We start from the raw sequence: 57,671 nt of genomic DNA, 5'->3' as shown, positions 1-57,671 counted from the left end.
TTTTAGTATCTACGGATTTAATATGGTTTGGGACCCTAGTAGAAGTCAAAGTGTACTCAAAGGGGTCCTATTCCCTTATGTCCTATTATTTTATATGTCTTAGCCTTGGATAAAGAGGAGGGAACTATGGTGTATCAATTTATATTAAACGGAAATAGGGTCTCAATTTCTGAAAATATGAATTTACTTGATTATTTAAGAGATGAAAAAGATTTAACCTCTGTGAAAAATGGATGTGGAGAGGGTGCTTGTGGTGCCTGTATGATACTGGTTGATGGAAAGGCAGTACGAGCATGCATTCAGACCACCGCCAAAGTCCATGATAAGGTGGTTCAAACGGTGGAAGGACTATCTCAGTTTGAAAAAGAGGTTTTTACATGGGCTTTTTCTAAAGCAGGTGCTGTACAATGTGGGTTTTGCATACCAGGTATGGTAATTAGTACTAAGGCTCTATTTAATAAGAACTTAAATCCTACAGAAGAAGAAATTAAAAATGCAATTAAAGGTAATATATGTAGATGTACAGGATATATAAAAATAGTGGAAGCCATAAATTTAGCAGCCCTTGCAATGAGACAAGGTAGTTTAAGTATTAATGATGTATTTCATGGAAAAGTTGGAGATAACCTTCCAAGGATTGATGCAGAAAAAAAAATATTAGGAACTGCAGTATATGTAGATGATGTAAAGGTACCTAATATGATATATGGTTCAGCCTTAAGAGCAAAATATCCGAGAGCATTAGTAAAGAACATAGATATATCAAAAGCGTTGAAACACCCTGATACCATAGCTATTCTTACAGCAGAAGACATTCCTGGCAATAGGTTTATTGGACATCTTGTTAAAGATTGGCCAGCTATGATTGCGGTAGGTGAGGAAACTAGATATATGGGAGATTCATTAGCATTAGTTGGTGCTAAAAATAGAAAGTCACTAAAAGAAATACTTGATTTAATAATTGTTGATTATGAAGAATTAATACCTATGACTTGTCCTACTATGTCTCTTGAAGAAGGTGCACCCAAAATTCATCCCACTGGCAATAGGTTAAAAGTTGAAATATTAAAAAGAGGCAACGTAGAAGAAGCCATAGCTAATTCGAAATATGTAGTTACTAATCATTATTCTACACCTTTCACAGAGCACGCATTTTTAGAACCAGAAAGTGCACTAGCTATGCCTGATGGAGATGGTGTATTGATATATACTGGCTCTCAGGGAGTATATGATGAGCAAAGAGAAGTATCCGAATTACTAGGGCTTCCAAAGGAAAAAATTAGATCCATAAGTAAATATGTAGGTGGTGGCTTTGGAGGTAAAGAAGATATGAGCGTACAACATCATGCAGCACTTCTCGCTTGGTATACTAAAGTGCCTGTAAAGATTACTCTTAGTCGCAAGGAGAGCATAATGATACATCCAAAGAGACATGCTATGGAAATTACTGCAACTACTGCTTGTGATGAAGATGGAAATATTACTGCATTCAAGGCTAAAATTATATCAGATACAGGTGCATACGCCTCGCTAGGAGGTCCTGTACTTCAAAGAGCATGTACCCATGCAGCTGGACCTTATAAATGTGCTAATGTAGAAATTGAAGGCACCGCTGTATATACAAACAATCCTCCAGGTGGGGCATTTAGAGGATTTGGGGTAACTCAATCAGCCTTTGCATCAGAATGTAATTTGAATCTTTTAGCGGAAAAGGTAGGTATAACCCCTTGGCAGATTAGATATAATAATGCTGTAGCTCCTGGAGACACGCTTCCTAATGGACAAATATCAGATGATGGAACAGCAATAAAAGAAACTTTAATGGCGGTTAAGGATGACTATGATGATAATAAAGTTGTAGGTATAGCATGTGCTATGAAAAATAGTGGTGTAGGAGTAGGTATTCCGGACACAGGGCGATGTAGACTTGTTGTATTACAGGGTAATGTTCATATAAGAACAAGTGCAGCATGTATAGGACAGGGATTGGGCACTATTATTACTCAAATTGTATGTGAAACTACTAATTTATCTCCAAGGGTCATAATTGTTGATTCACCAGATACCTTTACTTCACCGAACTCAGGAACTACTACAGCTTCAAGACAAACTGTGTTTACTGGAGAGGCTGTAAAGATTGCTTCATTAAAACTAAAAGAAGCACTGAGCAGTAATTCTTTAGAGAGCCTCGATGGAGAGGAATTTTATGGGGAATTTCAAGGAGTAACAGATCCAATTAATTCAACTAAGGTCAATCCAGTCAGCCACGTATCATATGGGTATGCCACACAGTTGGTAGTACTTAATGAACATGGTAAACTAGAAAAAGTTATTGCTGCCCATGATGTAGGTAAAGCTATTAACCCTATCAATGTAGAGGGACAAATAGAAGGTGGAGTGGTAATGGGACTAGGTTATGCATTAACAGAAGATTATCCACTTAATAAGAGTGTACCTACAGCAAAATTTGGTACCTTAGGATTATTTAGAGCTTCTGAAGTACCTGAAATTAAATCTATAATTATAGAAAAGAATACATCAACCTTAGCTTATGGTGCAAAAGGTGTTGGGGAAATAACTACAATACCAACAGCACCAGCAGTTCAAGGAGCTTATTATAAATTTGACAATATATTTAGAACTAAACTTCCTCTTGAGGAAACTGCATATAGAAAGAAAAGGTAGACAAAGCTAATTATTATATTATAAAGTAATATAATAATTATAATTTACAAAAAATGTTTAGATATGATAATATATACACAAAATTATATTATGTTGAAGTTAGATTATAATTTTTCTAGGTTAAAGGGGGCAATTAAATGGAAGGTGCATTTGGAGTAAAAGGAGATATTATTTTTACTAAAGAATTTGGTGAATACGAAGTATTAGAAAGTGGCTATATAATAGTCAAAGATGGAATTATAGATGGAGTATATAGTGAACTCATAGATGAGTATAAAAATATAGAAATAATAGATTATGACAACAAACTGATAGTTCCAGGGTTTATTGATTTACATTTGCACGCACCACAATTTCCTAATTTAGGATTAGGGCTTGATAAAGAACTAATGCCTTGGTTAGAAGCATATACCTTTCCAGAAGAAAGTAAATACTCTGATTTGGCATATGCAAAACAAGTATATTCTATATTAGTAAAAGAGTTATGGAAAAATGGTACTACTAGAGCTTGTGTTTTTAGTAGTGTTCATAAGGAATCTACAAAGCTATTGATGGATATATTTAATGAAGCAGGACTAGGGGCTTATGTGGGTAAAGTAAATATGGATAGGAATTGCCCAGATTATTTAATAGAAAACACCATAGAGTCTATTGCGGATACTGAAAATTTCTTAAAAGAATATGGAAATAAATATAAATTAGTAAAACCTATAATAACTCCTAGATTTATACCTACATGTACTTTCGAGTTATTGAAAACTCTTGGAAAATTAGCTAAGAAATATAATGTACCTGTTCAATCTCATTTAAGTGAAAATTACGGAGAAATAAATTTAGTTAAGGAACTACATCCTAATTATAAAAACTATGCAAGTATATATGAAGATGCTGGTCTGTTTGGTCAGATACCAACTATAATGGCTCATTGCGTATTAGTAGATGAAGATGAAATAGAATTAATGGTTAAGAATAAAGTTTTTGTGGCTCACAGTCCTAATTCAAATTCCAATTTAGCAAGTGGCATAGCGCCTATAAGAAAACTCATTAGCAAGGGAGTTCCAGTAGGGCTTGCAACGGATATATCAGGTGGTCATAGTTTGTCAATGTGTAGTGTTATTGTAAATAGTGCACAAGCTTCAAATATTAGATGGTTAGAAAGTAACAAAGTTGATAAGCCATTAAGCACTGCCGAATTATTTTATCTTGCAACTAAGGGTAGTGGCCAGTTCTTTGGAAAAGTTGGAAGCTTTGAACAAGGTTACGAATTTGATGCATTAATAATAGATGATAGTAGACTTAATAGTTTTCATTTATTATCCATAGAGGAGAGGCTTCAGAAATTTATATATACAGGTGATGATAGAAATATTTTAATTAGATATGTAGATGGTAAAATTGTAGAAGAACCTAAAATTTAATGGAGTAACTTTATAGTACTTTAATTGCATTGAAACAAGGTAGTATATTATAATGAAGGTGGCATTAGAAGGCTTATAGATTATGAGGGATGCCTTAGCATATCCCTCTTAAAATATAAATATAGAAATATATAGATTAATTAAATTATAGGTACAGTAGAAAAGAGGTTGTTGTATGGCTAAGGATATCGATAAAAAAATACTTAATGCTGCCATGGAAGTAGTATCAAAGGAAAAGATAAGTGGTACTCGTATGCATATGATTGCTAAGGAGGCTAATATGAGCCAAGCTAATCTTCATTATCATTTTTCCACCAAAAACGATATAATGATTGCTCTATTAAATAGTATACAAGAGGAATTTTCTCATAATCGAAAGAGTTATATAGATATTGAAAATAAAGATATGGTGGATAATATACGAGGTTTTTTTGAGCAAAAGAAAGATGATATCTTAATTAATAAGAAAATGGAATATACTCAAATTGATTATTGGGTACAGGGAACCGTAAATGAGGAAATAAGGGGATACTTTCAAGATACCTTTAACATATGGAGAGAAGGTATTAGTGAGGTATTAAGTAAGGGAGAACCTGGTGACTGTATAGATGAAAAATATATAGAAAATCTTCCTTTTATTATGGTATCTCTTATGTTAGGAGCCTCATTACAATATCTTATTGATGAAGAAAAGTTTAATTTAGATGATTATTTTCAGGTAGCGGAGAAAATAATTTTAGGACAATGTCTAATTAATAAATAATACCATTAATAAAAATTGAGGAATATTGATACTGGATAAAAATAGGCTCATCTATTGATAATAGTGAGCTTATTTTTGCACATATATAGGCGGTGAATTTAGTGCAAAATCCTAGTGTGAGTATTTGTAAATACTTTATGATACATTAAAATTTAAATCAAAAATATAATATGAAGAGCGTTGATTAACTGATTAATAAAGACAAACATTTTAAATTTTCAGGAGGGTTAAAATGGAGCTATTAGATTTTTTTCAACCTAGTACTATAGAAGAAGTTAAGACAATTATATCTAAAAATCCAAATACAAAGCTCTTAGCTGGAGGTACAGATTTAGTTTTAGACATAAGGTGCAGTAAAGAAAATATTGATTACATTGTAAATTTGGAAAATGTAAAAGAATTAAAGAACATCACTGAAAATGAAAGAGAAGTAGTTATGGGTAGCATGGTTACATTTACAAACTTACTAGAAAGTAACATAATAAAAAATAATTTTAATTCCCTAATTGAATGTAGTAAACATATGGGATCTCCACAAATTAGAAATGTAGCAACTATTGGAGGAAATATAGCCAATGCTGGGTCAGCGGCAGATGTAATTCCATGTGTAATGAGTTTAAATGGCGTATTAGTAATAGAATCTATTACTGATACAAGAGAAATTAGCTGTGAAAAATATTTTGAGAACTATGCTACTGAAAAACTTAAAAGTAATGAGTTATTAACAAAAATAATAATTCCTAAGAATAATAGCTGTAGTGGATACTATAAATTAGGAAAGAGAAATGCTCTAGCAATAGCTAGAATTAGTGCAGCGATATGCGTAGAAACTTTAGATAGCAAGGTGAATAATGTTAATATTTGCTTAGGTGCAGTTGGAAGATATCCCTTTAGAGTAATAGAGCTTGAAAGACGTGCATTGAATGAAGATATAGATTGGTTATTTTCAGAAGAGGCATTGAACTATATTGAACATGCAGTAGAAGAAAGTATAAAAGGGAGAAAGACTATGCCATTTAAGAAAGAGGCTATTAAGGGTGTGTTTAAGAACGCTTTATCCATTGCTTTAAAACAGTAGAATAGTAATAAATATTAGAATATTCTGTATAAGACGAGGAGTGAGTTTATGATTAAGGTAACTATGAAAATAAATAATATAGAATATAGTAGAGAGATTAATCCGCTACTGCGCTTATTAGATTTTTTAAGAGATGAACTTAAGTTAAAGGGAACGAAAGAAGGCTGCGGAGAGGGAGAATGTGGAGCATGTACAGTTATTATGAACGGAAAAACTGTTAATTCTTGCCTTATATTAGCTTCTGCAGCCAATGGAGCTGAAATTACTACTATTGAAGGTGTTGGAATGGATAAAATACACCCTATACAAGAAGCTTTTATAGAGGTAGGAGCTATTCAATGTGGATATTGTACCCCAGGTATGATATTAAGTGCAAAATCTTTACTTGATAGCAATATTAATGCTACTGAGAAAGAAATACGAGATAATATATCCGGTAATTTATGTAGATGTACAGGCTATGAAAAGATAGTTGAAGGTATAAAAATTGCACAAAGCAAATTAAAGGATAATTAGGGGGAATATATGTGAAAGCTGTTGGGGAAGGTCTAGTAAGACCAGATGTATATAATAAAGCTCTAGGAAAAGCTGTTTATGCTGATGATATAGAATTTGAAGAAATGCTCTATGCAGGAGTAAAAAGAAGTACCATAGCTTATGGAAGAGTAGTGAATATAAATATCGATGAAATAAAAGCATTATCAGGAGTTGAATGTGTTATAGACCACACTATGATTCCTGGAGCTAAAACCCATGGTGTTGCATTTAAAGACATTCCCATACTAGTTGAGGGCATTGTTAAAAGAGTTGGAGATTGTATTCTACTAGTGGTAGCTAAAGATAAAACTTCTCTTCAGAATGCATTAGATAGAGTGAAGATAGAGTATGAAGAATATGAAGGAGTTTTTACTGTAGATGATGCACTTAAGGAAAGTGCTTCTATATTGGGCAATGAAAGCAATATTTTATATGATATAAAAATTAAAAAAGGAGATATAGAAGAAGGTTTTAAATCTGCAAAGTATATAGTAGAAAATTGGTATAACACACCTATGATAGAACATGCATTTCTTCAACCAGAAGCGGCAGTGGCTAGATTTGATGAAGAGGGTTACTTAGAGATATTTGTTACTACACAATATCCTCATTATGATAGAGAAGAAGTAGCAAGATGTTTAAAAATAGATGAAGACAGTGTTAAAATTAGAAATACAACTATAGGTGGTGCCTTCGGTGCTAGAGAGGATATTAATCCTCAATGCCATGTAGCTTTAGCAACCTATTTAACTAAAAAACCAGTAAAGATTGTCTATAGTAGAGAAGAGTCAACAGTATCTCATTGTAAGCGTCATCCTATAAAGATGTATTATAAAACAGGGGTAACAGCAGAGGGCAAGCTCTGTGCATTAGAGGCAAGAATTTATGGTGATACAGGTGCTTATGCTTCCTGGGGGATGAATGTTTTAAGAAAATCTGCTGTTCATGCCTCAGGGCCTTATGTAATACCAAATGTAGATATACGCGCATTAGCAGTTCATACCAACAATCCTTATAGTGGAGCCATGAGGGGATTTGGAGCTACTCAAGTACCTATTGCTATGGAAAGTCAAATGGATATGTTAGCAGAAAAATTAGATATACATCCATTGAAGTTAAGACATATCAATGCCTTTCAGATAGGAAGTGTGACAGCTACTGGGCAAGTTTTAAAAAGTAGTGTTGGAATAAAAAAATGCATTGAAAAAATAGCGGAAGTTGATGACATAGATCTTTAAGGGGGTGAAGTTATGAAAAGAAAAGGTGTAGGATATGCTTCTATATTCTATGGAACTGGCTATGGAAATGGTTTTCCAGATGAATCTAGGGGCACTGCAAAGCTCACTGAGGAGGGAAATGTAAAAATATTTGTAGAAGTATCCGATGTTGGTTCAGGGGGAATTAGTGTTATGTGGCAAATAGCTGTGGAAACCCTAGGAATTGGGAAAGAACTAGTAGAAATTATATGCGATAATACAAGTTTAATACATGATAGTGGAACTGCAGCTGCAAGTAGACAAACATATAATACAGGGAATGCAGTGTTGGATGCCTGTAAAAATCTAAGAAATAATATGGAACTAGCAATAGAAAAAGAAGATTTGGATTTAAATCAAAGTAAATTAAAAGAGTTATTTACTTTGATGAAAAATAATTCAATTTCTACAATTGCAGAGGGATACTTCAAGGTGGAAACTTCCAAGGTTGATTTAGAAACAGGGCAGGGAGATCCATATTGGCCGTATACATTTGGAGCTCAAAGAGTTACCATAGAAGTTGATGATGAGACTGGTAAAATCGATGTTATTGAAGTATTGGCAGTGAATGATGCAGGAAAAATAATTAATCCAGTTTCGGCTGAGGGTCAAGCTCAAGGTGGAGTTGCTATGGGTATAGGATATGCTATTATGGAAGAAATAGAGTTAAATAAAGGAAATATAAAAAATAAGAACTTCTCAGACTATATAATACCTACGAGCAAAGATGTTCCACGTGTTGAGACTTTTTTCATAGAAGAAATTGAAGAAAGTGGTCCCTATGGTGCTAAAGGCATAGGAGAACCTGTAATGATACCAACAGCCCCAGCTATATTAAATGCTATATACGATGCGGTTGGTGTAAGAATGTGTGAGATCCCAGTAACCTGTGATAAATTACTCCTTGGCATAAAAAATAAATAAACATGAAAATATCCACTAAGTTAGCTTAGTGGATATTTTCATGTTTACAACATAGGGATATAGGTGTATACTGGTGTATATACAGTAGTATATCAAGGAGGATAAAAATGAAGACTAATGTAAAAAAAATGGTCATTACCGCACTTTTAATAGCAATATCACTAATTATTCCCATAGTATTTGGGCCTTTTCTTAAGGTATACATACCTCCATTCTCAGCTACATTGGCTGCTCATGTTCCGCTATTTGTCGCTATGTACTTAGGCTCTTTTGAAGCTGGAGTAGTAGGACTTGGCTCTGCCGTAGGATTTTTATTTGCGATCCCAGATCCAATAGTGGCACTTAGAGCTACCTCCCATATAGTAGTAGGTTATGTAGGGGCAAAATTAGTGGATAAAAACATGTCTTATAAAAAGGTAGTTGCTATTACCTCACCTATACATGCAATAATAGAGGCAGTAATGGTATATGCACTTACCCAAAATATTTTTCTTGCCTTTGTAGTTACAACAATAGGAACTTTAGTTCACCATATGGTAGATGGTGTAATAGCATTACCAATATTAAAGTTGTTAAAAGATGTAATGAAGGTTGACCTTCAAAAGATTGGAGTAAAAGAACATAGAATTAGTGCATAGAGGACCTCTGTAAGGGGTTCTTTTTTATGTACCATTAAATATAGCAAAACTTCAGCTAATTAGGTATAATCATTAGTGTGAAATGTAAAACATTAAAATTAATTTAAAGGAATGATGACATGAATTTAATAACCTTAGAAAACATATGCAAAAGCTATAGTGAGAAACAGCTATTGAAAGATATAAAATTAACTATTACTGAGAAAGATAAAATAGGAGTTATAGGAATTAATGGTACTGGAAAGTCAACCTTATTAAAAATCATAGCTGGCATAGAAGTACCTGACAGTGGAAATATAGTTAAGATGAACGGATTAAGAATTGGATATTTACCACAGGATATAACATTTGAGCCTAAAGATACTATTTTAGACCATGTATTTAAGGGCGATAGTGAAGTTATTAGAACCTTAAATAGTTACGAAAAGGTCCTAGGAGAATTAAAGATAAATAGTTCTGATGAAATTCTTCAAAATAAACTTATTAAATTATCTAATGAACTAGATGCACTAGATGGATGGAAGATAGAAAGTGAAGCTAAAGCACTATTGACTAAGTTAAAAATAGAGGATTTTTATCAACCTATGGGAGAGTTATCTGGTGGACAAGTGAAAAGAGTTGGTCTTTGTAATGCGTTAATTAATCCATGCGACCTATTAATTCTAGATGAGCCAACGAATCATATGGATAATGAACTTATAGATTATATGGAGGAGATTTTAAAGGGCAAAAGTATGGCAATCATAATGATAACCCATGATAGATACTTCTTAGATAGAATCACAAATAAGATTATTGAAATATATGAAGGGGATACATACACATATACAGGTAACTATTCTACGTTTTTAGAGAAAAAGCTTGAAAGATTAGATATGATGCAATCCCTTGAAAGAAAGCGCGAAAATCTCTATAGAAATGAGCTTAAGTGGATTAGAAGAGGTGCTCAGGCTAGAAGTACAAAACAGAAAGCGAGAATTCAAAGATTTAACGAACTTCAAGACACATCATATAAAGTAAATGAAGAAAAGGTAGATATTAATACTACTTCTTCCAGACTAGGTAAAAAAATTATTGAATTATACAACATAAACAAATCTTATGGCAGTAAAGAGTTAATAAAGGACTTTAGTTATATATTTACCAGAGAAGACAGGGTGGGAATTATAGGCAATAACGGAGTAGGAAAATCTACTCTACTGAATATTATAGCAGGATTAATAAAACCCGATAAGGGAGAAGTAGTTATAGGGGATACTGTTAAAATTGGATATTTTACTCAAGGAAATCAGGAATTAGATGAGGAACTAAGAGTAATAGAACATATTAGAAACAAAGCAGAATATATAGCTACTAGTGATGGAGAAAAGATTACAGCATCACAAATGTTAGAAAATTTCCTATTTAGTGGCTCTATGCAGCATTCAAAGATATCCAAATTATCAGGAGGAGAAAAGAGAAGATTATATCTTTTAAGCATATTAATGGAAGCTCCTAATGTACTTTTTCTAGATGAGCCTACTAATGATTTAGATATAGAAACTCTAACTATATTGGAAGATTATCTAGATAGATTTAATGGTACTATTGTCACCATATCTCATGATAGATACTTTCTAGATAGAATGGCTAATAAAATATTTAGCTTTGAAGGTAGTGGAGTTATAGGGACTTTGGTGGGAAATTATAGTGATTATAAAGGTGCAAAAGAATCTGAAGAAGAAGGAAAAGTAGAAGAGAAAGCTCAAAAGGAAAAAGAAGATAAGAAAGATAATAAAAAGAATAAGACGCTGAAGTTCTCTTATAAGGAACAGAAGGAATTTGAAGAAATAGATAGTAAAATAGAAGAAAAAGAAAATGAAATATTAGAAGTAGAGGAAGGTATAAATAATGCTGGAAGTGATTTTGTACTTCTTCAAGAATTATTAAAAAAACAGAAGACCTTCAATGAAGAATTAGAATATTTAATGGAGAGATGGACTTATTTAAATGAATTAAATGAACTAATAGAAACTAATAGAAATAAACAGTAGAAAATTTAAAAACTGTTTTAATTAAAGGATTGAGATAGTATGAAAAGTGAGGTTATAAATCTCTCGGTAAGAGGATTAGTAGAGTTTATATATAGACATGGTAGTATTGAAAGTGGTTTAGGAGGTATGTCTTCAGCTAGAGAGGGAGTTAAGATCCATCAGTTGATTCAAAAAGATTTAAAAGAACAAAGTAAAGCCTCAGAGAATATGGAGTATTTAAATGAGGTATTTTTAAGTCATAGTTTTGAATTTAATAACCTATGTTTTAAGGTGGAAGGAAGAGCTGATGGAATAATAATAAAAGAAGATGGAGTAACGGTGATAGAAATTAAAAGTACTTCTAAGGATATTAGAGATATCACTGAAGAATTTAATCCACTTCATTGGGCTCAGGCAAAAATATACGCATATATATATGCATTACAGAATTCCTTAGAGAATATAACTGTTCAACTTATATATTGTGATAGAGATAAGCATTATACTAAGACACTAGAACAATCTTTAACCCTTAATGAAGCTGAGGAATTTTTCACTTCTGTAATAAAAGATTACTTGAAATGGGGAGAATTAGCTAACCAATGGTTAAAGACAAGGAATATGTCTATTGAAACTATGAGCTTTCCCTTTGAAAGTTATAGAAAAGGACAACGAGAATTAGCGGCTAACATATATAGTACTATTAAAGAAGGAAAAAATATTTATATAGAAGCTCCTACGGGAATTGGAAAAACCTTATCCACCATATTTCCAGCTGTTAAAGCCCTTGGCTATGGCTATGGAGAAAAAATTATATACCTAACTGCGAAAAATACTACTCAACAGTTAGTAGAAAGTACAATATCTCTTTTAAAAGATAAAAATTTAGAGCTGAAGCTATTAACACTCACTGCAAAGGAAAAAATATGTTTAAATGATGACTTTGTTTGCGATAAAGAAAGCTGTATCTATGCAAATGGTCATTTTGATAGAGTTAATGAGGGAATATATAAAATATTAACAGAGGAAAGTTTTTTAAATAGAGAAACCATAGAGAAGTACAGCAGAGAATTTACTCTTTGCCCCTTTGAATTTTCTCTTGATTTAATTAATTTTTGTGATTTTATAATAGGAGATTATAATTATTTTTTTGACCCAAGAGTAATGCTGAAAAGAGCTGGTGCTAATGAAGGATATGTTTTTCTAGTAGATGAGGCACATAATTTAGTAGATAGAGCTAGAGGAATGTATTCTGTTGATATCATGGAGAGTAGGATATTGCTTATTAAGAAAAAACTTGGGCGGAAAGGCAAAAAACTACGAACGATATTAAATGCCTTATTGGAGATATTTTATGAGTATAGTGATAAAAGAGAACAATATGTAATTCTTGATATGGGTCCTGCAGATATGGCATTACTTATGAGGGATTTTGTAAATGAATTAGAAGGTAATATAAAATTAAAGGAAGAGTTATTTTTAGATGAAGAATTTGTAGATATATACTTTAATTTTATACAATTCATTAATATAAGTGAATTCTATAATGAGGAGTTTATAACTTATGGGGAGAGCTATAGGGATGATTTTAAAATCAAGATTTTTTGTTTAAACCCAACTAAGGTAATAAAGCAATGTATCAAAAGTAATAGAGCTAATATCTTCTTTTCTGCAACACTATCTCCTTTAAGTTACTTTAAAGAGCTTTTAGGTGGCGAGTTAAATGATTATGAGATAAAACTTTTATCTCCCTTTAAAAAAGAAAATAGAAAAATTATCATAGGTAATAATATTGATACTAGATACAGATTTAGAGAAAAAAGCTATGACCATATATGTAAATACATAAATAGAGCAGTAACTCTTCATAATGGGAATTTCATGGTTTTCTTTCCTTCCTATGAGTATTTGTTGAAGGTCCATGAAGTCTATGAGAAATTATTTCCACAGCACAAGGTTATCATACAACAAAACTCTATGAATGAAGAGGAGAGAGAGGATTTTTTAAATAATTTTAATAACTATGAAGAAAATATCATAGCTTTTTGTGTGTTGGGTGGGATTTTTTCAGAGGGAATAGATCTAACTGGTGATAAATTAGTAGGTGCAATCATAATAGGAGTAGGATTACCTCAAATATCCTTTGAGAGAAGTAGTATAGAAAATTATTTCAATGATCTAGGGAAGATGGGATTTCATTATTCTTACACCTTTCCAGGAATAAACAAAGTAATTCAAGCAGCTGGAAGGGTTATTAGAACAGAACAGGATAAAGGTGTAATATTATTGCTGGATAGCAGATATGATACTCCTTTCTATAGGAAACTTCTGCCTAAGGATTGGGAAGGATATTCCTTAGTAAAAAAATCAGATGATATGGATGAAATTTTAGAGGATTTTAAATAAATTTTAGCTGTGATAAATAAATTTCATCTGTGATAAATAAAAGAACGCTTTGAAGTAAAGCGTTCTTTTCAAACATCATCGTTTGTTTAAGCAAAGTAAAAATCTTATCAAGTTTATAGCAGCTAGTCCTATTAATAAATATATAGATCTAGCTAATATTTCTGAAAACCCAAATAAGAAATGAACAAGATTAAAATTAGTTAAGCCAATAATTCCCCAATTTAGTGCTCCTATTATAACCAAAACGAAAGAAATTTTGTCTAGCAGGCTAACTTTACACATATGAATCCCCCTTAAATAATTCTATATTTATATAGCTAATATATATGTGATATTAGGACAAAATAGAACATTATATGATTTATATATATATTAGCAAAACACGAATAAAAATTAGACAATCTAAATAATAGTATGTTATAATAGTGAATAATAAGAAACTAAAGTAGATTTTTGTACGGAGGTAGCTATGAGAAATTTATATAATTCGCCATTAAATACTAGATACTCATCAAAAGAAATGAGTTACATATTCTCTGATGAAATGAAGTTCACCACATGGAGAAAACTATGGGTAGCTTTAGCAGAAGGAGAGAAGGAATTAGGATTAAACATAACAGAAGAACAAATTAAGGAATTAAGGGATAATATAGAAAATATTGACTATGAATTGGCTGCACAAAAAGAAAAAGAAGTGCGTCATGATGTTATGAGCCATGTGCATACTTACGGAGTAGTAGCACCTTCGGCTAAGGGAATAATTCACTTAGGAGCTACTAGCTGTTATGTTGGTGATAACACTGACTTAATTATAATGAGAGAAGCCCTATATCTAGTAAGAAAAAAAGTGATAAATGTAATTGCTCAACTTAAAGATTTTGCAATTAAATATAAAGATGTTCCTACACTAGGATTCACTCACCTTCAACCAGCCCAATTAACTACTGTTGGAAAAAGGGCTACACTTTGGATGCAAGAATTAGTTATGGATTTAGAAAATATAGATTTTGCTATTGAGCAAATGAAATTTAGGGGAGTTAAAGGTACTACAGGTACTCAAGCTAGCTTTATGGCACTTTTTGATGGAGATGAAAACAAGGTAAAGACTCTTGATAAAATTGTATGTGAAAAAATGGGATTTAAGGCTTCTTATCCTGTAACAGGGCAGACTTATTCAAGAAAATTGGACTCAATAATACTTAACACTCTTTCAGAGGTGGCTCAAAGTGCATATAAATTCAGTAATGATTTGAGATTGCTTCAAAACATGAAGGAAATGGAGGAGCCTTTTGAAAAGAATCAAATTGGATCCTCCGCTATGGCTTATAAGAGGAATCCTATGAGAAGTGAAAGAATTAGTGCACTTTCAAGATATATAATTGTAAATTCCTTAAATCCAGCCATAACTGCGGCTACTCAATGGTTTGAGCGAACCTTAGACGATTCTGCTAATAAGCGTATTTCCGTTGCCGAGGCATTTTTAGCATTAGATGGAGTATTAAATCTATATATAAATATAACCTCTAGCATGGTTGTATATGAGAAGGTTATAGCATCACATGTTAACAGTGAATTACCATTTATGGCAACAGAAAATATACTAATGGAGGCTGTTAAACGTGGTGGTGATAGACAAGAATTACATGAGAGTATAAGAGTTCATTCACTAGCTGCGGCTAGACAAGTAAAGGAATTTGGAGAGAGCAATGATTTAATTGATAGAATTGTAAATGATAATTCCTTTGGATTAACTAAAGAAGAAATACTGGGAATAATAGATCCAAGGAAGTTTACTGGTAGAGCTAGTGGTCAGGTTGATGATTTTACTCAGGAAATTGTTAATCCTATATTAGAAGTCAACAAAGGATTGTTAGGGGAAACTGCTGAAATAAATGTATAATAGTAAGTATTTAATGAACACTCATAAAAATAAAAAGTTTATGCTAAAATAAATTTTAATATGCCATTACAAAAAGTGGATTCAGAAGAATCCACTTTTTTGTGCACAGTTTTATTATACAGAAACTAAAACTAGCATAGAAAGCCATATTAGATTAAATAGAAATTATCTATAGAGATATAATTGACAAAAAATTTAAATAAATATATTCTTTAAATATATCCTAATAGAGGGAGAGATAAAGTAATAATATGAATTTATTCAAAATTTTACTTGTGATTGCTTATGAAAAGAATAAACATGTAAAACGCAAGGAGTGAAAATAAAAATATATGAAAGATTTAATTGATAAACTATATGAGACACATAACTTAGAAAAAGAAGAGTTCATTTTTTTGATTAAAAATTTTGATACTGAAATTAGTGAATATCTTTTTACGAAATCAAGACTTTTAAGTCAGAAACACTTTGATAAGGATATCTATCTTAGAGGACTAATTGAGTTTACAAATTACTGTAAAAATGATTGCTATTATTGTGGAATAAGAAAAAGTAATAAGAATTCTAATAGATATAGACTTAGTAAGGAAGAAATATTGTCATGTTGTGAAACAGGGTACAAGTTAGGTTTTCGCACATTTGTTTTACAAGGTGGTGAAGACGGTGCTTTCACTGATGATATAATAGTGGACATTGTTAGTAGCATCAGAAAGGGTTATCCTGATTGTGCTATAACACTTTCAATGGGGGAAAAGAGTTATGAAAGTTACTTAAAGTATTTTAAGGCAGGGGCAAATAGATATTTACTTAGACATGAAACAGCTAATGAAAAACATTATGAAATGCTCCATCCTAATGCACTTTCTTTAGAAAATAGGAAAAACTGCTTGAGTAATTTGAAGAAAATCGGATACCAAGTAGGTACTGGATTTATGGTAGGTTCTCCTTATCAAACAGCAGAACACTTAGCTGAAGATTTGTTGTTTATTAAAGAGCTGTCTCCTCATATGGTAGGTATCGGACCTTTTATTTCACATAAGGATACAGAATTTGCTAACTTTCCATCAGGAAGTGTTGATTTAACCTTATTTTTAGTTGGTATTTTAAGATTAATGCTTCCCCAAGCTCTTATTCCATCCACAACGTCCCTTGGTACCCTTGACAACAAAGGCAGGGAGAAGGGGATATTGTCTGGAGCTAATGTACTGATGCCGAATTTATCTCCTGTAAGTGTTAGAAAAAAATACGATTTATATGACAATAAAATATGCACAGGGGAGGAAGCAGCAGAATGTAATGTTTGTTTGCGAAAGCGTGTAGGTTCCATAGGTTATAATATTGTAGAGTCACGAGGAGATTATAATGATAATATTTGTGATGATATAGATGAAGGAGAAAAAACACATCCAAAAACTATTATAAATTTTGTGCAGTAAATTCTTCAATTAAAAGTTCTGAAAAGCTCATAGATTTATAAAGATAAGAAAAACATCTAGGAATTACTTAAAAGTAGTTTTTAGGTGTTTTTATATTTAAATTATTATCCAGATATCCTATGATGAGGTAACCATTCCTCACAAGGATGTTGGAAACTCTTACAAGATGGTATAGAGTTATCAAAAGGACAGTGGCAAAGACTTGCTATTGCAAGATTACTGGCGAACCCACAGGCAACTCTATGGATATTAGATGAGCCTACAGCTTACTTAGATCCAATATCAGAAATTGAGATTTATGATATGATATATGACTTAGCAGGGGACAGAACTGTTCTATTTATTTCTCATAGGCTGGATTTTGAAAAGAGAGCTGATAGAATAGTGGTATTTAATGAGGGGAAAATTGCAGAGGAAGGAATCCATAAGGACTTATTAAATGAAGATGGTATATATGCTGAGATGTATAAAAATCAAGAATCTTGGTATGTAGCATAGTAATTATACTCTAGTATAAAAACAGATGTACGAACCTATTGGGTATTCTGAGTAGAATGGAGAAGAACTAGATAGTTTTGTGTGATTAATAGCTATATCTTAAATATTACTGGAAGTTTTATTTTCCAGTAATATTTTTTTATAGATTAGAGGGAGTAAAAGATTCTTTTAATAGCTATTGACTGAACTAATGGTTTAATTTACTATAATGATGTGATTTGTTTATAACTAGATATAAAAGAAGGTGGATATATGTATACTAAAATTTTAGTAGTTGAAGATGAAAAGGCAATCGCTAATTTAATCGAATTGTACTTAAAGAATGAAAATTTCATAGTGTTCAAGTGTTATACAGGAACAGAAGCAATGAAAGTTATAGAAACCGAGCAGTTGGATATGGCCATTTTAGATATCATGCTGCCAGATATAGATGGATTTTCTATTTGTCAAAGAATACGAGATTCTTATAACTTTCCAATTATTATGCTGACTGCAAAAGATGAAGAGATGGATAAGATTACAGGTTTAACATTAGGTGCAGATGATTATATTACAAAGCCATTTCGACCACTAGAGTTAGTGGCACGAGTCAAGGCACAATTAAGAAGATTCACGAAATACAACCAATTAAACAAATTCCAAAAAGAAAACCTAATTTCTATAGGGGGGCTAGTAGTAGACAAAAATACTCATGAATGTTTTTTAAATGAAAGACCATTGTCTTTAACCCCTACAGAATTTTCAATTCTATGGGTTTTGTGTGAAAACAAAGGTCAAGTCGTAAGCTCTGATAGACTATTCCATAAAGTTTGGGGAGATAAATATTTTACCAACAGTAACAATACCATTATGGTTCACATTAGACACTTAAGAGAAAAAATGAATGATTCAGCTGAAAATCCGAAATATATCAAAACGGTATGGGGAGTTGGTTATAAAATTGAAAACTAATAAAACTAAAAAAAATGATTATTTAGCATTCAAACGAAAAATATTTTCCCGAATATTGTTAATTATTTTAGCAAGTGCTGGATTTACGCTGTTATTAAGTTCCTTATTACAAGGTCGTTTTGGTAATTGGATTGTAAATTTCTTACGGAATACATTTTATTTATCTGAGTCAGATGCAGTGATTATTAACCATTATATATTTCGTAATAACAAAGATAAAATTATGTTGGTTTCAAGTGTGATTTTTTTCTTAATTATTTTTCGATTTGCTATTTCTTGGGTTACAAAGTACTTTGATGAAATTGATAGAGGTATGGACGTTTTAATGAAAGGTTCAGATAAGGAAATTGAACTATCTCCAGAACTGAGCTTCATGGAAACTAAACTAAATATGTGCAAACATATTCTAGAGAAAAGAGAAAGAGATGCAAAACAGGCGGAACAAAGAAAAAATGATTTAGTTGTTTATCTGGCACATGATATAAAGACTCCTCTTACTTCGGTTATTGGATATTTGGATTTAATGTCAGAAGTTCCAGATATGCCTATTGAACAAAGGGCAAAATATATGGAGATTACTTTAGAAAAAGCAAATCGACTTGAAAAACTTATCAACGAATTTTTTGAAATTACTAGATATAATCTCCAAACCATTGTATTAGAGAAAAAAGACTTTAATCTATCCTATATGTTATTTCAAATGGCAGATGAGTTTTATCCAATGCTTTCTGAAAAAAAACAAGAGGTTGTGGTAAATGCAGAAGATAATATTATGTTTTGTGGTGATCCAGATAAACTGGCACGAGTATTCAATAATGTATTTAAAAATGCAATTACATATGGTGATGAAAATAGCAAAATCATAATAGATGTCCATAGGCAATTACAGGATGTTATTATAACTTTTAAAAATTATGGAAAAAGTATTCCGCAGCAAAAACTAGATAGTATATTTGAAAAATTTTATAGACTGGATGAATCCAGAGGAACAGACACTGGTAATGCTGGACTAGGTCTTGCTATTGCTAAGGAAATTGTAATTTTACATGAAGGTAAAATTCATGCAGAAAGCAACGATTACTATACTATATTCCATATAAAAATACCGGGAGTAATCAACAACTAAGAAACACTATTCCTTTATGATATGAAAATTCATATAGGAATGATGTTTTTTTTATTTTCACTATATTTTAAAATACTGAAAATATTAAGTAGTCCTTAAGAAAATCTTAATAAGTCTATAAGCTGTTATTTACACAAAAAATACTCAATTTTATTAGAATTATGTTGTAAGGCAATATTGTAATTTACATTTAAGGAGGAATATTAAAATGACAGAGGATAGACAAAAATATAAAAGAAAAAAGAGGAAGATAAAATGTGTTCCTTCAATATTATGTGTATGCATGGTAGGTATCACAATTTTATTTTTATCAAATCATATAATAAATAAAAATAATCACAAAACAGAAGCATCTGTAAAAGCTAAAGAAACAGCAGTCCACAATGGGGTCAATCAGATTGTAGTTAATGATTTATATAGTTCAAACGCCACTCTTATTTCTTTAGAGGATAATCAGATATTATTAGATAAGTCAGGTGATGAAAGAATATATCCAGCGTCCCTTACAAAAATTATGACAGCAATACTTGCAATTGAAAATCTTCCAGATCTACACGAAATGATTTATTTGCCAGAGGATATGTTTAAGGAATTGTATTCTGAAGATGCATCTATGGCTGGTTTTTCACCCAATGAAAGGGTAGAAGCAATGGATTTGATTTATGGTGTATTATTACCCTCTGGAGCAGAAAGCTGTATTGGATTAGCGGATGCAATGGCAGGTTCAGAAAAAAAATATGTAAAGTTAATGAATGAAAAGGCTAAAGAATTAGGAATGAACAATACTCATTTTACTAATTCCACAGGACTACATCATAGGAATCATTATAGTACTGTAAATGATATTGCAAAACTACTGGAATATGCATTACAGAACGATACTTTTCGAGAAGTGTATACCTCAAAAAGTTATACTACAAAAGCGACGAATATTCACCCCGATGGAGTAACCTTTCAAAGTACAATGTTCAAGTACATGGATACAGAAGAAGTAAATAACGGTATTATCCAAGGGGGAAAAACTGGTTATACGAAGGAAGCTAATTTATGCCTTGCCAGCTTGGCAAAAATAGATGGAAAGGAATATATTTTGGTCACTACTAATGCAGACGGGAATCCTCAAACAGATCAGTTCAATATTTTAGATGCATTTACTGTTTATAATCAAATTTCCCAAAACAATGCTTACTGAAAATATTAAGTGTTTCATAAGTAATTCTTAAGAGGTCAATAAGTAGATATATACAAAGTTTTCCTAGATTTCTATAAACTATAACTATTACCGAGATCACTTAACTTATAACAAAACATAAAACTACAGGGATTACTAAGTGATCTAACAATAAAAAAGCTGGCAAGATTATACCAGCTTTTTTTATTAATTAAATTTTAAATTTATATATAATTATTAAGAATTTATGCAACTTTTTCAAAACTCATTAGTCTAAATATTTGAGATGGCCATTAAGTGATTTTAGAGAGGAGCTTTATCAATGTCTTTATTGCAAAGAATAATTGAACATTTTCAGAATTTAGTGTTAGTGAGTGATGTATCTTTGATTATTATGGGTGTATCCATAATAATTATGTCATTAGCTTATGCGTGTAGCATCATCGTTAAAAATAACAAATATGAGAGCATGATTGTTAAAATAGGTATCTTAGTAAGAATTCTAATGATAATTGGATTTACTATTGAGTTTTCTCACCAAAAAGCTATTTATCAAGGTAACCCCATTATGGATAGGAAGTACAATGCTATGGATCAGTTTGCAAATTATCTTTTCTATGGTTATATCTTTGTTATTGGATTGTATGATATTTTTACTATAGGAATTAATAAATTTAGAGGATTTTTTCATACCTTTGATTTGACTATAATCAGCATGCCTATACTATACGGAATAACTTATTTAATTCTTAATTTTCAGTTTAATAATGATATATTAATGGGCGTAATTATTTTAGCATCATTGCTAGTACTACCATATTTGTTTTTCAACCTTTATTGGAAACAGAATGTAAAGTGGTATTCCATATTTATGGGATATATAATTACCCTATTGATAGCCTATAAGATAGTAAGGATGGAGACCTTATTTTCTTCTACACTTATTTCATATTTCTTAATTGGATGTTATGAATTTAGTAGGCACTTATTTAATAAGGCTAGGGAAGCAGCAGCCCCTAATCTATGGAAGAAACTGAAGTATACATCTATTATTTTACCTGTGGTTTTAATGTTTTCTAGCATAATTATGTTAAATAATTTACCGATAGAAATAGAAAAGAGATATTATATTGAAAGTTTTTACAAGGAAGAGGCAACCTTCACCTCAATGGAGGAAGCAGAAAATTTAGCTAGAATTGCATTGGAGGATCAAATTTCCAATATCGTACATTGGCAGGGGACTTCCGAGGATTTTAACAATAGATATATATTTTACCTTGGAGATTACTCAGTGCAAATAAACGGAGCCACAGGAAAAATATTTGAAATAAGAAATCAGAATGAAAGGGATGTTAATCCTAAGAATAGTTTAAGTGAAGAAGAAATCAGGATAAAAACTCTTAAATGGCTTCAAGCCATTGGGTTTACCTATAATGAAAATCGTCACCATTTAAAAATTGTGCAACAACTTAATAAATATGATGTTAGCATTTATAATAAATTTAGTGATGGAACCGTAGATACTAGAAATAAAGTTACAATTCAGTGGGAACTAGATGGGAAACTTAATGTTGCAGGTGTGGAACCTTTATTTTCTAATTTTAAGGATTATAAGGATATTAGAACTGATGAAATTACAATAGTTCATAGCCTGGAAGCTTGGTATAATAAGTTAGGAGAAGAAATGCCACCTTATATTATTGACAATCTTACCTACTGGTTTGGAGACATGAATCCTGAGTTCTATGTAAGGTGCAAAAATAATGATAGGTTTTCAATTGATTGCTATACTGGGGAAATATTGACCTTCCATAGAGATTATACTGATGGAAATGGTAATAAACCGAGATATTCTGAAGAGGCCTATAACAAATATAAAGATAAAGCAGAAATGCTTGCAAAAGACTTAAGTAGTAACTTGAAAGTGGTTGATTATAAACTACTGGAGAATACTTATAAAGAGAGTCTTAATTACAGTTTTGTAGAAAAGTTGGATATGTTAAATAACAGTATAAATATTGAATTAGATTTAGAGGGAAATTTAAAATCCTTTGGACAATGGAGTGATTACAAAATCAGATTCTACAGTGATAAGGAATTTAAAATTTCAAGTAGTGCAGCTTTAAAACTTGTAACCAAGGAATACAAACCTTTAGGTATTTACACCAAAAGAGTTAAACTAGCAGTGGAAGTGAAGGACAATGGAGAGGTAAATTATAAGTGGATGGTTGTGGTTATACCCTTTAAAAATGTAGAGCATCAAATATATTACGTAGATGCAGACACAGGAAAAATAACACCACTGCTAAATTATAAAAAATAATGGGGGATATTGGAATGAATGATACAAATAATTGTGCTGTATTTAGGGATTTGTATCCCTCATATATAAATGAAGAGTTGGAAGAAGAAACAATTACCTTTATGATGGAGCACTTAGAACAGTGTAATAATTGCAGACAGTGGAAAGAGAATTATAAAGAAGAGGCTACTTTAGAGGAAGAAGATACTAATAATCATATTCCACTGAGAGAAAATGAGGCTAAGGTTATAAAAAGGGCCCGTATTTACTTAATAGTAGGTATTGCCATAGTTATATCACTTTCACTTTGGATGTCCTTCTGGATAGCTAGCTGATGAAGGTGCCGAAATGACAGAAAATGTGGAAAAAATTAATGATATATACATTAAATATAAAGGCTCCATTTATGCCTATTTATATTATCAAACAGGTAATTCTGCCATTGCTGAGGAGTTGTGCCAGGAGGTTTTTCTTAAAGCTTTTAAAGCTCTAGCGTCTTTTCAGGGCAAAGCCTCTATTAAAACCTGGCTTCATTCCATAGCTCACAATACCTATGTTACTTGGTACAGAAGAGAGATAAAATATGAAATGATATCACTAGACAATAATGAAGTAAATCTACTGAGAAGTTATGAGCATCAACCTGAAGTAGCCATTGAAAAACTAGAAAAGAACAATGAAATAGTTAAAGTGTTAAATAGCCTTAAGGAAGAGCAGAGAAATGTACTCATATTAAGTGAACTTCAGGAACTATCCTATAAAGAAATTGCAAATACACTTAATTGGACACTTCCAAAGGTAAAATCCACACTTTATAGAGCTAGAATTCAATTTAAGTTAAACTATCAAAAAGCAGGTGATAAATCATGAGATGTAGCGTTATAAGGGATTTGCTTCCAGCGTATGATATTAATAAATGTAGAAAAGAAACTAGAGAAATAGTGTCTGACCACCTTAAATCCTGTGAAAGCTGCAGGGAACTTTATGAGTCTATGCATGGAGAAGTAGGGCTTAAAAATTCAATTGAGGTTATTGAGGAACCAAGTGAGGACAATGAGTTTTGGCGTAAATATTATGGTAGACTTTTGGTGAAGGGATTAGTAATATTTTTAGTGGTGTACAGTATTCTCATAGGAGTAAGTATAATGAAATAGCAACGAGTTTTTACATAAATAGATTAAGAGGGTGTTTTTATTACTCTCTTAATCTATTTATGTTTTATTTAATAAAAATTAAAGGCTTTACACTCAGCTAAGGTGCTGTAAAAGGTACATCTAAGAATAGCTATTAATAATTTGAGTAAGTATAAAAGCTCTTCTTATATACAATTTCAAAAGAAGAGAAGGATTTCACCTCTCTTTTGGCGAATATATAATGTCGTGAAATGTAAGTTTCACGACATTATATAGAGGGGATGAGTAATTTTGAGAAATACCTTAAATAATATAATTTCTAATAATTCTAAATGCAATACTTCGTTGCCTAAAATCCTAAAAGAATATTTAAATTACCTTTCTACGGTTAAAGGAGTTTCTGCTAATACTATAGAGGCATACACTTCGGACTTAACTTTGTTTTTTAAATTCCTTAAACTACATAATGGAGATGCTTCTATTAGTGATGCTGAAGAGTTTCTCACTATCCAAATTAATGATATTTCAATAGATAATTTATCTAATCTTCAATTAGTAGATTTCTATGCATATCTCTCTTTCTTAGAGAATATGAGAAATAATGGAACCCATGCTAAGGCTCGTAAAATTGCTTCCTTGAAGTCTTTTTACAATTACCTATGCCATAAGTCTAAGGTAATTCCACTAGACCCTACTAAGGAGTTAGAGAGCCCAAAACTTGGTAAGCGCTCCCCTACTTATTTAACATTAGATGAAAGTAAGGATTTACTTAGAGCTGCTCAGACTAGAGAAAAGAATTCTGAAAGAGATTATTGTATTATTACCCTATTTTTAAATTGTGGATTGAGATTATCAGAACTATGTAGTATTGATATTTCGAAAATTAAAGGCGATACATTAAGAATAATAGGTAAAGGCAATAAAGAGCGTACTATTTACCTAAATAAAGCATGTCTAAAAGCTATAAGCAAATATATGCCTATAAGAAATGAATTAATATCTAAAATCCATATAGAAGACAAAGACGCTCTATTTATCAGTGGTAAAAATAGAAGAATAAATAAAAGAACCGTAGAGAGAATTGTAAAAAAATATGTAGCTATTGCTGGCCTTGATGAAGATAAATATACTCCTCATAAGTTAAGGCATACTTCTGCTACCCTAATGCATAAGTATGGAGGTGTAGATGTAAGAACTCTTCAACAAATACTCGGTCATGAGAATATTGCAACTACCCAAATATATACACATGTAGATGATGATACTTTGAGAGGTGCTATAAATTCTAATCCATTAGTAGATGAATAGAAAAGGACATGCATTAATTTTGCATGTCTCCCCTATTTAAACTGCTTTAATTAACAGGTTTGCACACCTGAATCTTTTTAGCTACTGATTGAGGTGGAATTGATTTAGTCATAGCTCCACTTAATATAATAAATACAATATCACCTTTTGCAAAATCAACTTTATTAGAGCTTTCTACATTACAGTTAAAGACCTTTGTGTCTGGGCCTACAATAGCTACTAATTTTTCTTTATATATTTGTGGACCTTTTAAATATCCATCTACTAATAACATGGTATTTCCACTATTATCTTTTGTAACTTCTAAAATTTCTCCCATAAAAATCTGAGAATTGTCAGGTGATTTAGCCAATACTGGAACACTTATAGAAAAAATAAAAAGAGTAACTAAAGCAAATAACAGTACTTTTCTTACTTTCATAATTTTGATATACCTCCTTGTATATTTAATACAAGGTTATTTTATCACTATGAACAGAATATTATTCAGTATAAATTCACATATATATAAGTTGTAATTAAGTTTCTACATAATACAAATAGGCTTCTCTTTTATAAGCTATTTAAATTGAACTTCATATTATTTTATATTTAAGCCTATTTGTATTATGTGGTTTCATTATTACAATCTATATATTTTATTTCTTATTTACTATATATAATCCAGGGAATTTTTCTATTAGTTCTCCGGTAGAGTTAATACCTTCTTCTATTAACTCCTCTAATCCTTGAATATCTTCAATATATTCTATATTTTCATCATCTAGAGCATCTATATACTCTTCATCTATTAATTCTTCAGGATTAGATTTAATAAATTCTTCACTATTTGAATCCCCTTCTTCAAACTCTAAATCAAAATCACTAAACTCTTCAAGATCTAAATTCAAAGGATCAGTAGTTTTATTACCTTCAAAGACCTCATCAATTTTTATTGCTTTAACATCGAATCCTTCCAATTGAAGGCATTTCCCACAGTTATCGCAAAGCTTATTCTTATTATATTCACATAAATCACATTCACCACAATTGCTACATTCAAGGGTAGTATCAAAAATACACATTTTCATAACTATCACTACTTTCTTTTGATAGAATTTAATCAATACAGACTATTGTAACAAATATGAGGGTATAGTTCAATATACTATGGTAAATAAATAGTAATTTGAAAATGTGAAAGGTATTTTACGTCATGAAAGATAATTATATTTTAAAAGTTTAATTTAGCATAAAAATTGAATAATTGAGGTATACAGCGAACATACACCAAAATCCATAAGGAATTAATAAATAAGCAGAAATTTTATCCAGTTTATAAAATGAAATTATAGTTAATATTATAAATAATATCAATATACAAAGATCAATTAAAGCAAGAAATGGACTTCCAAGATAGAAAAACAAAATAGACCACAGATAATTAAGAATTAATTGAAGGGAGAACAATAATATTGCGTAATTCACATTATTACCCTGCTTTTTTAACATTAATATTCTATAAAAGCCAATAGCCATTAGCAGATATAATATAGTCCATATCACTGGAAAAAACCAATCTGGAGGAGCTAAGGCAGGTTTAATTAAACTGTTATATAGGATATTAGAGTTTTGAGTTAGTTTACCTATGATAAATGCAAAACCATTTACTAAAAGAATTGTTAAAATTAAAAGAAAATAGTCTTTCTTACCATTTACTTCTATGAGCTTTTTCATGTTTTTCCTCCTAATATTTCTATACTATATAGTTATTAGAAATTTGATGATTATATGCAAAACATATGTATATATTATTGGGTTAGAAGAAAAAATAATAAATATATAGAAGATGTTTTAAATAAATATATTATATATAATCTTTGTAAAATTATTATAAAATTATAGACAAAACTTTCAACTTAACTTAATCTATTAATAGATAATTATATATTGTATATTTAAGGAGGATAAAACATGGCAAGTAACTATTCTTTTGACGTTGTATCAGAGGTTAATATGCAGGAAGTTGACAATGCTATTAACCAAACATTAAAAGAAATAAAACAAAGATATGATTTTAAAGGCAGTAAAACTGAAATAGAATTACAAAAGGATGAAATTAAAATTGTATCTGAGGATGAATTTAAATTAAATGCAGTGATAGATGTTCTTAAGGGGAAATTTATTAAAAGAGGAATCTCATCTAAAGCATTGGAAGTAGACAAAATACAAGATGCTTCTCTTGGAAGTGCAAAGGTAAATGTAAAAATAGTAAAAGGCATTGCTATGGAAAAAGCAAAAAAAATAGTTAGCGATGTAAAAGGAAGCAAAATAAAAGTTCAATGTCAAATCATGGATGAACAACTTAGAGTCTCTGGAAAAGATAAAGATGATTTACAAGCAGTAATGCAACTTATCAAAGGAAATGACTATGGAATAGATGTTCAATTTACAAATTATAGATAAAATGCGACAAATAAGGACAATATTTAAATTTTTTTTTAATTTTTTTAAATTACCTATGTTAAAATTATTGTTTATGGTTTATAATATAACTGGTTTAACTTTTAATGTATAATTTTATCCTAATTGGATAATTTAATAATAAGATAAAACATTAAAATTTACTAAAAAATAAACTTTAACAAAAAAAAGTATAAACACTAGGAGGAATATTATATGAAATCAACAGGTATAGTAAGAAGAGTAGATGAGTTAGGAAGAATTGTAATTCCAATAGAGTTAAGAAGAACCCTAGACATCGAAATAAAAGATGCACTAGAAATATATGTGGATAAAGATCAAATAATACTAAAGAAATATGAGCCAGCATGTATATTTTGCGGAAATGCAAGAGATGTTAAAAACTTTAAGGGCAAGAATATATGTGATGAGTGCTTAGGAAACTTAGCTAAAGAAGTAAACTCACAAGAATAATACATAGTTAAGTGTAAAATAACAGGATGATTTAAATTATCCTGTTATTTTATTTCTATTATATACATAATTATTCCCGAAATTTTTTATATATTTTTCTTTTATTCCTGAAAAATTTTTATCAAGATGAGTATAAAAATATTCCCTTCTCACTTAATGTTTTAAGGTTTCAAAGTGTTTACTGGAAAGTGAAACATTAGGCTCTATTTTTCGACATAAATTATCATCATTAGTGGTTATTGAAAAAGAAATATGAACAGGAGAATGATTAGTAACTGTTTTAATTTTGTCATAGCTTTAAATTATAATTTTATATTTGACCTTCAACTTGAAGTCCACTAAAATTATAATTAAATAAATGTGATGATGAAAGGAGTACCTCTATGATATTTTACTTTTCTGGTACTGGAAATTCACTAGCTATTACAAAGGTTATTTCTACAGAACAAAATGAAAAATTAATTTCAATATCTGCACTAATGAGTAAAGGAAATGATGAATATAAATTTGATCTTAAAGAAAATGAGATTATAGGATTTATATATCCTGTCTATGCCTGGGCTCCCCCTCAAATGGTGTTGGATTTTATATCTAAACTTACATTTTCAAACTATAATAAAAATTATACATTTTCTATAGCTACCTGTGGTGAAAATATAGGAAATACCATGAAGGTTTTAAGTAACTCATTAAATAAAAAAGGTATTATCTTAAATAGTGGCTTTTCTATAAAAATGCCTAACAACTATATAATTTTAGGAAATACAGATCCCAAAGAAATAGTAGATAAAAAACTTAGAGATGCTGAAGAATATTTGAAGAAAATTAATGGAATAATCAAAGAGAGAAAAACAGAAGTATATGAGCTAGAGAAAGGTATTATGCCTTCAGTGCTAACTAATATAATAAATCCAATGTTTAATAAACATGCTATGGATACAAAGAAATTCTATGTTACCCAAAAGTGTACATCCTGTAAGCTCTGTGAAAAAGTATGTAACTGTAAAAATATAACTGTATTAGATAAACCAAAGTGGAGTAAAAAGTGCTCACAATGTCTTGCTTGTCTTCACTATTGTCCAGTCCAAGCAATTCAATATGGGAAAAATAGTGAAAAAAAAGGACGCTATATAAATCCTAATGTGTCCCCTACAGAGATGATTATAAAATAAATATATATGCCCTTGTCACTGTTGTAGTCAAAGATGTAATCCACGTGCTGATCCAGCATAAAAGTATCTTAAATCTTTAATATGAAAGGAAAGCTATCTCAAAATTTTGAGATAGCTTTCCTCACTATTTTTAATATATAAGTTGTAATGAATACAATTCATATTATAAGTATGTTTAATAGATTGTTGAAATTGAGCTTCATATTATTACAATCTGTATATTTAAATTATATTTTTAGTATCTGAATTTGGCCTAAGGCTTTCTCCTTAGCATCATTACCAACTCTAGTCATTATATATATTTCATAAAAGTTACCGCATACATTAATATTATTTATATTTATATAATCCATTATTTTTTTATAATATTTGCTAGTATCATTATAAGCATCATCAAAATTTATAGTTATGTAATCCCCTTTTGGTAAAGTTATAATTTTTTCATCATTGGAAGGAATCGAAGCTTTAAGGTTAATCATCATGTTATTGTATACTAGCTCATTGTGATTTTTAAAAGCATCATAAGAGGTTTCAAAAGCTAATTCTTTATTTGAAATATTATATTTTTGTTCTATATCAACTAAAGTTTTGCTTAGTTTTATTTCAAATTCCTCTGTATACCTGTTAGTATTATCGTACTTAATAAAGTTTCTTTCCCCATTATATTTAATAAATACTTTATTAATCCCCTCTTCTAAGGAGGATTTTATACGACTCTCAAGAAAAGTAATATTACTTTTTATACTTTGTAATTCTTTTATTTTATTATCTATTAACTCCTTTTGATTACTTATTATATTTAAAATAGAATCAAAAGAGGTATAATTATCTATGATGAATTTTATTTCCTCTAAGGAAAGTCCCATGGCTTTACAGTGTTTTATTAGATCCAACATAACAAAATGCTTAACAGAATAGTATCTATATTTACTTTTCTCATTTACATATCCAGGCTTTAGTAGTCCAATTTTATCGTAATGCCTTAAGGTCTGAATTGATACATTATGCAATTTGGACATTTCCCCTATAGAAAATCTTGTACCCATTATATCACCTCCACTCTATTATATCCTTATAAAATCAAAAAAAGCTATGGATAACTAATTCATTAACCATAGCTTTTATATTACAACACTAGTACCTATTTACATTTCTATAACTGCTTTAGTAGAAGCTTTTATATTAGTCATTAGGTTAATAGTTATAAATGTTAGCGTTTCACATATAAGTGCACTTGCCCATATTCCATTAATTCCCAATATATTACCAAGTAAGAATAAGCATATTGGTAAGAAGATTACTGATCTACATAAACAAATTATATTTGAGTATTTAGGAGTCTCTAAAGCTTGATAATATACAAGGGTATTTAGATTTAATCCTACTGCAAAATAGCTTATACTTGCTATTTTAAGGGCACTGTATGATAAGTTTACTATCTGTGGATCTGATGTAAATATACTTATTATATGTGTTCCAAATAAAAAACTCACTACAACAAAAAATCCACTAATCATTATGGAAGATATAGATGTTATTTTAAAGAACTTTAACATTTTCTCTCCATTTTTTCTTCCATAATTATAACTTATAAGTGGCTGAACACCTAAGGTTATACCATAAAGCACCATGTATATATTGGTAGTTATGTAGTTTAGTATACTATAGGCAGAAATTCCAATCTCACCTACATACTTAACTAAGGCTATATTATGCATTAATACAATTAATGAATAGCTAGCTTGAGCAAAGAAAGATGGAAAACCTATAAGTGAAAATTCCTTAATAAGAGTTTTATTAAGCTTTACATTTCCAAAGGTTAAACATCCCCTTTTATTTAAGAAATGAGGCAATAACATGCATACTGTAACTATCTGTCCTAGTCCTGTAGCTATGGCTGCTCCTTTGATTCCTAATCCAAACTTAAATATAAACACATAGTCTAAAATTATATTAGTTATAGCACCTGCAATAGTAGAAATCATTGCAAGTTTTGGTTGACCATCATTTCTAACGAAACTGTTAAGAACTATACCTATTAAATTTGGGATACAAAATATAGCATAAAATCTTAAATAATCCACAGCTAGAGGTTTTAAGCTGTCAGTAGAACCTAGTAAGGTTACTATTTCATTGGTAAATATAATGCAAAGTATACTTATCACCAAACTAGTTATTAGAAGAAATTTAAATACTTGTCTAAATATATTTACTGCCATTTCATCATTCTTTGCTCCAATATTTTTAGACACTAAAGCCCCGCCACCGATAGCAAACATTGAAGCTAATCCAAACAATATAACTGTAAATGGTAGAACTATATTTACTGCTGCTAATGCTGAATCTCCAACACCTTGGCCTACAAATATTCCATCAACAACTGTATATAAAGACGAAATAAACATAGCAAGAGCTGAAGGAACGGCATATTTTAAAAACTGTTTTATCATATGTATATACCCACCTTTAGTTTTAAATTTTACCTTTCATATTATAAACTCTATTGTTACTATAGAGTCAAGCTTTTTTTATTAATTTATAAAGGCTATAGGTACTATAATAAGAATTTAGAAGTTTTTATAACACAAATTTTTTTCTCCCTAGGATAGTAACTACACCCACTGTAATTACACTTATAATAAGCATGGCTATAATTGGAATTATACATTCAACATTGGTGGTTTTATTTTCGATGTGATAAGTAAACTGAATGAGCCATTTTGTCACTGTCACATTGCTAAGAGCTTTTATGGCATTTGGCATTTTTTCTAAAGGTAACAGTGCTCCACCAAATAAAGATACTATCATAGCAACAGAGGAAGCCATTAAACTAGCTTGTAATTCACTATTACATAGACTAACCATCAATACTCCAAAACTTGATGCAGTTACTGCTACAGCTAATCCTATTATAAAAAATTGAAACAAACTAATTCCTATGTCTATAGATAAAGCTCTTAATACCAAAGTTGAAATAGATATTTGAAAAATTGTACTTATAAGATTATATAAATATATACCAAGTATATAGATGTATAATTTTTTTGAAGATAATCTATATCTAATTAATATTCCATCTTCTTTATCTTTTATAAAATTACAAGCCATCATGGTACAGGTTATCATTAAGGTTAATAAAATAAATCCAACTCCTCTTTGAGAAACTGTTAAATTTCCCCTCTCCATTTTTGATAATATTTCATCTAATCCATTAATATTACCAGTATAAAGAAAATTTATCACCACATCTTCTATAGTAGTTTTAAGGTGAGGATCTAAACAGCTAATAAGGAAGTTTCCATCATCATTAAACTGGATTATAGTTGCATACTTAGCTAAAATCATATCTGTATAAATACTAGATCCATTTGCATCTGTGACTTTTATTCCATTGAATTGTAATGCTTTGTTCTTAAAAGATTCACCTATATTTTTACTTTCTTTATCTATAATTCCAATGTTTATAGAAGGTTTCATTATATTATTAATACCCATAGCAAAGATTACTGATATTACTGGAACTAATACCATTAATAAAAGTTTCTTCTTATTTGTTAGACTTCTAGTAAATTCATTTCTAATGATCAATAAAATTATCATTATAGAAATACCTCCTTTTTGAATTTTTTTATAGAGCCAATGGTAAATATTATACTTAAAGCTAGAGTTATAATTATGGCATATAAATATATATCCATTCTATTATCATTTAGCATCATAAAAATTCCTTTATTTATCCAGGTTAAAGGTGAAATATAGCTTATTTTTTCCACGAATTTGCCTAAGGAGCCTACGGGGAAAAAACTTCCACCGAGCATAGCCATAACCAATATAGGAGTACTTATAAAGTTTTTTACTGTCAAGAAATTTCTCGTGCAAAGTCCTATAAAAGATCCAACAGCACAAGACATAAATCCTAATATAGTGAAAAGTAGTAGAAGTTCCAAGAACCTTCCTCTAAAGTCTACTTTAAAAACTATTTTGCAAATTACCATTAAGATAATATTATATATTGTCATTGATATTGTTGAAGGTAGTATTTTTGATAGAACTATAGCAGTTCTACTAATAGGAGCTATAATAAATCTTTCTCCACATTTAAAGTTGCTTTCTTCCCTTGCCACATACACAAGAGTAACTGCACCTAAAAATGTACAAAATGGAATAGAAACTAATGAATAATAGTAATAGGATGTTATCCCATTTACCCCTGAATAATAATTAGAAGCCATATAGCCAAGGATCCCTATTAAAAATAGAGGAAAAATAATGCCATATCCTATCAAGAATGAATCTTTTATTCTTTTCTTCATTCCTAAATTAAATAGTACGATAAAGCCATTCATTTGAAACACCTCACTAATCTCTTAATGCCTTTCCTGTTAAATGTAAAAATATTTCTTCTAGGCTTTTTAGCCCATACACCCTATATCTTTCTTTAATTTCTTCTTTACGCCCTTCTTCAATTATTTCTCCGGTATCCATTATGATAAGTCTAGAGCATATTGCCTCAACTTCCTCCATATAATGAGAAATATATATTACTGTAGTACCTTGTTCTTTTAGTAATTTTGTAACTTCTAGGATATTGTTCCTTGATTGAGGGTCTATACCTACGGTAGGCTCATCCATTATCAATAGTTTTGGGCAGTGTACTATGGAACAAGCGATATTAAGTCTTCTTTTCATTCCGCCTGAGAATGAGTTAGGATAATCATTTTTTCTATCAAGAAGTCCAACAGATTCTAATGCTGAATTGGTTTTTTTCTTTAGTTCAATTCCTTTTAAGCCATATAAGGATCCAAAAAACTTTACATTCTCATAAGCAGAAAGATCAGAAAATAATGCAATATCTTGTGGCACAAGGCCTAATGATTTTTTAAAATCATCTTCATTGCCTCTTATATCCTCCCCTTGAAAAAATACTTGCCCCTCATCCATATCTAAAAGTGTGGAAATCATATTTATAGTTGTGCTCTTACCAGCACCATTAGGACCTAAAAAACCAACTATATCACCTTCTTCAACATGAAAGCTTAGATCTTTTACAACCGCTCTATCTTTAAAGCTTTTTTTCAATGATTTAACTGTTAGAATATTTTTCATAATATTTCTCCTTTATAAAATATTTTATATACAACGTTGGATATAGTTTTTAAATAAAATACAGTAAAGCCTACTGCATTTTTATTTTATTTATTTTTTGACATTAAGTTAATTAACTGTTCCAAGGCATCCTTTGAGTTCTCAGGATTATTTAATATAACTTCTCTTAATTCATTTATTTTTTCGTTATCTAATTTTTCATCTTGAATTTTTACTTCATTTATATCATCAAAATCAAAGGTTTTAATCATCAACTCAAGCTTTTTAGCATCTTCGATATATGTATCATATTCATTTATGAGCGCTTCATGCCATTTTATAGCATATTCAATATTAGTTATGGTCATATCAAAGGAAATTTTATCTACTTCTGGACTAGAGTCATTAACCTTGATTTTCTTCCAATATATCCAATAATCTAAGGTTTCTTTAAGTTCTTTAATATGCCTCTTTATAATTGGAGTTGCACTTTCTTTACTTAATCTATTAAAGGTCATAGGTATAATAAATTTTTCAGTTCCTATAGGTATTAGCTGCTTTCCTAATTCATCTTCAATAGTTTGCTTAAGTTCTTCTCTCCCCTTATCTGTAATCTTATATATTCTTCTAACTCTAGAACCATGGGTTTCCTCTATAACCAACTCAACCTCTCCATTTTTTTCCATCTTACTTAAGGCATAGTAAATAGAGCCAGATTTAACTTTTGCCCAGATATCAAATCCTGTGGTTTGTATAAACTTTTGTATTTCATAGCCATGGGTAGATTTTATATTTAAATAATAAAGAATAATCAATTTAACCATATTGTCTCCTCACAAGTTTATTTAAAAGTTGTTCTTATTATTATGATATAACCGACCTTGGTTATTGTCAATAATAATACTCAACGTTGGCTATGTTTATTGTTGTTTTATAATTTCTGACTTACGATAGTTATTAATTTTAAATTTCATATTTTTCAAGCAAATTCTTTAATTTTTATAAAGATATATCTTCTATTTAAAATTATATCTAGTTTATTATCAACAATATATTAAAAAAAGTCTATTAAAAAAAGCTATGAGTTGCACCTAAGTGTAATTCATGGCTTAATTCTATAATCTTATATATTATTATATTTTTATAAGTAGATGCTAATTGGCCATTTTCAAGGAATTATATTTGTCTATTTCTTCGTCTGGTTGTGAGAAAATAGATGTTTTAGGATCTACACTAAATGGAACTCTACTATCCAATCCATTAGCTATAGCTTGTCCTAATTTATCAACACCAACTTCATTGTATAAGTTAGTATCAAACATACTTTCTAAAAAGAAACATTCTATTATCATTGCTTCACCGTTAGTATTATCTAACTCAAATAAATTTTTAGAATATTTTATACCTCTATTTTTAAATCCTAATTTCTCCAAATTACTTAATATGGCTTTACCTCTTTTAATTGCTTCTGTAGAGTTTTCATCATAAACCCATACTTCACTGCCAATACCACGCTCTTGTATTGTATTATAGGCTTTATTTAAATGAATTGAAAAAAACAAATCCACATTGCTACTATTTGCTTTGTTTACACCATACTTCAGATCATCCTGTTGGTTTGATGGATTATGATATGGTGTACAATCAACTATATTAGTAACAGGTTTTAGGTAATTAAGAGAACTCTCAAATATTTTTCTAGTCTCAGTAGCCTCATCTAGTATCGAACTTGATCCTACACAATTGAGATTATGGCCTGCACGACCTCCTATTATGTTAATTTTTTTATTATCATCAGGTATGATGGAACTTAATCTTGCAAATAGTTTATTTGCAAAATCAATTGTATCTTCATCATTACTAACTTTTAAAACTTTATTGATGGCTTTTTTTGCATTTTCTATGTCTACAGTCTTTCTAGTTGTTTCCGCGGTAGTTACAAGTTTAACTGCTTCTTTCTTTAATAATTCTTGATCTACATCAACTATAGCATTTACTCTTGCCATTAATCCATTGGCAAAATCAATTATATCTTGATTATTACTTGCTGCTAGAAGTTTATTAATCGCTTTTTTAGCATTTTCTATATCTACAGCTTTTTTAGTGGATTCTGCAGTAGTAACAAGTTTAACTGCCTCTTCCTTTAATAGTTCTTCCTCTATGTCAACTATAGCATTTACTCTTGCCATTAAGCTATTAGCAAAGTCAATTACCCCTTGATTATTTTTTGCAGTAAGAAGAATGTTAATGCCCTTTTTTGCACTTTCTATATCAGCAGATTTTTTAGTGTTTTCTGCGGTAGAAACTAATTTAGCTGTATCTTCTAGTATCATTTGTTGGTACTTATCTACTGCCGAAGACCAAGAAGCTGTATAGGGTTTATTTCCCTTATATGTATCAAAACTAATTACTAAATTCTTGGCCCTATTTATATCAGCTTGTGGCACGCTAGGTTTAGGCTCATTATTTTTAGTAAAAAGCAAACCCATAAATTCTTCAAATAATTTTTGTTGAACCACATCTGTTTGCTTTGAAAATTCTCCAATAGCCCAAGAAGCATTTGTTCCATTTAATGCCTCTATTGTTCCTCTAGCATGGTTAATTGATTGTTGAGTATTGCTATTTTGACAAGTATTTACTGCATTAAATGCATTAGCATAGAGAACATCGGAGTTTGTAGTAGCTCCAACACTTACAATTGTACTTGCTAAGAATGTTATACATAGTATCATAATAATTAGTATTCTTTTAAATTTTGTGTGTGTCATGAACTATCACCCTTCTAAATATACTTATTTACATATTAATATATTAACATTTAATACAACATTATACAACAAAGTATACATACCTATATGTGAATTTCTAACAAATGTTTATTTAATTTTGCTATATATCCTATTTATTTACAAAAATCATGATATAATTAGAGTAAACTACTAAAAAGTAATTTATGGAATGAAAATTTCTAAGGGTTTCACTATAACTTTGTGAATAAACTAAGAATATAAGATTTGAAAATATTAGGAGGAAAATAATTATGGAAAAATCTAAATATGCTTTTATGCTTATGGGACCTGGATATAATCCAGAGCTTCACAATTCACATTTCGAAACTGAAACTAGACATACATACATCGTAACCGTAAGAAACTTTGAAGAGGCATGCTCAACTGTACAAAAATTATTAGTAATGGGTGTTGGTGCATTAGAAGTTTGTGGTGCTTTTGATTGTAAACTAACACAAAAACTTATTGATATTACAGAGGGTAAAATGGCCATTGGGTATGTAACTCATTTCACTAGTGAAGATGAGAAATTTAAAAATTTTTTTGGTAAATAAATTTTCTTTTACTCCATATAACAAGAGCACCGACATTTAATTTATGCCAGTGCTCTATATTATTAAAGAAATTTAACTATTTAGTTAGGGGAAATTGACTGTTATAAAGCTTTGAATAAGGACCATTAGCTCTTAATAAGGCTTCATGGGTTCCCTGCTCTATAATATCCCCTTTCTCCATGACTAAAATCATATCTGCTTCTTTTATGGTAGAAAGTCTATGGGCTATTATGAAGCTTGTTCGTCCCTCCATAACTTTCTGGAATGCATTTTGTATACGAAGCTCTGTTCTTGTATCTATATTGCTAGTTGCTTCGTCTAAAATAAGCATAGGAGGATTAACAAGGATTACACGAGCTATGGTCAAAAGCTGCTTTTGTCCTTGAGACAGATTATCCCCTGCCCCACTTATTATAGTGTCATATCCATTAGGCAAACGTCTTATAAAGTTGTGTGCATCAGCTGCTTTTGCTGCCTCAATAATCTCTTCTTTTGTAGCATTAGGTTTACCATAGGCAATATTATTTTCTATGGTATCTGAAAATAAGAAGGTATCTTGAAGAACCATACCAAAATTTTGCCTTAGACTATCTCTGGTAATATCCTTAATATTTATACCATCAATTAATATGGACCCACTATCAACTTCATAAAATCTCATTAATAGATTTACAAGAGTTGTTTTTCCTGCACCAGTTTTCCCTACAATAGCAATTTTACTCCCAGGTTTTATATTAAAGCTTAAGTTAGTGATTAATTCTTTTTCAGGAGTATATGAGAATTTCACATTATTAAAGTGAATATTTCCTTTAATTACTTTAAGTTCCTTAATATTTTCTTCATCTGTAATTTCACTTTCCATATCAAGTATAGTAAAAATACGTTCTGCTGAGGCAACAGCTCCTTGTATTTGTGTAAAGACCCCTGTTATTTCATTAAAAGGTTTTGAAAATAAATTAGAGTATATAAGGAAGCTAGATATGTCACCGATAGTGATTTTACCCATAATGGCTATTACACTACCTATTATACCTATTATGGAATAAGTAATATTATTTACCAATCTAGTGGATGGATTTGCAAGAGAACCATAAAACTGAGATTTAACTCCTGCTCTGTATAATTCATCATTTATAGATTTAAACTTATCAAAAGAATAAGTTTCATAATTAAAGGCTTTTATTGTTTTTTGCCCTGTTACCATCTCTTCCACATATCCATTTAGTGAACCCAATTTATTAGCCTGCTCTCTAAATAGTTGCTGTGACCTAGTAGTTATAAAACGTGCCACTACAAAGGTGAATGGAGCTGACAATACTACAACCATTGCCATTATAGGATTGATCCATAGCATAAATCCTATGGAACCTATAATGGTAACTATGCCTGTAAGTAAGGCTGCTATACCTTGGAGCATACCATCTGCTATGGAATCTATATCATTTACAAATCTACTTATAATATCGCCATGGGAGGTTTTATCATAAAATTTTAATGGTAATGTGTTAATTTTAGTAAACAAATCATGGCGCATCATATTAACAGTTTTATAGGAGATACGATTTGTAAAATAGGTAAGTAGCCAAGTAAATAGTGAACTACATCCATAAACTATTGCCAATATAATTAAAATATTAAATATGGATTGAAAATTAACTTCGCCTGGTCCAATCATATTATCTATGGACTTCCCTATGAACATGGGACCAATTAAACTTGATATCACACCTATGATTGCACAGAGGATTGAGCCAAGTAAAAGTCCCCTATTCTTTCCTATATACTTAGTGATTCTTAACAATGTTTTCTTCTTCATTATTTACTTGCCTCCTCATTTGAAAGTTGAGATAAGCAGATTTCTTTATATACTTCACAGTTATTCATGAGTTCACTATGTGTGCCTATTCCAACTATATAGCCATCATCAAACACAATAATTTTATCTGATGTTTTTATTGTGCTAGCCCTTTGAGACACAATTATTATGGTGGTATCCTTTAAATTTTCTTTAAGGGCAGCTTTCAATGCTGCATCTGTTGCAAAATCCAGCGCACTAGAAGAATCATCAAGGATTAATATAGATGGTTTTTTAACCAATGCACGAGCTATAGTTAGACGTTGTTTTTGTCCTCCAGAAAAGTTTGCGCCTCCACGAGACACCAAAGTGTTATATCCATCTGGTAGAGTGCTTATAAATTCATGAGCTTGTGCAATTTTTGAGGCTTTCATAATTTCCTCTTCTGAAGCATTTTCATTACCGAATCGAAGATTTTCTATTATGGTACCAGTGAATAATTCAGATTTTTGAGGAACTATACCTATTTTATTTCTCAATTCTACTAGTGACTGCTCTTTAACATTAATATTATTGATGTTAATCTGACCTTTACTTACATCATAAAACCTTGGTATTAAATTAATAAAAGTAGATTTACCAGACCCAGTTCCTCCTATGATACCTATAGTATCTCCTCTATTTATAGTTACTGAAATATTCTCAAGAGCCATATCACCAGTAGAGCTATAGCTAAAGGACACATCTTTAAATTCAATAGCTGGAGTTTCTGTATTATTACTCAATGATGGTACTTTACAGCTATCTTTAATAGATGAAGTAGTCTCCAGTACTTCATTAATACGATTTGCTGAGGCAGATGCCTTTGTAAATATTATAATTAAGTTTGATACAACTATAAGAGCAAGTAAGATTTGAGTAATATAATTAACAAAGGCTATGATGGTACCTGAGGATAAGTTGCCTGAATTAATTTGATATCCACCCACCCATAATAGAACAATAATGGCAGAGTTCATAACCAGTGAAGTTAGAGGATTTAATAGGGCTGAAATCCTGCCAACACGGATGGCTGTCTGGGTTAAATCTTCATTAGCATTTTTAAATCGGCTCTTTTCCGTGGGTATTTTGGCAAAAGCTCTTATGACCCTTACACCAGAGAGATTTTCACGAATTATTAAGGAAATTCTATCTAGTTTTTGTTGATATAATCTATATATAGGAGAAGTTTTAGTTATAAAAAAGTATAGTATAATTGCAAAAAATGGAGTAGTGGCAATTAAAATTAAGGAAAGTTGAAAATCTAATATCATGGCCATAATAATAGCACCAATACATATAAATGGTGCACGTACTACAAGACGTATAAGCATTGCAACTGCAAGTTGAAGCTGATTTACATCATTAGTTATTCTATTTATTAAGGATGGTGTTCCTAGGTTATCTAGCTCTGTATAGGATAGTGAAGATATATGTTGAAATAGTGTATTACGAAGTGTTGTACCAAATCCTTGAGAGGCACGTGCCGCAAAATATTGACACACTAAGGAGCTTCCAAAACCTAAAATCGCCATAAATATCATTAGAGCACCCATTTTTAATACATAAGATGTATCCTTGGTAGCTACTCCATTATTTATAACCAGAGCCATGATTGTAGGTAAGAGCAGTTCTAGAATTGCTTCAAATAATTTAAATAATGGTCCAACAATACATTCCTTTTTATAAGGCTTTAAAAAGTGTATAAGTTTAAACAAGTTCATCATAACCTTTCTTAAAATACTTTAGATATCTTTAAAATGTCTGGAGATATAAAATATCAAGGTATTACTACTTATCATATCCATAAGATGCTCCATTAATTTAAAGATATCTTAAATTTATTGCATATACTTTAATTCTCAATTATCATTGTACCATAGGGTTTTCCATATTAATAATATCTGATTAGTATGGTTAATATATGTAAAGAGTATATGGAGGAAGTCTAATATGGATATAAAGCAATTGAAATACTTCTTAACAATAGTGGAGGAAGGACAGATAACCTCAGCTGCTAAAAGACTTAATATGGCGCAACCACCTTTAAGTCAACAGCTTAAAAACCTTGAAGATGAACTTGGGGTAAAACTAGTGGAAAGAGGTGCTCGACATATTAAATTAACTGATGCAGGGAAAATGTTAAGAGATAGAGCTCAACAGATATTGGAACTTTCAGATTCAACTATAAATGAAATAAAGGATTTTAAAAAAGGCTTAAAAGGTACGCTGTCTATAGGTACTGTATCATCCTCTGGAGCTATGCTTTTAAATGCTAGAATTTCAAATTTTAGAAAAGATTATCCTAGTATAAAGTTTGAAATACACGAAGGAAATACTTTTAAAATGGTGGATCTATTAAATAAGGGTATTATAGAAGTGGGAATTGTAAGAACTCCGTTTAATACCTCTATGTTTGAGTGTAGATATATGGACCCAGAACCAATGATAGCTATAATGAGTAAGGAATATGCATTTAGATCAGATAAGGACTATATATATGTAGAGGAATTAAAGAATAAACCTTTAATCATTTATCGCAGATTTGAACAATTAATTTATGAAACCTCCTTAGAAGCAGGCTTCGAAGCAGAAATATTCTGCAAAAATGATGATGCAAGAACCACAGTATTATGGGCAAATGCAGGCTTAGGAGTTGGCATAGTCCCTAGATCAGCCTTCGCATTAGCAGATAACGATAATCTATTGTATAAAGAGATAAAAAGTTCTAGACTAAATACTCAAATAGCTGCAATTTGGCTTAAAGATAGATATATCTCATCTATGGCAAGTAAATTTGTGGAGTATTTTAGTGGAAAAGAGTAAAAAACCTTATTTGGGATTGTTCCTAAATAAGGTTTTTTATAATAGATTTAACAATTTCCTCTATCCATTCATTAATTCTAATACTTCTTTTTCTGTAAGCTTACGCCAGTGTCCAACATCTATGCCTTGAACCAATATATTCATAATTCTAATCCGTTCTAATCGAATAACTGTGTATCCAAAAGTCTTACTCATTCTACGAATCTGCTTATTAAGTCCTTGAGTAAGGATGATTCTAAAAGTGTCTTCATTAATCTTTGTGACTGTACAAGGTTTTGTTTTAACCCCGCAGACTTCAACACCTTCAGCCATACCTGTAATAAAAGTATCATCAAAAGGTCTATCAAGAGTTACTATATATTCTTTTTCATGATTGTTTTCTGATTCTAAAATTTTATTAGCTAAATCCCCATGGTTTGTCATCAATATTAAGCCTTGAGAAGCCTTATCCAATCTACCTACAGGAAAGATGTACTCTGGATAATTCATAAAATCAATTATATTGTTTTTAACTTCTCTTGCTGCAGTACAAGTAATTCCCACTGGCTTATTCAAAGCAATATAAATTTTATCCTTTATTGGTACAGGAGCATTATCAATAAGAATAACATCCTCCATTTCGACCCATTGTCCAGGGTTACAGAGTTCTCCATTTACCATTACTCTATTTTCTTCTATAAGTCTATTGGCTTCTCTTCTTGAACAAAAGCCAACATTGCTAAGTAGTTTATTTATTCTCATCCTAAAATTATATCCTTTCGTTTATATGTATGACCTATATAATATTAGTTTAATGTTTTTTTTGCAAATTGGCTATTATAAAGTTTTTCATAGAATCCACCCTTTTCCATTAACTAAGGTATACAGTAACTATATAGTTAAGAGAAAAATAATAAAAAATTGAATATATAGTTCAAAACTAATAATAATAACTTTATAATTAGGTTATATATTTTTAAAAATATTATTAATAAAAAGAAGGGATAATTTTATGGAAATATATACAATAGGGCATTCTAATTATTCAGTGGAGAGATTAATAGATATGCTTAAAACATATAATATAACTTGTGTAATAGACATTAGAGGTACACCATACTCTAAGTATAATATTCAATATAATAAAGAAACTATAGCTAAAACTTTAACTGAAGCTGGGTTTACATATCTCTATATGGCTAAAGAATTTGCAGCTAAAAGAGTAAATAAAATATCTTATAAAAGTGAAGGTTATTCAGATTTTGAGAAAGTAGTACAAGAAGAAGATTTTTTAATTGGTATTGAGAGATTAAAAAAAGGATTAGCAATGGGATATAACATAGCTTTGCTTGGGGCCATGCAAGATCCAATAAGATGTCATAGAAGTATTTTAGTAGGAAGAGCACTAAGAGATGATAAATTTATAATTAAACATATATTAGATGATTATTCTATAGCTTCTCAGGAGGATATTGAAGAAAATATCCTGGATAAATACTTTAGTGAACGACATCAACTGACAATAGATGGGCTTCTAGGCACTGGTATGACTAAAGAAGATATGATAAAAGAGGCTTATAGGATGGCAAATAAGGAAATAGGTTATAGGATTGAGCACTTAAGTTAAGACTCAATTCTAATAAAGTATAGAAGAGAATATTTAAAGCTATTTAAATAAAATATTATATCTTTATTTATCATAGTTTTACCAAAGATTATATAAATAATATCCTCAATGTGATATTATTAATTGGTTATACTATTTTAATATTAGATTTAGATTATAGTATAAGTAAATACTAACTTAAAATGTGTTAGTGTTAAAATAAATTTAATTATGAAAGGTAAAGAATAATGAATTTTAAAGACTTAGGAATTAATGAGGATATAGTTAATATATTAAAAAACTCAGGTATTATTACACCCACACCTATTCAAGAAGAAAGTATTACCCTTATAAAAGAAGGAAGAGATGTTATAGCAGAAGCACAGACTGGTACTGGAAAAACCCTTGCATTTTTGCTTCCTATTTTTGAAAATATATCCACGGATATAAACGCAGTTCAAGGTTTAATCATAACTCCCACAAGAGAATTAGCAATTCAAATAACTGAGGAAGCCATGAAATTAAAAAAAGCTGTGGATATAAATATCTTAGCTGCCTATGGTGGAAAAGATATAGGTGCACAGTTAAAAAAATTAAAAGGCAATATTCACTTAATCATTGCAACACCAGGTAGGCTTTTAGACCATATTGAGAGAAAAACAGTAGATCTTAAGAAGCTTAAGACCTTAGTATTAGATGAAGCAGATCAAATGATATTCATGGGATTTAAAAATGAAGTTGAGGCTATTATGAAGGAGACTTCTAAATCACGTCAAACTCTTTGTTTTTCAGCAACTATGGATTCTGGTGTTAAAAAACTGGCTTATAGATATATGAAAGACCCTGTTGAAGTTATTGTAAAGAAAGAAACTGTTACTCTTAACACTATTAAACAGTTTGTAGTAGAAACTACGGATAGAAAAAAGCAAGATGCATTATGCAAAGTTCTTGAGGAAGATAATCCATTTATGGCAATTATATTTTGTAGAACTAAGAGAAGAGCTGATAATCTTGAAGTAGCTTTATATCAGCGAGGATTCAAATGTGAAAAAATTCATAGTGATGTGATTCAGTCGAAGCGTGAACGAATAATGAAGGCCTTTAGAAATGCAGATATTCAATATTTAATTGCTACAGATGTGGCTGGTAGAGGAATAGATGTTAGTGGAGTTACTCATATATACAATTATGATATTCCAGAAAACCCTAAAGACTATATACATCGTATCGGTAGAACTGGAAGAGCTGGTGAAGAAGGATATACCTGTGTATTTGTAGATCCAAAGAACGAGAAAACTCTAGAAGAAATAGAGAGTGTTATAAAGTTAAAGATACCTAGAAGAGAAGTTAATATATAAAATGAAGATTAAATTCTAGTACACCTACTTATATATAATCATATAATACAATAGGACTCTAGAAAAAGGGTTGAAATTTAAACATTTATACAACATAGTTGAGGTTTAAACACAAACCATCTCTAAGTTAAAGTTTAAACTTCAACTCTTAGGTGTCTATTGAGAATTGATTATTGTAGGAGGAGTTATGAATTATATTACTCTAATATTCGATATTAAAGATTCACATAAGTTGCTTAACAGAAATCAGGTGCAAGAAATTTTAATAGAAGCACTTAAAAGATGTAATGAGGAATTTAAAGATATAATTGTGTCTCCCTTTTTAATAACTATTGGTGATGAGTGGCAAGGGTTATTAAAAGAAGATGCTGAATATAGAAAAATTATAGAATTCTTTCGCACAAAGCTACCTTCTTATATTAATTTTTACATAGGTATAGGGGTAGGTGATGTATCAGTCTATAATTTTGAATTAACCGTAAATCAATTAGACGGACCTAGTTTTTACCTTGCACGAAAGGCGATAAAATATGCTAAGAAAAATAATTGCTCTATGGTTATTTTAGTTAGTTAAGTATCATAAATAAAAAATGGAAATTATAAGAGATATTTTGGGAGATATGATTTAATCATATAAATAGACTTCTAATTATTACACCCCCTAGTATTGCTGCTATGAAGCTTAAAAAAGTACCTATAATAAAATATTCTGCGAAATTATCATTTGATAGCTTTTTAAGACGTGCCACTGATTTTGCAGTTAGCACAAAACCAATCATTGCAGGATAATTCATGATAATACTAGATATAATAAAGATTCTTTCAAGGATTCCTATTATAAATCCACCATTCTTTGCCTCTAATGGAGTAGCAAAAAGTGCCTTTCCAGACCTGTCCACAATCATATTTTTATTATAGTCTGATATATATAAAAGGTTTTCATCGCTGGTAATATGCCTAACTAATAGTTTTATAAATATCCCTACTGCCCAAGTAGCGATAAAAAATATTATTAATACTATTAGAAGCTTCTCTATAAAATAAAATTCTTTAGGATAATTTGAAAATTTATATTTAAGTGTATTAATTATAACTATAGTATTGAATTTAAAGGTAACTAATAGTATTGCCAGTAAATGAAATAGCTGATCCAATAGAAATATCCATAGATTGTCCTTGTATCTTTCCTTATATAAATAGACTAAAGATTTTCCTTCATCAATAATAAAATGGAGTATTGAAATAACTATGAGCTGGCTTATGGAAAAATGAATAGCTTGTCCTTCAAGCATATTTATAAAAAATATTATCATATAAATTCCAATGAAATGAGTTAATGCATGTACTCCATTACCTTTTAAAGTTTTAATTATAGTACCTTTAATAATAGATTTTTTCTTATTAGAGGCATGTTTAGGAAATCTATTAATTAATATCCACTTATCTTGAAAAACAAAGTCAAAAATAACATGACTTAATAAAGCTATTAAGAATAATTTAAACTCCATAACTTTGCTCCCTTAATGTTAGTGAATATGTTCTAAGTAATTCCCTTATAATTTTCACATTATGAATAGTTAAAAAATAATTTGAAGCTGTTAACTTATGAGATATACTAGATTTTGAGAATTTTGGGTGTGTGTTTTCAATTTCCTTATAAGAACCCAGTTTTTCGTAAAGGTAAATTATCTCTCTTTGTTTCTCAGTAAATTTGCTTTCTATGATTTCATTGTTTTGTATTAGAGTATTAATTACATCTAGCATACTGAACTCAGAGGTAGTAGTAATTGCAACTTCTTCTAATCCTACTTCATTCATTGAAGTGTTAAAAGATGAAGTTAATTCAGGTATATCTATATGAGTTCCCTTTAATACTACTCTACAATCCTTTGTATGAATTTCTTTACTATGAAATCTATTATTAGTTTTAGCTGAATTTATAGCCTCTCTTGCATAGATAAAAGCACTTCCATCCATTTCTCTTGTATCCATAGATTCAGCGGTACTTATGGTTCCAACTCCTATGCCACAATAGCATTTAACTTTTCTAACATGAAGAAATCTATTTATTTCTATAAACAGGTTATAGCTTTCTTCAACCACTTTTAAAACTATCTGCCATTCATCACCTAAAGTAAAAGTAATAGGTGCAATCAATATATTTTTATATTTATCATCTAATTCTTTGAAGTATTTTTTTAGTTCATGTTGAAATTCTATTCTGTTTTGAATTTTTCTAGAGCTAACTATATCCATATTTATTACACTATAAATATTCATCTTTAGTTGCCTCCTTCCCTTTAATTGTAGTATAATCCATATTTTGTGTTATATTATTAATTATATCTTATCCCCTACTGTTTAAACAATACATTGTTTAAATTATTGACTTTTATTTCTACTATTGGCTATATATTATCAAAATCTAAAATAAAATTACTTTGAAAATTAAGTGTAATTATCTTCATATTACTTTCCTCAATGGCTATATAATTTGTCTCTTACGCTCTAGTATATTATATAACAATAAAATTAATATTATGTACAATAAATAACAAACCGCACACTATAAGAATTTAGTGTACGGCTTGTTAAAATTATTTATTATCTTCTATTAATATTTCAATTTTTGATTTACATCTACCACCATGACAGCCACCAGCAGTTGCACCGGTTTTCTCTTTTACAACTTCAATAGTATTTGCTCCTTCTTTTATTGCAGTTACTATTTGCTCTTCTGTAACACCTTTACAAAGACACACCTTTGACATAACGTCATCTTCCTTTCCTATAAGAACATTATGGTTTGTTAGTATTTATTTAAATATACTATTCGTCTATGGATATTGCTTGCAAAGGACACATATCACAAGCTTCTCTTACATCAGCTTCTGATCCTGAAGGTACATCCCCTGCCACAGCTACTCCTGTATCAAGAGAAAAGACTTCTGAACATATACCTTCACATAATCCACAAGATATACAAACATTTTCATCAACATGTGCTTTCATCTTAAATTCCTCCTCATTGGTTCTAAATCTTTTTCATATTCTCATTAACAATATGATAATATTATTAACGAATAATTACTATTTGTCAATAATTTATATCGTATTTTGCGAAGGGAATTTTACCCAATAAAAATCTACATATGAGTACTCTTTAAGAATGTTCTTAAGAATGCTCATATGTAGATTGAAGTCCAGGTCAAAAACTATTTATTTAAAAATTTTTTTAGTTTATTAATATCATTAAAAGGTGCTAAGCAAGCATTATTTTCACATAAATAATAAGTAGATTCTCCATTCTCTAAGTTATATTCTGCTATAGCAGGAATAAGGTCCTTCATCTCGTTTTTATTTTCATTATTAATAATTAAGGTAGTTAAATTAAATTGATTCACTTCCCTAAGAGTATTCTTCACCATTTCTAAATTAGAAGTATCCTTAATAACACCTATTAGTTTTTGTGATGGAGCCAGAATAAATGTGGCAGCTATTAGATAGAAGGAATAATTTATAGCACCTCCATATAGTCTGCTAGATATGAATTTAAGCTGTTTATCTGCCAGCTCCTCTAAGTCAATATCTCCAGTTAACTTCGCAAGTCTCAATAAATTATAAGCAGCTACAGAGTTTCCAGAAGGAAGTGCGCCATCAAACAATTCCTTTGGTCTAGCAATAAGTTTTTCTCCATCTTCTCCATAAAGGAAAAATCCATGATTATCATTATCCCAGAAGAGCCTAATCATATCATTATTTAACTTTATTGCACGCTTTAAATAATCAATATTGAAAGTACTTTCATAAAGTTCTATTAATCCTAAGCATAGATAGGTGTAATCTTCTAAGTATCCTGGATAGGAAGAATCACCATCTCGATATCTTGCCAATAGTCTTCCATCTTCATTTACTAAATTATTGAAGATAAATTCTACAGCTTTGTTACCTTCTTGTAAATATTTTTCATCTCCTAGGATACTATATGCCTTTCCAAGGGCAGCTATCATAAGACCATTCCAAGAAGTCAATACTTTATCATCCTTATGAAGTTTCGTTCTATGATTTCTATAATTCAAAAGTATTTTACAAAGCTTTTCTATTTCTGGATTATCTATATTGAAATTCTTATTATCTATAAGATTTGGTATGTTTTTACCTTCGAAGTTTCCATCTGGAGTTATATGGAAATACTCATTAAAGTATACTCCATTCTCCTCACCTAAAACTTCTATAATTTCTACAGGGCTGAAGACATAAAATTTACCCTCTTCTCCCTCACTATCAGCATCCTCTGCTGAATAAAATCCACCTTCAACACTCTTAAATTCTCTAAAAACATATTCTAAAGTTTTTATTGCTGCATTTTTATACAGTTCTTTTCCAGTAACTTGAAACGCTTCTAAATATGCTATGATTAATAATGCATTATCATAAAGCATTTTTTCAAAATGTGGTACTAACCATTTTTCATCTGTGGAATATCTAGAAAAGCCAAAGCCAATATGATCGAAAAGTCCACCCACATACATAGATTTTAGTGTGGTTTCCACCATATCCAAGGCATGTTTTTCTCCTGTCATCTTATAATATCTAAGTAGGAACATAAGCTTATGAGGAGTTGGAAATTTAGGAGCTTTACCAAAGCCACCATATTTAGAATCAAAATTATCCTTAAGAAGATTATATCCTTCCTTTAAGATACTTTGACTTACACTTCTATCTGTAGCTTCATTTCCATAATATTTTTCTAATTCTCCAGCTATGTTTTCACTAGAACTAATTAAATTTTCTCTATTATTTTCCCACTCTCTAACAACCGCATTCAATATATCCATAAGGCCTGGCATATTATATCTTGAACGCTTTGGAAAATAAGTTCCCGCATAGAAAGGTTTCTGATCTGGAGTCATAATTATAGTTAGAGGCCATCCTCCACTTCCAGTTAAACTCTGACATACTGTCATATATACACTATCTACATCAGGTCTTTCTTCTCTATCAACTTTTATAGATATAAAATGCTCATTCATGAAATTACCAACTTCTTCGTCCTCAAAGGATTCCTTCTCCATCACATGACACCAATGACATGTTGAATAACCTATACTTAGAAATATGGGCTTATCTTCTTTTGCAGCTTTCTCAAAGGCTTCTTCAGACCATGGAAACCAATCTACTGGGTTATGTGCATGCTGTAATAGGTACGGTGATTTTTCATGTATCAATCTATTGGGCACTTTGTTTGAGTTAGTCATTTTATCACTCCCCTTCATAAGTATAATAATTTAGTATACCCTAAAAAATGAAGGATACTACTTTTATATTAGCAGTATCCTTCATTTTACCTAATTCAAACTTCCACCCTCATATACTCCTTCCGAAGAAAATTTTCCTTCTCCCTTTAATGTGTCATCAAAAAAATCCAAGATCAGACTGTTTTCAAGCTCAATACTCTCTTTAGTATTCACCTCTGCTTCCTCTCCATTTAGCAGATTGGCGAGAAATGGGGATACTATGGAAAGATCTGTGAGAGTCAGGTGCTTCGCTCCCTTTAGATATACATCATAGACTTCCGTACATATTTGATCAGATATTTTATTACCTGCATAGACTCCTGTATTGGTGCCGTCCTTAAGTTGTACCCATACCTGATCGGAGTAAATATTTAAAATAGGTGTATCATATTGTTCTTTGGTCGCAATAAATTCATCTATATTCGAATCATAAACCATTTCACCAAAATATGGGCCATCAATATTGATGACTGCACCCACGTCCTTTCGCTCTCTTCCTATCTGTACAGTTGCGGCTGCTCCCATAGAATGTCCAAATACACCTATTTTGTCGCAATCTATGAGTTGGTACAGCTCCATTGTGTCGGATTGTTGTGACTGTGTTATGTTTGTTTCATCTGATTCAGAAGCATTTTTATGATCTGCTTGTGCCACATATTGCAATATGGTGTCAATTGTGAAATTGATATCATCGGTACGGATTTTCATCCATTTTTGTATTAAGTCATAGGTCTTCGCTTTAGTATAGTAAGCATCTATGTTGGAATAGGTGACTTCATTCATATATGCCTTATCAACTAATACCACCTGTCCATCTTCTGATTTTGTATAGAAAGAATGTCCCGGATGATCAATAGAGCAAACCACATAACCATGACTGGCTAACTCTTCATATGAAGAAATGTTGCTATTTTTAATACCAAAAGCTCCGTGTGAAAAAACGGCTAGAGGATATTTTCCATCCGTATTCTTTGGATACCAGAAACCTACATTTACCTGTCTTTTGCTGCCAGTATAATAATCTGTTATGGTATCACTGGTATACGTATATTGCGCAGTGACAACGTCATATTTTCCTGTTCGCTGTGGTGCTTCATATTGTGAGAAAAGAAATGCAGGGATGAGTACAATTGCATAAACTAGAATCATACCGATTGCTTTAAAAACAACACTTCTTTTACGAAATTGTTTTGTATTTTTTTTTGTTGAAATTAGAACGTATACTCCTCTTACGGCAAGTACTAATAATAATGTCCCTAGTAAATACCAACGCAGGCCCCACTTTAAAATTTTCAGGATACAAAGCATCATAAAAATTCCCAACTCCAGCAGGCGTGCATAGCTTTTAACTTTAAGGTGTGTAGAAACTGTATAGATACAATAAGATGCAAATACAATTTCAAATACTACTAATAAACTTAAAATAATACTAGTCATAATTTCCCCCTCTATTTCTTTTACTTTTAAATTCTCTATACATAAGGTAACACACACTAAATAATACGTAAATAGAGGCAAAAGTATGTTACCATCATAGATTAGTAAGTGGTATAAAAATAGCGGCAAGTTGTAAAACCTACCGCTATTTTATACTATAATTATTCTTTTTTCGCTGATCTCATATTATCTAGCTTTTGGTTAATGTCGTTGGCCGTTTTACGATCGATTAGCCAAGAAAAGAAGCCGACCAAAATATAAATACCTAAGATTTCTAATCCAAATAGTGCGGTCTGTTTCACTCCCGATACTTGTCCCATGATATTTCCAAAGGTCAGTATTACGACCTCTAGAAGTAGAAAATGGATGACCATTCGTATGTTTCTATTTTTATTGGATAATTCCTTTTTAGAATAAAATACTATTGATGGCAAATCTCCTGCTAATGCAAATAGTGCTGATAACATGATTTCCCTAAATGTAAAGGAATGCGTTGGATTTAATAGTGCCGTTCCTAATATAATTATTGTAAAAATAATGAAATAATTTCGAATCACAGTACCCAAAAAATCTATTTTTTTCATCTTATCATCCTCCCAACCCAAGCTTATTCTTTAGCTTTGGTACATACTGTCTAGATACAATTACAGTTTCTTTATTATCCAGTACTGCTTCAAATCTGCCACTTAAGGATGGGCGAATTAGTGTAATTTTCTCGATATTCAATATGGTGGATTTGGAACAACGAAAAAATCGTCGGCTTTCGCATAACTGCTCAAGCTCATATAGTTTCTGTTTGGATTCGTAAACCTTGCTTTCACAATAGATAAAAACCTTATTGTCTACCGCCTCAAAATAGTACACATCGCTAAATGACAAACGATGAATATCGATTTGGTTATAACCTATCAGCTCATTGTCCTGCATCTTGAGACTATTTACATAGGAAACAATCTCATCCGTCACTTCATGACACCGGATGAGTATTTCTTCCACTTGATCCTTTCCAATGGTCTCGATGGTAATTTTCATTTTACTATTCCTTCTTATACTTCCTTTTATAAATTGATAACCATTTTGGTACAAACTAACTACATGGTTTTATTATATATTGAACGCATTAAAGCCTAGTGGCTCAAAAATGTGTTCATATACATAATCATCAAAAGATTGTCCACTGACGCGTTCAATGATGTTGACGCACATAATACAAAGGTAAGAATTATGCTAAGTAATCTTTTCATAAATGAACTATCCCTCCATTTGATATAACTGAAAAAAATAAATAATTACCAAGAAATACAGCTATCCTTTGATTTTAGCTTACTATCTTTAGTTTATTTTACATTAAAATGCATATCAATCCAAGTTAAACTTTGTGATTCGTGAAGATAAGTACATTTATATAGATTTATTGATAGGATAATTAAAAATCACTTCAACTTCTAATTAATATTATGACATGCAACAAAGTGATTCTTTGAAACTTCCTTCAATATTGGCACCTGGTTTCTACAAATTTCATTTGCATATGGACATCTTGTGTTAAACTTACATCCTCTTATTTCATTATCTCCACTTGGTATTTCATCCTTCATTATTATTCTAGTCTTTTTTTCTTTTGGATGACTTTTAGGTATTGATGAAATTAAACATTTAGTATACGGGTGTTTAGAATTTAAGAATAGTTCTTCTCCTTGAGCTTCTTCTACAATTTTTCCAAGATACATAACCCCTATTCTATCGCAAAAATACCTAACTAAACTCAAGTTATGAGATATGAACAGATAAGTTAAGTCCATTTCTTTTTTTAATGTATCCATAAGCATAAGAATTTGTGCTTGTATAGAAACATCTAAGGCAGCTGTTGGTTCATCACACAGTAAAAACTTTGGTTTAAGAGATAATGCTCTGGCTATAACTATTCTTTGCCTTTCTCCTCCACTGAACTCATGTGGATACTTATTGATACTTTCTTCCCTTAACCCACATAGATTCAATATCCTTTTAATTTCATCTCTTAAATTTGCTTTATCTACAATTCTATGTTTTATTATGCCTTGTTTAATTATATTTTCTATAGTCATTGTGGGGTCTAGTGATGAATAGGGATCTTGAAATATCATTTGCATGTCCTTTCTTAAGTTTTGCATATCCTTCTTATTTATGCTATATTCATTTTCTACATCATAAATAAGCTCCTTATTAAACTTTAAAGAGCCTCCTGCTTTAGGTATCAAGTTTAGTATTGCCCTGCCAGTTGTAGATTTACCACATCCTGATTCTCCTACAAGTCCATATACTTCACCTTTATTAATATTAAAGGATATTCCATCCACCGCTTTAATTATTTTATTCTCTCTATTAAATAAATTCCTACCATAATTAAAATAGCATTTTAAGTTCTTAACTTCTAATAGTTTTTCTTTATTAGATTCTGTGTTATTCATTAAAGTTTACCTTCCTCTTCCAAATCATATCTAAAGCATCTAACTTCATGTCCATTTTTTATGATTTTTAAGTCAGGTTTATGTTTCATACATTTATCCATAACATAATCACACCTATCAGCAAATGGACAACCCTCTAATATATCTAAAAGGTTTGGCACTTTACCCCTAATACATTTAAGTGGTTCCCCTTTTTTAAAATTCTCTGGTCTTGAATTGATTAAACCTATTGTATATGGATGAACAGGGTTATCAAATATTTCATCTACAGATGCCTTTTCCACCATATTTCCTGCATACATAACCATTACATCATCTGCAACTTCACATATGACTCCTAAATCATGAGTTATAAAAACTACCGACATATTTAACCTATCTTTAAGATCATTAATTAAGTCTAATACTTGAGCTTGGACTGTTACATCCAATGCTGTTGTGGGCTCATCCGCTATTAAAAGCTTAGGAGTACAACATAATGCCATAGCTATCATAACCCTTTGACACATTCCCCCACTAAGCTTATGAGGGTATTCGTTTATAACCTCATCTGCTCTTTTAATTCTAACAAGCTTCAACATTTCTATAACTCTTTTTTTATTCTCATTACCTTTTATATTTCTATGTACTTTTAATATCTCACCAATTTGATCTCCTATTCTAAGTACTGGATTTAAAGATATCATAGGTTCCTGAAATATCATTGAGATTTCATTTCCCTTAATACTATTCATGTCTGAATCACTGAGCTCTAACAAATCTTTTCCATCAAATAAGACACTTCCCTTTTCTATCAATCCATTTTGAGTTTCAACAAGTCTCATAATAGACATGGCTGTTACACTTTTTCCACAGCCTGATTCTCCAACAATACCCAATACCTTTCCTCTTTTTAAATTAAAACTAACTCCATCTACTGCTTTAATTTTTCCTTCATTACATTTAAAACTAGTGGTTAAGTCTGTTACTTCTAATATATTATCTTTCATAATAATTCCCTACTCCTTTGTCCTTGGGTTTATAATACTTCTTAATCCGTCTCCGATAAGATTAATAGAAAGTATAGTGAGAAATACCATTATTCCTGGTGGTGCCCATTCCCACCAATACCTCATAAGAGACTTCATATTTCTAGCAGTAGAAAGCATATTACCCCAACTAGGAACAGGCTGTTTTACTCCCATTCCTAAATAACTTAAGCCTGCTTCTGCTAATATAGCCCCGGCAATTCCTAAAGTAGCATATACAATTATAGAAGATATAATATTAGGGATTATGTGTTTAAATATTATTTCTATAGAATCCATACCAAGGCATCTTGCAGCTTCTATAAACTGTCTCTCTTTTATTGCAAGAACTTGTCCTCTAACTATTCTAGCAATAGTTGTCCATCCTAAAAAGCCTATTATTATAACTGAATTCCACATACTAGGACCTATTAAGGAGGCTAATATTATGGCTATTATAAAAAAGGGAAGGCACATAAAAACATCTACAAGAATCATTATTAAAAGATCTATCTTACCACCGAAATATCCAGCAATGGCTCCTAAAAAAACTCCTATTGTTAAGGATATAAAAGTGGCACCTATTCCAACTGCTAGGGAAACTCTTCCTCCATAAACTAATCTTACTAAAATATCTCTCCCTAAATCATCTGTTCCAAGTATATGTTCTAAACTTGGAGGTTTATTTGCTATAGATGTGTTTATTTCATCTCTATCTTTTGTCATTAGCAATGGACCCAATATAGAAGTTAGTGTAATAAACCCTAAGAAAATTAATCCAAATACTACACTCTTACTGCTTAATATTAATTTAGCTTTCTTATTAATTATATTCATAAAATTTCACCGTTTTTAATTAACCTTATTTAATATTTATTTAAATCTTATCCTTGGATCTACAAGGCAGTAAACAATATCTGAAATTAAATTTGCCAACAATATACAAGACGATAGTATCATTGCACACCCCATAACTAAAGGATAGTCTCTATTAGCTATGGATTGATAAAATAAAGTTCCCATCCCTGGCCAAACAAATATAGTTTCAATTAATATTGTTCCAGCTACTATATAACCAAGAGACATACTTAATAAAGTAACTATTGGTATTAATGCATTTCTAAATGCATGTTTATATATAATAATCCTTTCATTAAGTCCCTTTGCCCTAGCTGTTCTAATATAGTTTTGATTAAAAACATCTAACATAGAGGATCTAGTATACCTCATAAGGGATGCAACTTCTAATAAAGTCATTGACATAACTGGTAAAATCATATGCTTTACCACATCAATAAATTTATTAAATCCTGTTAACTTCTCCCCAACAGTGGATAGCCCTGATATTGGAAACCATCTTAAATTAATAGCAAAAATCTTTATTATTACAAGAGCTATAAAAAATCCTGGTATTGATATACCTATAAGGGCAAGTATAGTAAGGATTTTGTCTTTAAATGAATATGGTTTTATTGCTGATGCTATACCTAAAGGTAAAGCTATCAATGTAGTTAAGATTAATGTGACAATAGATAGCAGAAATGTGTTTGATATTCTTCTTTTTATTATGTCTACAACGGGTTCATTATATCTTATAGAAGTGCCCATATCCCCTTTTAATATTTTCCCCATCCACTTTATATATTTTAAATATATAGGATCATAGTATCCTATAGCATTTAGGGCAGTTTCTTTATCAGAAGCTGAAATACTAATTTGCCCCTCAACTATATTCATATAAGGGTCTCCAGGTGCAGTATTTATTAGAACAAATATAATTATAGATAATCCAATAAAAACTGGAATCATTGTTAGAATC

General features: G+C 30.5%; 55 protein-coding genes and 1 pseudogene (1 of these 56 running past the window's edge). 30 read left to right on the top strand and 26 right to left on the bottom strand.

All coding sequences use genetic code 11. From position 1 onward, the window contains the following. Positions 1-129 precede the first annotated feature (129 nt). From xdh to ACI48Q_RS10950, 10 genes are all read left to right on the top strand, one after another. Positions 130-2,685 carry a selenium-dependent xanthine dehydrogenase gene (gene xdh, locus ACI48Q_RS10995; RefSeq protein ID WP_474919519.1) on the top strand — a complete coding sequence of 852 codons (2,556 nt, stop codon included), beginning with the start codon at positions 130-132 and terminating at the stop codon, positions 2,683-2,685. A gap of 137 nt (positions 2,686-2,822) precedes the next feature. Further along, positions 2,823-4,103 carry a guanine deaminase gene (gene guaD, locus ACI48Q_RS10990; protein WP_474919125.1) on the top strand — a complete coding sequence of 427 codons (1,281 nt, stop codon included), beginning with the start codon at positions 2,823-2,825 and terminating at the stop codon, positions 4,101-4,103. A gap of 175 nt (positions 4,104-4,278) precedes the next feature. After that, entirely contained in the window at positions 4,279-4,866 is a 588-nt protein-coding gene (locus ACI48Q_RS10985; RefSeq protein ID WP_474919124.1) for a TetR/AcrR family transcriptional regulator, read from the top strand. 232 nt (positions 4,867-5,098) lie between these two features. After that, the gene (locus ACI48Q_RS10980; protein WP_474919123.1) at positions 5,099-5,944 is read left to right on the top strand and encodes an FAD binding domain-containing protein; all 846 of its coding nucleotides are present in this window, start codon (positions 5,099-5,101) and stop codon (positions 5,942-5,944) included. Between the two features lie 48 nt (positions 5,945-5,992). Then, the gene (locus tag ACI48Q_RS10975) at positions 5,993-6,460 is read left to right on the top strand and encodes a (2Fe-2S)-binding protein (RefSeq protein WP_474919122.1); all 468 of its coding nucleotides are present in this window, start codon (positions 5,993-5,995) and stop codon (positions 6,458-6,460) included. Between the two features lie 11 nt (positions 6,461-6,471). Next, the gene (locus ACI48Q_RS10970) at positions 6,472-7,719 is read left to right on the top strand and encodes a xanthine dehydrogenase family protein molybdopterin-binding subunit (RefSeq protein WP_474919121.1); all 1,248 of its coding nucleotides are present in this window, start codon (positions 6,472-6,474) and stop codon (positions 7,717-7,719) included. A gap of 12 nt (positions 7,720-7,731) precedes the next feature. Beyond that, on the top strand, positions 7,732-8,661 hold the full coding sequence (locus ACI48Q_RS10965; RefSeq protein ID WP_474919120.1) for a xanthine dehydrogenase family protein molybdopterin-binding subunit: 930 nt from the start codon (positions 7,732-7,734) through the stop codon (positions 8,659-8,661). Positions 8,662-8,768: 107 nt separating this feature from the next. After that, positions 8,769-9,299 (top strand): ECF transporter S component, encoded by a 531-nt coding sequence (locus tag ACI48Q_RS10960; RefSeq protein WP_474919119.1) that lies wholly within the window; start codon positions 8,769-8,771, stop codon positions 9,297-9,299. Between the two features lie 119 nt (positions 9,300-9,418). Then, positions 9,419-11,332, top strand: a complete 1,914-nt coding sequence (locus ACI48Q_RS10955) for an ABC-F family ATP-binding cassette domain-containing protein (RefSeq protein ID WP_474919118.1) — start codon at positions 9,419-9,421, stop codon at positions 11,330-11,332. Positions 11,333-11,371: 39 nt separating this feature from the next. After that, positions 11,372-13,717 (top strand): ATP-dependent DNA helicase, encoded by a 2,346-nt coding sequence (locus ACI48Q_RS10950; RefSeq protein ID WP_474919117.1) that lies wholly within the window; start codon positions 11,372-11,374, stop codon positions 13,715-13,717. A 75-nt stretch (positions 13,718-13,792) separates the two neighbouring features. Here the strand turns inward: ACI48Q_RS10950 and ACI48Q_RS10945 are convergent, their stop codons facing one another. Then, the gene (locus ACI48Q_RS10945; protein WP_474919116.1) at positions 13,793-13,999 is read right to left on the bottom strand and encodes a DUF378 domain-containing protein; all 207 of its coding nucleotides are present in this window, start codon (positions 13,997-13,999) and stop codon (positions 13,793-13,795) included. Between the two features lie 187 nt (positions 14,000-14,186). On the opposite strand from ACI48Q_RS10945, the gene purB reads away from it, so the two are divergent. The 12 genes and pseudogenes from purB to ACI48Q_RS10885 all read left to right on the top strand — a co-directional run bounded on the left by purB (position 14,187) and on the right by ACI48Q_RS10885 (position 25,542). Then, complete coding sequence (purB, locus tag ACI48Q_RS10940) at positions 14,187-15,617, top strand: adenylosuccinate lyase (protein WP_474919115.1); 1,431 nt, start codon at positions 14,187-14,189, stop codon at positions 15,615-15,617. A 332-nt stretch (positions 15,618-15,949) separates the two neighbouring features. Continuing rightward, the gene (gene hydE / locus ACI48Q_RS10935) at positions 15,950-17,053 is read left to right on the top strand and encodes a [FeFe] hydrogenase H-cluster radical SAM maturase HydE (protein ID WP_474919114.1); all 1,104 of its coding nucleotides are present in this window, start codon (positions 15,950-15,952) and stop codon (positions 17,051-17,053) included. A 171-nt stretch (positions 17,054-17,224) separates the two neighbouring features. Then, a pseudogene (locus tag ACI48Q_RS10930) lies at positions 17,225-17,308 on the top strand (hypothetical protein); the annotation flags it as partial. A 48-nt stretch (positions 17,309-17,356) separates the two neighbouring features. Further along, complete coding sequence (locus ACI48Q_RS10925; RefSeq protein ID WP_474919113.1) at positions 17,357-17,551, top strand: hypothetical protein; 195 nt, start codon at positions 17,357-17,359, stop codon at positions 17,549-17,551. Between the two features lie 252 nt (positions 17,552-17,803). Further along, positions 17,804-18,502: a VanR-ABDEGLN family response regulator transcription factor gene (gene vanR, locus ACI48Q_RS10920; protein ID WP_474919112.1), complete on the top strand. Its 699-nt coding sequence runs from the start codon at positions 17,804-17,806 to the stop codon at positions 18,500-18,502. Continuing rightward, positions 18,480-19,628 (top strand): sensor histidine kinase, encoded by a 1,149-nt coding sequence (locus tag ACI48Q_RS10915; RefSeq protein WP_474919518.1) that lies wholly within the window; start codon positions 18,480-18,482, stop codon positions 19,626-19,628. The genes vanR and ACI48Q_RS10915 overlap by 23 nt, the downstream gene beginning before the upstream one ends. 208 nt (positions 19,629-19,836) lie before the next feature. Then, complete coding sequence (locus ACI48Q_RS10910) at positions 19,837-20,820, top strand: D-alanyl-D-alanine carboxypeptidase family protein (protein ID WP_474919111.1); 984 nt, start codon at positions 19,837-19,839, stop codon at positions 20,818-20,820. A gap of 301 nt (positions 20,821-21,121) precedes the next feature. Beyond that, complete coding sequence (locus tag ACI48Q_RS10905) at positions 21,122-23,122, top strand: hypothetical protein (RefSeq protein WP_474919110.1); 2,001 nt, start codon at positions 21,122-21,124, stop codon at positions 23,120-23,122. Between the two features lie 14 nt (positions 23,123-23,136). After that, a complete protein-coding gene (locus ACI48Q_RS10900; protein ID WP_474919109.1) occupies positions 23,137-23,436 on the top strand; it encodes a zf-HC2 domain-containing protein in 300 nt (99 codons plus the stop codon). A gap of 13 nt (positions 23,437-23,449) precedes the next feature. Continuing rightward, complete coding sequence (locus ACI48Q_RS10895) at positions 23,450-23,971, top strand: RNA polymerase sigma factor (protein WP_474919108.1); 522 nt, start codon at positions 23,450-23,452, stop codon at positions 23,969-23,971. Next, the gene (locus ACI48Q_RS10890) at positions 23,968-24,255 is read left to right on the top strand and encodes a zf-HC2 domain-containing protein (protein ID WP_474919107.1); all 288 of its coding nucleotides are present in this window, start codon (positions 23,968-23,970) and stop codon (positions 24,253-24,255) included. Before ACI48Q_RS10895 ends, ACI48Q_RS10890 begins: the two co-directional genes overlap by 4 nt. Positions 24,256-24,525: 270 nt before the next feature. Beyond that, on the top strand, positions 24,526-25,542 hold the full coding sequence (locus ACI48Q_RS10885) for a tyrosine recombinase XerC (protein WP_474919106.1): 1,017 nt from the start codon (positions 24,526-24,528) through the stop codon (positions 25,540-25,542). Between the two features lie 46 nt (positions 25,543-25,588). Here the strand turns inward: ACI48Q_RS10885 and ACI48Q_RS10880 are convergent, their stop codons facing one another. The 3 genes from ACI48Q_RS10880 to ACI48Q_RS10870 all read right to left on the bottom strand — a co-directional run bounded on the left by ACI48Q_RS10880 (position 25,589) and on the right by ACI48Q_RS10870 (position 27,258). After that, the gene (locus ACI48Q_RS10880) at positions 25,589-25,963 is read right to left on the bottom strand and encodes a hypothetical protein (protein WP_474919105.1); all 375 of its coding nucleotides are present in this window, start codon (positions 25,961-25,963) and stop codon (positions 25,589-25,591) included. A 217-nt stretch (positions 25,964-26,180) separates the two neighbouring features. Further along, a complete protein-coding gene (locus tag ACI48Q_RS10875; RefSeq protein WP_474919104.1) occupies positions 26,181-26,612 on the bottom strand; it encodes a hypothetical protein in 432 nt (143 codons plus the stop codon). Between the two features lie 151 nt (positions 26,613-26,763). Beyond that, complete coding sequence (locus ACI48Q_RS10870; RefSeq protein WP_474919103.1) at positions 26,764-27,258, bottom strand: TspO/MBR family protein; 495 nt, start codon at positions 27,256-27,258, stop codon at positions 26,764-26,766. Between the two features lie 237 nt (positions 27,259-27,495). Here ACI48Q_RS10870 and ACI48Q_RS10865 point away from each other — a divergent pair, with 237 nt between their 5' ends. The 3 genes from ACI48Q_RS10865 (at position 27,496) to ACI48Q_RS10855 (ending at position 29,630) form a co-directional block, all read left to right on the top strand. After that, entirely contained in the window at positions 27,496-27,987 is a 492-nt protein-coding gene (locus ACI48Q_RS10865; RefSeq protein ID WP_474919102.1) for a YajQ family cyclic di-GMP-binding protein, read from the top strand. A 213-nt stretch (positions 27,988-28,200) separates the two neighbouring features. After that, positions 28,201-28,458 (top strand): AbrB/MazE/SpoVT family DNA-binding domain-containing protein, encoded by a 258-nt coding sequence (locus ACI48Q_RS10860; RefSeq protein WP_474919101.1) that lies wholly within the window; start codon positions 28,201-28,203, stop codon positions 28,456-28,458. A 383-nt stretch (positions 28,459-28,841) separates the two neighbouring features. Further along, on the top strand, positions 28,842-29,630 hold the full coding sequence (locus ACI48Q_RS10855; protein ID WP_474919100.1) for an EFR1 family ferrodoxin: 789 nt from the start codon (positions 28,842-28,844) through the stop codon (positions 29,628-29,630). A gap of 227 nt (positions 29,631-29,857) precedes the next feature. Here the strand turns inward: ACI48Q_RS10855 and ACI48Q_RS10850 are convergent, their stop codons facing one another. From ACI48Q_RS10850 to ACI48Q_RS10820, 7 genes are all read right to left on the bottom strand, one after another. Beyond that, positions 29,858-30,676 carry a MerR family transcriptional regulator gene (locus ACI48Q_RS10850; protein WP_474919099.1) on the bottom strand — a complete coding sequence of 273 codons (819 nt, stop codon included), beginning with the start codon at positions 30,674-30,676 and terminating at the stop codon, positions 29,858-29,860. A 99-nt stretch (positions 30,677-30,775) separates the two neighbouring features. Continuing rightward, positions 30,776-32,080, bottom strand: a complete 1,305-nt coding sequence (locus ACI48Q_RS10845) for an MATE family efflux transporter (protein WP_474919098.1) — start codon at positions 32,078-32,080, stop codon at positions 30,776-30,778. A 127-nt stretch (positions 32,081-32,207) separates the two neighbouring features. Further along, entirely contained in the window at positions 32,208-33,230 is a 1,023-nt protein-coding gene (locus tag ACI48Q_RS10840; RefSeq protein ID WP_474919097.1) for an ABC transporter permease, read from the bottom strand. Beyond that, positions 33,230-33,976 carry an ABC transporter permease gene (locus ACI48Q_RS10835; protein ID WP_474919096.1) on the bottom strand — a complete coding sequence of 249 codons (747 nt, stop codon included), beginning with the start codon at positions 33,974-33,976 and terminating at the stop codon, positions 33,230-33,232. Before ACI48Q_RS10835 ends, ACI48Q_RS10840 begins: the two co-directional genes overlap by 1 nt. 13 nt (positions 33,977-33,989) lie before the next feature. Continuing rightward, positions 33,990-34,736 carry an ABC transporter ATP-binding protein gene (locus tag ACI48Q_RS10830; protein ID WP_474919095.1) on the bottom strand — a complete coding sequence of 249 codons (747 nt, stop codon included), beginning with the start codon at positions 34,734-34,736 and terminating at the stop codon, positions 33,990-33,992. Positions 34,737-34,822: 86 nt separating this feature from the next. Next, complete coding sequence (locus tag ACI48Q_RS10825; protein WP_474919094.1) at positions 34,823-35,539, bottom strand: PadR family transcriptional regulator; 717 nt, start codon at positions 35,537-35,539, stop codon at positions 34,823-34,825. Positions 35,540-35,869: 330 nt separating this feature from the next. After that, the gene (locus ACI48Q_RS10820; RefSeq protein WP_474919093.1) at positions 35,870-37,483 is read right to left on the bottom strand and encodes an N-acetylmuramoyl-L-alanine amidase; all 1,614 of its coding nucleotides are present in this window, start codon (positions 37,481-37,483) and stop codon (positions 35,870-35,872) included. Positions 37,484-37,755: 272 nt separating this feature from the next. Here ACI48Q_RS10820 and ACI48Q_RS10815 point away from each other — a divergent pair, with 272 nt between their 5' ends. Then, positions 37,756-38,058, top strand: coding sequence for a DUF6506 family protein (locus ACI48Q_RS10815; RefSeq protein WP_474919092.1), 303 nt, complete (start codon positions 37,756-37,758; stop codon positions 38,056-38,058). Positions 38,059-38,134: 76 nt separating this feature from the next. Here the strand turns inward: ACI48Q_RS10815 and ACI48Q_RS10810 are convergent, their stop codons facing one another. Together ACI48Q_RS10810 and ACI48Q_RS10805 are read right to left on the bottom strand one after the other, a co-directional pair. Beyond that, a complete protein-coding gene (locus ACI48Q_RS10810; RefSeq protein ID WP_474919091.1) occupies positions 38,135-39,874 on the bottom strand; it encodes an ABC transporter ATP-binding protein in 1,740 nt (579 codons plus the stop codon). Further along, positions 39,874-41,616: an ABC transporter ATP-binding protein gene (locus ACI48Q_RS10805; RefSeq protein WP_474919090.1), complete on the bottom strand. Its 1,743-nt coding sequence runs from the start codon at positions 41,614-41,616 to the stop codon at positions 39,874-39,876. Before ACI48Q_RS10805 ends, ACI48Q_RS10810 begins: the two co-directional genes overlap by 1 nt. 229 nt (positions 41,617-41,845) lie before the next feature. Between ACI48Q_RS10805 and ACI48Q_RS10800 the strand changes: the two genes are divergently transcribed. Beyond that, positions 41,846-42,718 (top strand): LysR family transcriptional regulator, encoded by an 873-nt coding sequence (locus ACI48Q_RS10800; protein WP_474919089.1) that lies wholly within the window; start codon positions 41,846-41,848, stop codon positions 42,716-42,718. 60 nt (positions 42,719-42,778) lie between these two features. On the opposite strand, the gene ACI48Q_RS10795 is transcribed toward ACI48Q_RS10800, so the two are convergent. Next, on the bottom strand, positions 42,779-43,459 hold the full coding sequence (locus ACI48Q_RS10795; protein ID WP_474919088.1) for a pseudouridine synthase: 681 nt from the start codon (positions 43,457-43,459) through the stop codon (positions 42,779-42,781). A 250-nt stretch (positions 43,460-43,709) separates the two neighbouring features. On the opposite strand from ACI48Q_RS10795, the gene ACI48Q_RS10790 reads away from it, so the two are divergent. The 3 genes from ACI48Q_RS10790 (at position 43,710) to ACI48Q_RS10780 (ending at position 46,235) form a co-directional block, all read left to right on the top strand. After that, complete coding sequence (locus ACI48Q_RS10790) at positions 43,710-44,324, top strand: DUF488 domain-containing protein (RefSeq protein WP_474919087.1); 615 nt, start codon at positions 43,710-43,712, stop codon at positions 44,322-44,324. A gap of 227 nt (positions 44,325-44,551) precedes the next feature. Further along, positions 44,552-45,661 (top strand): DEAD/DEAH box helicase, encoded by a 1,110-nt coding sequence (locus tag ACI48Q_RS10785; RefSeq protein WP_474919086.1) that lies wholly within the window; start codon positions 44,552-44,554, stop codon positions 45,659-45,661. Between the two features lie 187 nt (positions 45,662-45,848). Beyond that, positions 45,849-46,235, top strand: coding sequence for a SatD family protein (locus ACI48Q_RS10780; protein WP_474919085.1), 387 nt, complete (start codon positions 45,849-45,851; stop codon positions 46,233-46,235). A 55-nt stretch (positions 46,236-46,290) separates the two neighbouring features. Here the strand turns inward: ACI48Q_RS10780 and ACI48Q_RS10775 are convergent, their stop codons facing one another. The 12 genes from ACI48Q_RS10775 to ACI48Q_RS10720 form a co-directional block, all read right to left on the bottom strand. Next, positions 46,291-47,169, bottom strand: a complete 879-nt coding sequence (locus ACI48Q_RS10775; RefSeq protein WP_474919084.1) for a DUF3307 domain-containing protein — start codon at positions 47,167-47,169, stop codon at positions 46,291-46,293. Beyond that, positions 47,159-47,941, bottom strand: coding sequence for a SatD family protein (locus ACI48Q_RS10770; protein ID WP_474919083.1), 783 nt, complete (start codon positions 47,939-47,941; stop codon positions 47,159-47,161). The genes ACI48Q_RS10775 and ACI48Q_RS10770 overlap by 11 nt, the downstream gene beginning before the upstream one ends. 317 nt (positions 47,942-48,258) lie before the next feature. Next, on the bottom strand, positions 48,259-48,432 hold the full coding sequence (locus ACI48Q_RS10765; RefSeq protein ID WP_474919082.1) for a (2Fe-2S)-binding protein: 174 nt from the start codon (positions 48,430-48,432) through the stop codon (positions 48,259-48,261). A gap of 58 nt (positions 48,433-48,490) precedes the next feature. Next, complete coding sequence (locus tag ACI48Q_RS10760; RefSeq protein ID WP_474919081.1) at positions 48,491-48,673, bottom strand: ferredoxin; 183 nt, start codon at positions 48,671-48,673, stop codon at positions 48,491-48,493. A gap of 203 nt (positions 48,674-48,876) precedes the next feature. Continuing rightward, complete coding sequence (locus ACI48Q_RS10755) at positions 48,877-50,919, bottom strand: thioredoxin domain-containing protein (protein ID WP_474919080.1); 2,043 nt, start codon at positions 50,917-50,919, stop codon at positions 48,877-48,879. Positions 50,920-51,009: 90 nt separating this feature from the next. Further along, a complete protein-coding gene (locus ACI48Q_RS10750; RefSeq protein ID WP_474919079.1) occupies positions 51,010-52,395 on the bottom strand; it encodes an alpha/beta hydrolase family protein in 1,386 nt (461 codons plus the stop codon). Between the two features lie 161 nt (positions 52,396-52,556). Then, entirely contained in the window at positions 52,557-52,979 is a 423-nt protein-coding gene (locus tag ACI48Q_RS10745; RefSeq protein ID WP_474919078.1) for a DUF3021 family protein, read from the bottom strand. Positions 52,980-52,983: 4 nt separating this feature from the next. Then, complete coding sequence (locus ACI48Q_RS10740; protein ID WP_474919077.1) at positions 52,984-53,427, bottom strand: LytTR family DNA-binding domain-containing protein; 444 nt, start codon at positions 53,425-53,427, stop codon at positions 52,984-52,986. A gap of 413 nt (positions 53,428-53,840) precedes the next feature. After that, positions 53,841-54,845 carry an ABC transporter ATP-binding protein gene (locus ACI48Q_RS10735; RefSeq protein ID WP_474919076.1) on the bottom strand — a complete coding sequence of 335 codons (1,005 nt, stop codon included), beginning with the start codon at positions 54,843-54,845 and terminating at the stop codon, positions 53,841-53,843. After that, the gene (locus ACI48Q_RS10730) at positions 54,845-55,834 is read right to left on the bottom strand and encodes an ABC transporter ATP-binding protein (RefSeq protein WP_474919075.1); all 990 of its coding nucleotides are present in this window, start codon (positions 55,832-55,834) and stop codon (positions 54,845-54,847) included. Before ACI48Q_RS10730 ends, ACI48Q_RS10735 begins: the two co-directional genes overlap by 1 nt. Positions 55,835-55,843: 9 nt before the next feature. After that, on the bottom strand, positions 55,844-56,689 hold the full coding sequence (locus ACI48Q_RS10725; protein WP_474919074.1) for an ABC transporter permease: 846 nt from the start codon (positions 56,687-56,689) through the stop codon (positions 55,844-55,846). 36 nt (positions 56,690-56,725) lie between these two features. Then, on the bottom strand, positions 56,726-57,671 hold the 3' portion of the coding sequence (locus ACI48Q_RS10720) for an ABC transporter permease (RefSeq protein WP_474919073.1). 23 nt of this gene lie beyond the right edge of the window; 946 of the gene's 969 nt are visible here — the last part of the coding sequence; the start codon falls outside the window, past its right edge; the stop codon is at positions 56,726-56,728.

Source organism: Clostridium sp. LXY-7 (assembly GCF_056172015.1).
The sequence above is the reverse complement of the archived record's forward strand: the minus strand, read 5'-3'. Positions and strand labels throughout refer to the sequence as shown.

Excerpts from the sequence above, each read along its gene's own strand:
- ACI48Q_RS10860 (WP_474919101.1), top strand. The coding sequence starts at position 28,201 with ATGAAATCAACAGGTATAGTAAGAAGAGTAGATGAGTTAGGAAGAATT.
- ACI48Q_RS10825 (WP_474919094.1), bottom strand. The coding sequence starts at position 35,539 with ATGGTTAAATTGATTATTCTTTATTATTTAAATATAAAATCTACCCAT.
- ACI48Q_RS10960 (WP_474919119.1), top strand. The coding sequence starts at position 8,769 with ATGAAGACTAATGTAAAAAAAATGGTCATTACCGCACTTTTAATAGCA.
- ACI48Q_RS10810 (WP_474919091.1), bottom strand. The coding sequence starts at position 39,874 with ATGAAGAAGAAAACATTGTTAAGAATCACTAAGTATATAGGAAAGAAT.
- ACI48Q_RS10755 (WP_474919080.1), bottom strand. The coding sequence starts at position 50,919 with ATGACTAACTCAAACAAAGTGCCCAATAGATTGATACATGAAAAATCA.
- guaD (WP_474919125.1), top strand. The coding sequence starts at position 2,823 with ATGGAAGGTGCATTTGGAGTAAAAGGAGATATTATTTTTACTAAAGAA.
- ACI48Q_RS10765 (WP_474919082.1), bottom strand. The coding sequence starts at position 48,432 with ATGTCAAAGGTGTGTCTTTGTAAAGGTGTTACAGAAGAGCAAATAGTA.
- ACI48Q_RS10805 (WP_474919090.1), bottom strand. The coding sequence starts at position 41,616 with ATGAACTTGTTTAAACTTATACACTTTTTAAAGCCTTATAAAAAGGAA.
- ACI48Q_RS10880 (WP_474919105.1), bottom strand. The coding sequence starts at position 25,963 with ATGAAAGTAAGAAAAGTACTGTTATTTGCTTTAGTTACTCTTTTTATT.
- ACI48Q_RS10890 (WP_474919107.1), top strand. The coding sequence starts at position 23,968 with ATGAGATGTAGCGTTATAAGGGATTTGCTTCCAGCGTATGATATTAAT.
- ACI48Q_RS10775 (WP_474919084.1), bottom strand. The coding sequence starts at position 47,169 with ATGGAGTTTAAATTATTCTTAATAGCTTTATTAAGTCATGTTATTTTT.
- ACI48Q_RS10790 (WP_474919087.1), top strand. The coding sequence starts at position 43,710 with ATGGAAATATATACAATAGGGCATTCTAATTATTCAGTGGAGAGATTA.
- ACI48Q_RS10750 (WP_474919079.1), bottom strand. The coding sequence starts at position 52,395 with ATGACTAGTATTATTTTAAGTTTATTAGTAGTATTTGAAATTGTATTT.
- ACI48Q_RS10845 (WP_474919098.1), bottom strand. The coding sequence starts at position 32,080 with ATGATAAAACAGTTTTTAAAATATGCCGTTCCTTCAGCTCTTGCTATG.
- ACI48Q_RS10815 (WP_474919092.1), top strand. The coding sequence starts at position 37,756 with ATGGAAAAATCTAAATATGCTTTTATGCTTATGGGACCTGGATATAAT.
- ACI48Q_RS10975 (WP_474919122.1), top strand. The coding sequence starts at position 5,993 with ATGATTAAGGTAACTATGAAAATAAATAATATAGAATATAGTAGAGAG.
- ACI48Q_RS10830 (WP_474919095.1), bottom strand. The coding sequence starts at position 34,736 with ATGAAAAATATTCTAACAGTTAAATCATTGAAAAAAAGCTTTAAAGAT.
- ACI48Q_RS10945 (WP_474919116.1), bottom strand. The coding sequence starts at position 13,999 with ATGTGTAAAGTTAGCCTGCTAGACAAAATTTCTTTCGTTTTGGTTATA.
- ACI48Q_RS10735 (WP_474919076.1), bottom strand. The coding sequence starts at position 54,845 with ATGAATAACACAGAATCTAATAAAGAAAAACTATTAGAAGTTAAGAAC.
- ACI48Q_RS10875 (WP_474919104.1), bottom strand. The coding sequence starts at position 26,612 with ATGAAAATGTGTATTTTTGATACTACCCTTGAATGTAGCAATTGTGGT.
- hydE (WP_474919114.1), top strand. The coding sequence starts at position 15,950 with ATGAAAGATTTAATTGATAAACTATATGAGACACATAACTTAGAAAAA.
- ACI48Q_RS10985 (WP_474919124.1), top strand. The coding sequence starts at position 4,279 with ATGGCTAAGGATATCGATAAAAAAATACTTAATGCTGCCATGGAAGTA.
- ACI48Q_RS10865 (WP_474919102.1), top strand. The coding sequence starts at position 27,496 with ATGGCAAGTAACTATTCTTTTGACGTTGTATCAGAGGTTAATATGCAG.
- purB (WP_474919115.1), top strand. The coding sequence starts at position 14,187 with ATGAGAAATTTATATAATTCGCCATTAAATACTAGATACTCATCAAAA.
- ACI48Q_RS10965 (WP_474919120.1), top strand. The coding sequence starts at position 7,732 with ATGAAAAGAAAAGGTGTAGGATATGCTTCTATATTCTATGGAACTGGC.
- ACI48Q_RS10745 (WP_474919078.1), bottom strand. The coding sequence starts at position 52,979 with ATGAAAAAAATAGATTTTTTGGGTACTGTGATTCGAAATTATTTCATT.
- ACI48Q_RS10910 (WP_474919111.1), top strand. The coding sequence starts at position 19,837 with ATGACAGAGGATAGACAAAAATATAAAAGAAAAAAGAGGAAGATAAAA.
- ACI48Q_RS10950 (WP_474919117.1), top strand. The coding sequence starts at position 11,372 with ATGAAAAGTGAGGTTATAAATCTCTCGGTAAGAGGATTAGTAGAGTTT.
- ACI48Q_RS10870 (WP_474919103.1), bottom strand. The coding sequence starts at position 27,258 with ATGAAAAAGCTCATAGAAGTAAATGGTAAGAAAGACTATTTTCTTTTA.
- ACI48Q_RS10785 (WP_474919086.1), top strand. The coding sequence starts at position 44,552 with ATGAATTTTAAAGACTTAGGAATTAATGAGGATATAGTTAATATATTA.
- ACI48Q_RS10905 (WP_474919110.1), top strand. The coding sequence starts at position 21,122 with ATGTCTTTATTGCAAAGAATAATTGAACATTTTCAGAATTTAGTGTTA.
- ACI48Q_RS10820 (WP_474919093.1), bottom strand. The coding sequence starts at position 37,483 with ATGACACACACAAAATTTAAAAGAATACTAATTATTATGATACTATGT.
- vanR (WP_474919112.1), top strand. The coding sequence starts at position 17,804 with ATGTATACTAAAATTTTAGTAGTTGAAGATGAAAAGGCAATCGCTAAT.
- ACI48Q_RS10925 (WP_474919113.1), top strand. The coding sequence starts at position 17,357 with ATGATATATGACTTAGCAGGGGACAGAACTGTTCTATTTATTTCTCAT.
- ACI48Q_RS10855 (WP_474919100.1), top strand. The coding sequence starts at position 28,842 with ATGATATTTTACTTTTCTGGTACTGGAAATTCACTAGCTATTACAAAG.
- ACI48Q_RS10980 (WP_474919123.1), top strand. The coding sequence starts at position 5,099 with ATGGAGCTATTAGATTTTTTTCAACCTAGTACTATAGAAGAAGTTAAG.
- ACI48Q_RS10895 (WP_474919108.1), top strand. The coding sequence starts at position 23,450 with ATGACAGAAAATGTGGAAAAAATTAATGATATATACATTAAATATAAA.
- ACI48Q_RS10740 (WP_474919077.1), bottom strand. The coding sequence starts at position 53,427 with ATGAAAATTACCATCGAGACCATTGGAAAGGATCAAGTGGAAGAAATA.
- ACI48Q_RS10850 (WP_474919099.1), bottom strand. The coding sequence starts at position 30,676 with ATGGGTACAAGATTTTCTATAGGGGAAATGTCCAAATTGCATAATGTA.
- ACI48Q_RS10800 (WP_474919089.1), top strand. The coding sequence starts at position 41,846 with ATGGATATAAAGCAATTGAAATACTTCTTAACAATAGTGGAGGAAGGA.
- ACI48Q_RS10730 (WP_474919075.1), bottom strand. The coding sequence starts at position 55,834 with ATGAAAGATAATATATTAGAAGTAACAGACTTAACCACTAGTTTTAAA.
- ACI48Q_RS10725 (WP_474919074.1), bottom strand. The coding sequence starts at position 56,689 with ATGAATATAATTAATAAGAAAGCTAAATTAATATTAAGCAGTAAGAGT.
- ACI48Q_RS10900 (WP_474919109.1), top strand. The coding sequence starts at position 23,137 with ATGAATGATACAAATAATTGTGCTGTATTTAGGGATTTGTATCCCTCA.
- ACI48Q_RS10780 (WP_474919085.1), top strand. The coding sequence starts at position 45,849 with ATGAATTATATTACTCTAATATTCGATATTAAAGATTCACATAAGTTG.
- ACI48Q_RS10795 (WP_474919088.1), bottom strand. The coding sequence starts at position 43,459 with ATGAGAATAAATAAACTACTTAGCAATGTTGGCTTTTGTTCAAGAAGA.
- ACI48Q_RS10835 (WP_474919096.1), bottom strand. The coding sequence starts at position 33,976 with ATGAATGGCTTTATCGTACTATTTAATTTAGGAATGAAGAAAAGAATA.
- ACI48Q_RS10955 (WP_474919118.1), top strand. The coding sequence starts at position 9,419 with ATGAATTTAATAACCTTAGAAAACATATGCAAAAGCTATAGTGAGAAA.
- ACI48Q_RS10770 (WP_474919083.1), bottom strand. The coding sequence starts at position 47,941 with ATGAATATTTATAGTGTAATAAATATGGATATAGTTAGCTCTAGAAAA.
- ACI48Q_RS10760 (WP_474919081.1), bottom strand. The coding sequence starts at position 48,673 with ATGAAAGCACATGTTGATGAAAATGTTTGTATATCTTGTGGATTATGT.
- ACI48Q_RS10840 (WP_474919097.1), bottom strand. The coding sequence starts at position 33,230 with ATGATAATTTTATTGATCATTAGAAATGAATTTACTAGAAGTCTAACA.